Annotated in this window: 54 protein-coding genes (1 of these 54 cut by a window edge); 25 read left to right on the forward strand and 29 right to left on the reverse strand. The window is 68.0% G+C overall.

All coding sequences use genetic code 11. The annotated features are described in order from the left end of the window. A protein-coding gene (locus ACFVIV_RS17965; RefSeq protein WP_379197561.1) for a thioredoxin domain-containing protein crosses the window boundary here: on the forward strand, window positions 1–1,603 show its 3' portion. It extends 587 nt beyond the left edge of the window; the window shows 1,603 of its 2,190 coding nt (coding positions 588–2,190); its start codon lies off the left edge, out of view; its stop codon occupies window positions 1,601–1,603. A 267-nt stretch (window positions 1,604–1,870) separates the two neighbouring features. Here ACFVIV_RS17965 and ACFVIV_RS17970 read toward each other — a convergent pair whose 3' ends face one another. From ACFVIV_RS17970 to ACFVIV_RS17985, 4 genes are all read right to left on the reverse strand, one after another. Then, window positions 1,871–2,341 (reverse strand): hypothetical protein, encoded by a 471-nt coding sequence (locus ACFVIV_RS17970; protein WP_379197563.1) that lies wholly within the window; start codon window positions 2,339–2,341, stop codon window positions 1,871–1,873. Window positions 2,342–2,582: 241 nt separating this feature from the next. Next, the gene (locus ACFVIV_RS17975) at window positions 2,583–4,148 is read right to left on the reverse strand and encodes an adenylate/guanylate cyclase domain-containing protein (protein WP_379197565.1); all 1,566 of its coding nucleotides are present in this window, start codon (window positions 4,146–4,148) and stop codon (window positions 2,583–2,585) included. A gap of 229 nt (window positions 4,149–4,377) precedes the next feature. Continuing rightward, a complete protein-coding gene (gene glyA / locus ACFVIV_RS17980) occupies window positions 4,378–5,673 on the reverse strand; it encodes a serine hydroxymethyltransferase (protein WP_379197567.1) in 1,296 nt (431 codons plus the stop codon). Between the two features lie 576 nt (window positions 5,674–6,249). After that, the gene (locus ACFVIV_RS17985) at window positions 6,250–7,446 is read right to left on the reverse strand and encodes a DUF885 domain-containing protein (RefSeq protein ID WP_379197569.1); all 1,197 of its coding nucleotides are present in this window, start codon (window positions 7,444–7,446) and stop codon (window positions 6,250–6,252) included. A 202-nt stretch (window positions 7,447–7,648) separates the two neighbouring features. Between ACFVIV_RS17985 and coaA the strand changes: the two genes are divergently transcribed. Then, window positions 7,649–8,581: a type I pantothenate kinase gene (gene coaA / locus ACFVIV_RS17990; protein WP_379197571.1), complete on the forward strand. Its 933-nt coding sequence runs from the start codon at window positions 7,649–7,651 to the stop codon at window positions 8,579–8,581. Here coaA and ACFVIV_RS17995 read toward each other — a convergent pair whose 3' ends face one another. Both ACFVIV_RS17995 and ACFVIV_RS18000 read right to left on the reverse strand, forming a co-directional pair. Then, on the reverse strand, window positions 8,582–9,172 hold the full coding sequence (locus ACFVIV_RS17995; protein WP_379197573.1) for a hypothetical protein: 591 nt from the start codon (window positions 9,170–9,172) through the stop codon (window positions 8,582–8,584). It abuts the gene before it with no gap. A gap of 87 nt (window positions 9,173–9,259) precedes the next feature. Next, entirely contained in the window at window positions 9,260–10,045 is a 786-nt protein-coding gene (locus ACFVIV_RS18000; protein ID WP_379197575.1) for an isoprenyl transferase, read from the reverse strand. Between the two features lie 174 nt (window positions 10,046–10,219). Here ACFVIV_RS18000 and ACFVIV_RS18005 point away from each other — a divergent pair, with 174 nt between their 5' ends. Next, window positions 10,220–10,891 carry a hemolysin III family protein gene (locus ACFVIV_RS18005; protein WP_379197860.1) on the forward strand — a complete coding sequence of 224 codons (672 nt, stop codon included), beginning with the start codon at window positions 10,220–10,222 and terminating at the stop codon, window positions 10,889–10,891. A 47-nt stretch (window positions 10,892–10,938) separates the two neighbouring features. Here ACFVIV_RS18005 and ACFVIV_RS18010 read toward each other — a convergent pair whose 3' ends face one another. The 3 genes from ACFVIV_RS18010 to ACFVIV_RS18020 all read right to left on the reverse strand — a co-directional run bounded on the left by ACFVIV_RS18010 (window position 10,939) and on the right by ACFVIV_RS18020 (window position 13,420). Next, complete coding sequence (locus ACFVIV_RS18010) at window positions 10,939–12,132, reverse strand: RNA-guided endonuclease InsQ/TnpB family protein (protein ID WP_379197576.1); 1,194 nt, start codon at window positions 12,130–12,132, stop codon at window positions 10,939–10,941. Window positions 12,133–12,253: 121 nt separating this feature from the next. Beyond that, window positions 12,254–12,562, reverse strand: a complete 309-nt coding sequence (locus tag ACFVIV_RS18015) for a glutaredoxin family protein (RefSeq protein ID WP_379197578.1) — start codon at window positions 12,560–12,562, stop codon at window positions 12,254–12,256. Window positions 12,563–12,571: 9 nt separating this feature from the next. After that, the gene (locus ACFVIV_RS18020) at window positions 12,572–13,420 is read right to left on the reverse strand and encodes an alpha/beta fold hydrolase (RefSeq protein ID WP_379197580.1); all 849 of its coding nucleotides are present in this window, start codon (window positions 13,418–13,420) and stop codon (window positions 12,572–12,574) included. Window positions 13,421–13,529: 109 nt separating this feature from the next. Between ACFVIV_RS18020 and ACFVIV_RS18025 the strand changes: the two genes are divergently transcribed. After that, window positions 13,530–13,841 carry a hypothetical protein gene (locus tag ACFVIV_RS18025; protein ID WP_379197582.1) on the forward strand — a complete coding sequence of 104 codons (312 nt, stop codon included), beginning with the start codon at window positions 13,530–13,532 and terminating at the stop codon, window positions 13,839–13,841. A 22-nt stretch (window positions 13,842–13,863) separates the two neighbouring features. Here ACFVIV_RS18025 and ACFVIV_RS18030 read toward each other — a convergent pair whose 3' ends face one another. Next, window positions 13,864–14,136, reverse strand: a complete 273-nt coding sequence (locus ACFVIV_RS18030; protein WP_379197584.1) for a hypothetical protein — start codon at window positions 14,134–14,136, stop codon at window positions 13,864–13,866. A 21-nt stretch (window positions 14,137–14,157) separates the two neighbouring features. Between ACFVIV_RS18030 and ACFVIV_RS18035 the strand changes: the two genes are divergently transcribed. From ACFVIV_RS18035 to ACFVIV_RS18050, 4 genes are all read left to right on the forward strand, one after another. Beyond that, window positions 14,158–14,544 carry a DUF488 domain-containing protein gene (locus ACFVIV_RS18035; protein ID WP_379197586.1) on the forward strand — a complete coding sequence of 129 codons (387 nt, stop codon included), beginning with the start codon at window positions 14,158–14,160 and terminating at the stop codon, window positions 14,542–14,544. A gap of 360 nt (window positions 14,545–14,904) precedes the next feature. After that, the gene (locus ACFVIV_RS18040) at window positions 14,905–16,197 is read left to right on the forward strand and encodes a PhoH family protein (RefSeq protein ID WP_379197862.1); all 1,293 of its coding nucleotides are present in this window, start codon (window positions 14,905–14,907) and stop codon (window positions 16,195–16,197) included. Window positions 16,198–16,394: 197 nt separating this feature from the next. Beyond that, window positions 16,395–16,934: an LGFP repeat-containing protein gene (locus ACFVIV_RS18045; RefSeq protein WP_379197588.1), complete on the forward strand. Its 540-nt coding sequence runs from the start codon at window positions 16,395–16,397 to the stop codon at window positions 16,932–16,934. Window positions 16,935–17,079: 145 nt separating this feature from the next. Continuing rightward, entirely contained in the window at window positions 17,080–17,925 is an 846-nt protein-coding gene (locus ACFVIV_RS18050) for an acyl-ACP desaturase (RefSeq protein ID WP_379197864.1), read from the forward strand. Window positions 17,926–18,003: 78 nt separating this feature from the next. Here the strand turns inward: ACFVIV_RS18050 and ACFVIV_RS18055 are convergent, their stop codons facing one another. Both ACFVIV_RS18055 and ACFVIV_RS18060 read right to left on the reverse strand, forming a co-directional pair. After that, window positions 18,004–18,426, reverse strand: coding sequence for a limonene-1,2-epoxide hydrolase family protein (locus tag ACFVIV_RS18055; protein ID WP_379197589.1), 423 nt, complete (start codon window positions 18,424–18,426; stop codon window positions 18,004–18,006). A 29-nt stretch (window positions 18,427–18,455) separates the two neighbouring features. Beyond that, window positions 18,456–19,184, reverse strand: coding sequence for a TetR/AcrR family transcriptional regulator (locus ACFVIV_RS18060; protein WP_379197591.1), 729 nt, complete (start codon window positions 19,182–19,184; stop codon window positions 18,456–18,458). Between the two features lie 99 nt (window positions 19,185–19,283). On the opposite strand from ACFVIV_RS18060, the gene ACFVIV_RS18065 reads away from it, so the two are divergent. Further along, window positions 19,284–20,465: an FAD-dependent monooxygenase gene (locus ACFVIV_RS18065; RefSeq protein WP_379197593.1), complete on the forward strand. Its 1,182-nt coding sequence runs from the start codon at window positions 19,284–19,286 to the stop codon at window positions 20,463–20,465. Window positions 20,466–20,728: 263 nt separating this feature from the next. Here ACFVIV_RS18065 and ACFVIV_RS18070 read toward each other — a convergent pair whose 3' ends face one another. The 5 genes from ACFVIV_RS18070 to glpX form a co-directional block, all read right to left on the reverse strand. Further along, window positions 20,729–21,388, reverse strand: a complete 660-nt coding sequence (locus ACFVIV_RS18070) for a hypothetical protein (protein WP_379197595.1) — start codon at window positions 21,386–21,388, stop codon at window positions 20,729–20,731. 82 nt (window positions 21,389–21,470) lie between these two features. Beyond that, entirely contained in the window at window positions 21,471–22,880 is a 1,410-nt protein-coding gene (locus ACFVIV_RS18075; protein ID WP_379197597.1) for a class II fumarate hydratase, read from the reverse strand. Window positions 22,881–22,994: 114 nt separating this feature from the next. Further along, window positions 22,995–23,270 carry a zf-TFIIB domain-containing protein gene (locus tag ACFVIV_RS18080; protein WP_379197599.1) on the reverse strand — a complete coding sequence of 92 codons (276 nt, stop codon included), beginning with the start codon at window positions 23,268–23,270 and terminating at the stop codon, window positions 22,995–22,997. Between the two features lie 39 nt (window positions 23,271–23,309). Next, the gene (locus ACFVIV_RS18085) at window positions 23,310–24,413 is read right to left on the reverse strand and encodes a phosphotransferase (protein ID WP_379197601.1); all 1,104 of its coding nucleotides are present in this window, start codon (window positions 24,411–24,413) and stop codon (window positions 23,310–23,312) included. Between the two features lie 11 nt (window positions 24,414–24,424). Further along, window positions 24,425–25,465, reverse strand: a complete 1,041-nt coding sequence (gene glpX / locus ACFVIV_RS18090) for a class II fructose-bisphosphatase (RefSeq protein ID WP_379197603.1) — start codon at window positions 25,463–25,465, stop codon at window positions 24,425–24,427. A gap of 112 nt (window positions 25,466–25,577) precedes the next feature. Here glpX and ACFVIV_RS18095 point away from each other — a divergent pair, with 112 nt between their 5' ends. Beyond that, a complete protein-coding gene (locus ACFVIV_RS18095; RefSeq protein ID WP_379197605.1) occupies window positions 25,578–26,144 on the forward strand; it encodes a DUF4245 domain-containing protein in 567 nt (188 codons plus the stop codon). 170 nt (window positions 26,145–26,314) lie between these two features. Here ACFVIV_RS18095 and ACFVIV_RS18100 read toward each other — a convergent pair whose 3' ends face one another. The 3 genes from ACFVIV_RS18100 to ACFVIV_RS18110 all read right to left on the reverse strand — a co-directional run bounded on the left by ACFVIV_RS18100 (window position 26,315) and on the right by ACFVIV_RS18110 (window position 28,661). After that, entirely contained in the window at window positions 26,315–26,539 is a 225-nt protein-coding gene (locus ACFVIV_RS18100; RefSeq protein ID WP_379197607.1) for an exodeoxyribonuclease VII small subunit, read from the reverse strand. Then, entirely contained in the window at window positions 26,526–27,821 is a 1,296-nt protein-coding gene (gene xseA, locus ACFVIV_RS18105; RefSeq protein ID WP_379197609.1) for an exodeoxyribonuclease VII large subunit, read from the reverse strand. The genes ACFVIV_RS18100 and xseA overlap by 14 nt, the downstream gene beginning before the upstream one ends. 150 nt (window positions 27,822–27,971) lie before the next feature. Continuing rightward, window positions 27,972–28,661: a lipid droplet-associated protein gene (locus tag ACFVIV_RS18110; protein ID WP_379197611.1), complete on the reverse strand. Its 690-nt coding sequence runs from the start codon at window positions 28,659–28,661 to the stop codon at window positions 27,972–27,974. Between the two features lie 114 nt (window positions 28,662–28,775). Here ACFVIV_RS18110 and ACFVIV_RS18115 point away from each other — a divergent pair, with 114 nt between their 5' ends. Then, window positions 28,776–29,777 carry a 4-hydroxy-3-methylbut-2-enyl diphosphate reductase gene (locus ACFVIV_RS18115; RefSeq protein WP_379197613.1) on the forward strand — a complete coding sequence of 334 codons (1,002 nt, stop codon included), beginning with the start codon at window positions 28,776–28,778 and terminating at the stop codon, window positions 29,775–29,777. Between the two features lie 64 nt (window positions 29,778–29,841). On the opposite strand, the gene ACFVIV_RS18120 is transcribed toward ACFVIV_RS18115, so the two are convergent. After that, window positions 29,842–30,798 carry a DUF6542 domain-containing protein gene (locus tag ACFVIV_RS18120; protein WP_379197615.1) on the reverse strand — a complete coding sequence of 319 codons (957 nt, stop codon included), beginning with the start codon at window positions 30,796–30,798 and terminating at the stop codon, window positions 29,842–29,844. 71 nt (window positions 30,799–30,869) lie between these two features. Then, the gene (locus ACFVIV_RS18125) at window positions 30,870–32,024 is read right to left on the reverse strand and encodes a DNA recombination protein RmuC (protein WP_379197617.1); all 1,155 of its coding nucleotides are present in this window, start codon (window positions 32,022–32,024) and stop codon (window positions 30,870–30,872) included. A 292-nt stretch (window positions 32,025–32,316) separates the two neighbouring features. On the opposite strand from ACFVIV_RS18125, the gene ACFVIV_RS18130 reads away from it, so the two are divergent. From ACFVIV_RS18130 to ACFVIV_RS18140, 3 genes are all read left to right on the forward strand, one after another. Further along, a complete protein-coding gene (locus ACFVIV_RS18130; RefSeq protein WP_379197619.1) occupies window positions 32,317–33,519 on the forward strand; it encodes an exonuclease SbcCD subunit D in 1,203 nt (400 codons plus the stop codon). Between the two features lie 88 nt (window positions 33,520–33,607). Further along, window positions 33,608–37,078: an AAA family ATPase gene (locus ACFVIV_RS18135; protein WP_379197620.1), complete on the forward strand. Its 3,471-nt coding sequence runs from the start codon at window positions 33,608–33,610 to the stop codon at window positions 37,076–37,078. A 104-nt stretch (window positions 37,079–37,182) separates the two neighbouring features. Beyond that, window positions 37,183–37,986: an alpha/beta fold hydrolase gene (locus tag ACFVIV_RS18140; protein ID WP_379197621.1), complete on the forward strand. Its 804-nt coding sequence runs from the start codon at window positions 37,183–37,185 to the stop codon at window positions 37,984–37,986. Here the strand turns inward: ACFVIV_RS18140 and ACFVIV_RS18145 are convergent. The 3 genes from ACFVIV_RS18145 to ACFVIV_RS18155 form a co-directional block, all read right to left on the reverse strand. Next, a complete protein-coding gene (locus ACFVIV_RS18145) occupies window positions 37,983–38,729 on the reverse strand; it encodes a helix-turn-helix domain-containing protein (protein ID WP_379197622.1) in 747 nt (248 codons plus the stop codon). The two genes, ACFVIV_RS18140 and ACFVIV_RS18145, sit on opposite strands and share 4 nt — an antisense overlap. Window positions 38,730–39,002: 273 nt before the next feature. Continuing rightward, window positions 39,003–39,527 (reverse strand): DinB family protein, encoded by a 525-nt coding sequence (locus ACFVIV_RS18150; RefSeq protein WP_379197624.1) that lies wholly within the window; start codon window positions 39,525–39,527, stop codon window positions 39,003–39,005. A 72-nt stretch (window positions 39,528–39,599) separates the two neighbouring features. Continuing rightward, the gene (locus ACFVIV_RS18155) at window positions 39,600–40,526 is read right to left on the reverse strand and encodes a hypothetical protein (RefSeq protein ID WP_379197626.1); all 927 of its coding nucleotides are present in this window, start codon (window positions 40,524–40,526) and stop codon (window positions 39,600–39,602) included. Between the two features lie 255 nt (window positions 40,527–40,781). Here ACFVIV_RS18155 and ACFVIV_RS18160 point away from each other — a divergent pair, with 255 nt between their 5' ends. The 4 genes from ACFVIV_RS18160 to ACFVIV_RS18175 all read left to right on the forward strand — a co-directional run bounded on the left by ACFVIV_RS18160 (window position 40,782) and on the right by ACFVIV_RS18175 (window position 42,769). Further along, the gene (locus tag ACFVIV_RS18160) at window positions 40,782–41,093 is read left to right on the forward strand and encodes a hypothetical protein (protein ID WP_379197628.1); all 312 of its coding nucleotides are present in this window, start codon (window positions 40,782–40,784) and stop codon (window positions 41,091–41,093) included. Further along, window positions 41,068–41,541, forward strand: coding sequence for a hypothetical protein (locus tag ACFVIV_RS18165; RefSeq protein WP_379197630.1), 474 nt, complete (start codon window positions 41,068–41,070; stop codon window positions 41,539–41,541). Before ACFVIV_RS18160 ends, ACFVIV_RS18165 begins: the two co-directional genes overlap by 26 nt. 86 nt (window positions 41,542–41,627) lie before the next feature. After that, window positions 41,628–42,287 carry an SRPBCC family protein gene (locus ACFVIV_RS18170; protein ID WP_379197632.1) on the forward strand — a complete coding sequence of 220 codons (660 nt, stop codon included), beginning with the start codon at window positions 41,628–41,630 and terminating at the stop codon, window positions 42,285–42,287. Beyond that, entirely contained in the window at window positions 42,287–42,769 is a 483-nt protein-coding gene (locus ACFVIV_RS18175; protein ID WP_379197634.1) for an ArsR/SmtB family transcription factor, read from the forward strand. Before ACFVIV_RS18170 ends, ACFVIV_RS18175 begins: the two co-directional genes overlap by 1 nt. Window positions 42,770–42,773: 4 nt before the next feature. Here the strand turns inward: ACFVIV_RS18175 and ACFVIV_RS18180 are convergent, their stop codons facing one another. From ACFVIV_RS18180 to ACFVIV_RS18195, 4 genes are all read right to left on the reverse strand, one after another. After that, entirely contained in the window at window positions 42,774–43,280 is a 507-nt protein-coding gene (locus ACFVIV_RS18180; protein WP_379197866.1) for a methylated-DNA--[protein]-cysteine S-methyltransferase, read from the reverse strand. A gap of 74 nt (window positions 43,281–43,354) precedes the next feature. After that, window positions 43,355–44,917, reverse strand: coding sequence for a DNA-3-methyladenine glycosylase 2 family protein (locus ACFVIV_RS18185; protein WP_379197636.1), 1,563 nt, complete (start codon window positions 44,915–44,917; stop codon window positions 43,355–43,357). 80 nt (window positions 44,918–44,997) lie between these two features. Continuing rightward, window positions 44,998–45,237, reverse strand: coding sequence for a YbdD/YjiX family protein (locus ACFVIV_RS18190; RefSeq protein ID WP_379197638.1), 240 nt, complete (start codon window positions 45,235–45,237; stop codon window positions 44,998–45,000). Window positions 45,238–45,251: 14 nt separating this feature from the next. Next, window positions 45,252–47,636 (reverse strand): carbon starvation CstA family protein, encoded by a 2,385-nt coding sequence (locus ACFVIV_RS18195; protein ID WP_379197640.1) that lies wholly within the window; start codon window positions 47,634–47,636, stop codon window positions 45,252–45,254. A gap of 320 nt (window positions 47,637–47,956) precedes the next feature. Here ACFVIV_RS18195 and ACFVIV_RS18200 point away from each other — a divergent pair, with 320 nt between their 5' ends. The 7 genes from ACFVIV_RS18200 (at window position 47,957) to ACFVIV_RS18230 (ending at window position 56,077) form a co-directional block, all read left to right on the forward strand. After that, a complete protein-coding gene (locus tag ACFVIV_RS18200; RefSeq protein WP_379197642.1) occupies window positions 47,957–49,273 on the forward strand; it encodes an ABC transporter substrate-binding protein in 1,317 nt (438 codons plus the stop codon). A 332-nt stretch (window positions 49,274–49,605) separates the two neighbouring features. Continuing rightward, the gene (locus tag ACFVIV_RS18205) at window positions 49,606–50,517 is read left to right on the forward strand and encodes a carbohydrate ABC transporter permease (RefSeq protein ID WP_379197868.1); all 912 of its coding nucleotides are present in this window, start codon (window positions 49,606–49,608) and stop codon (window positions 50,515–50,517) included. Further along, a complete protein-coding gene (locus ACFVIV_RS18210; protein WP_379197644.1) occupies window positions 50,514–51,338 on the forward strand; it encodes a carbohydrate ABC transporter permease in 825 nt (274 codons plus the stop codon). Before ACFVIV_RS18205 ends, ACFVIV_RS18210 begins: the two co-directional genes overlap by 4 nt. Window positions 51,339–51,345: 7 nt before the next feature. Continuing rightward, complete coding sequence (locus tag ACFVIV_RS18215; protein ID WP_379197646.1) at window positions 51,346–51,891, forward strand: HAD domain-containing protein; 546 nt, start codon at window positions 51,346–51,348, stop codon at window positions 51,889–51,891. A gap of 161 nt (window positions 51,892–52,052) precedes the next feature. After that, window positions 52,053–53,585, forward strand: coding sequence for a serine/threonine-protein kinase (locus tag ACFVIV_RS18220; protein ID WP_379197648.1), 1,533 nt, complete (start codon window positions 52,053–52,055; stop codon window positions 53,583–53,585). 58 nt (window positions 53,586–53,643) lie between these two features. Then, window positions 53,644–54,723, forward strand: a complete 1,080-nt coding sequence (ychF, locus tag ACFVIV_RS18225) for a redox-regulated ATPase YchF (RefSeq protein WP_379197650.1) — start codon at window positions 53,644–53,646, stop codon at window positions 54,721–54,723. 757 nt (window positions 54,724–55,480) lie between these two features. Beyond that, a complete protein-coding gene (locus tag ACFVIV_RS18230; protein WP_379197652.1) occupies window positions 55,481–56,077 on the forward strand; it encodes a hypothetical protein in 597 nt (198 codons plus the stop codon). Window positions 56,078–56,166 lie beyond the last annotated feature (89 nt).

Genomic DNA, 56,166 nt, shown 5'->3' on the forward strand with positions numbered 1-56,166 from the left:
CGGGGGGTTCGGGGGTGCGCCCAAGTTTCCGCCTTCGGCATTGCTGGAAGGGCTGTTGCGGGGGTATGAGCGCACCGGCGACAAGGATGTGCTGCAGGCGGTTTCGTTCACGGCCGAGGCGATGGCGCGGGGTGGGATCTACGACCAGTTGCGGGGCGGGTTCGCGCGGTATTCGGTGGATGCCGCTTGGGTGGTGCCGCATTTCGAGAAGATGCTGTATGACAATGCGCAGTTGTTGCGGGTGTACGGGCATCTCGCGCGGCGGGAGCGGGACGGCGCGCAGGGGGCGCGGCACGCCTCGGCGGGGGTGATCGACGCCTCGGAACCGTTGGCGCTGCGGATAACTCGCGAGACCGCGCAGTTCCTGATCGACGATCTGGGTACCGCGCAGGGCGGGTTCGCCTCCGCGCTGGATGCCGATACGCATCTCGAGCCGGGCGGCCCCGGCGTGGAGGGCGCGACCTACGTCTGGACTCCGGCCGAACTCAACGGCGCACTCGGTGCGCTCGACGGTGCTTGGGCCGCAGAACTTTTCGGAGTCACCACGGCCGGCACCTTCGAGCACGGCACCTCGGTGCTCACCCGCTACGCCGACCCCGCACCCGCCGATGCCGAACGGTTCGAACGCATTCGCGCCGCCCTGCGCGCGGCCCGCGATCGCCGCCCCCAGCCCGAGCGGGACGACAAGGTGGTCACCGCCTGGAACGGCATGGCCATTACGGCCCTCGCCGAGGCGGGCGCCGCCCATCAGCAGCCCGCCTGGGTGGTCGCGGCCGAACGCTGCGCCCGCTTCCTGCTCGACACGCATGTGACCGACGGCCGCGTCTGCCGCGCTTCCCTCGGTGGGGTGGCCGGGTCCGCGACCGGCGTATTGGAGGACTACGCCTGGCTCGCAACGGCTTTGCTCGCCCTGCACCAAACCTCCGAGGGCGAGTGGCTGGACACCGCCCAGCGCATTCTCGACGCGGCCGTCACCCACTTCGCCGACCCGGAGAATCCGGGCAGCTGGTTCGACACCGCCGACGATGCCGAGACCTTGGTCGCCCGGCCGCGCGATCCGCTGGACGGCGCGACCCCGGCCGGTGCCTCCGTGCTGGCCGAAGCTCTGCTCACCGCCTCCGCCCTCAGCGATCCGGAACGCGCGCTGCGCTACCGCGAGCTGGCGGATCAGACCCTGGAACGCGGTGCCGTCGTCCTGGCGCGCGCCCCGCGCTCCGGAGGCCAATGGCTGTCAGTGGCCGAAGCCGCCTTGCGCGGGCCGATCCAGGTTGCGGTCGCAATAGGCGACACCGAGCCGCGTGTCGCCGGGGACGCAGGGCCTGCCGTCGGCAAGGGCACAAAGCCTGCCGCAGACGAGGGCGTAGCGGCTGCCGCCACGGACGCTGGGGAGCCGGCCGCCGAGTTGGTCCGCGCCGCCCGGATGACTGCTCCTGGCGGCTCGATCATCGTTGCGGGCGAACCGAATTCGCAGCCACTACTGGCCGGCCGACACGGCGTCGGCGGCCGATCCGCAGCCTATGTCTGCCGTGGCGCGGTCTGCGACCTCCCGGTCACGACCGCCGAGGAGGTCCGCGCCGCACTCCTGCGGCCGCAGTCCACGTGATGCCTGCGGAGGTCGGTGCGCATACGCGGCCGCAGTCCACGTGATGCGTGCGGAGTTTCGGCATGCACTCCGTGGCCGCGGGTCAGGTGTTTGCGGAGGTCGGCGCGCACTACGTAGCCGCAGTCCACGTGCACTCCATGGCCGCGAGTCAGGTAGGGCGTGCAGAGGTCGGCGCACATTATGCGGCCGCAGGCCAAGTGATGCGTGCGGAGGTCGGCGCGCCCTGCACGGCTGCGGTCAGCGTGATGCTCTGCGGCGGTTTGCTTTTCAGTCGCGCCGCGTGCCCGCCCACAGCATGGCGGGCACCGCGACCAGTACGGCGATGACGTGCACGGTGCGGAACAGTCCCAGTATCAACGACTCCCACGTCACGCTGGTCAGGAGTTCGATCGGTTCCTCGGCCGCGAACAGTTCGGACACCGGTTCGATCAACAGGGACGCCAGGCCGAACACCCCCAGGCCGATGACGAGAACCCAACGGGCCCATACGGCTCCGGCCAGCATGCGGCGTGAGACGGCGTACACCGCGAGGTAGATCGCCCCGCGCATCAGCATGCCGGTCGTCAGGTCGCCGATATCGGCCTCGGATCGCTCCAGTGCGACGGCGGCTCGCATCACTCCCTCGCACAGGCCGGCCACCAGGGCGACGACGACTGCTCTATGCGCCAGTAACAGCAGACTGTCCCGCGCGGGCCGCACCCCGGCGGTCACGGTGCGGCCTGTTCCGATCTCGGTCATGAACCGAATCTGCCGCCGCGACCCCGCCGGGCGGATCACCCTCGAGTACTGGACCCACCCCGTCCCGTGGAGTGATGTCCACCGGCCGCCGAGACGCCGCCCGGACCGGCGACATATTCCGTTGCCGCAGGGTACGGCGCGGTTCTACAGTCCCGGAGTTGTGTGTACCTTCATTTTCGTCGCGGCATCTCTCCGGGAACTCGATGAAATTCGTGCTCCTCGATGACCAGCGATAAACGTCCTAGTTCTCCCCGCCGAGGCCGGGGTCCGGGACTGCGGCCCGGCGGGGCGCGGCCCGCGGGGCGCTGCCGTTGCGGTGGGCTGGCGCCGGGGCGGGAATGTCGGTCCAGCCTGGCGTGGGTTCCTTCCGTCCCCGCAGATGGATGGTGTCGTGCAGCGTCCACTTGCTGCGTTCGGAATCGGAGGCCGCGTCGATGACGGCCTGACTGGCCAGAATGCGGCGCGGGACCTGTTTGGCCTCGGCGGTGAGCCGGGCGGCCTCATTGACGGCATCGCCGATGACGGTGAATTCCAGGCGGGTGTCGGAGCCGACATCACCCGCGAAGACCAGCCCGCGCGCCAGGCCGATGCCGATATCGAGTTCACCCGCGGCCTTGACCTCGTCGCGGATGCGGCGGGCGGCGCGCAGGGCGGGAGTGGCGTTGTCGTCCAAGGCGATCGGCGCGCCGAAGATGCACAGCGCCGCATCGCCTTCGAACTTGTTGACCAGCCCGTGGTTGTCCTCGGTGGCGGCCACCACCGTGGACAGCAGCCGATTGAGTTTGACCACGAAATCGCGCGGCGCGAGCTCGGTGGCCATGGCGACGGAGCCGGTGACATCCACGAAAAGCGCTGTCACCACCCGCATATCGCCGGTGAGGTGGGCATTGCCGGACAAGGCCCGCTCGGCCACCTCCGCGCCCACGTGGCGGCCGAAAACCGTCCGCATGCGTTCGCGCTCACGCAGATTCGTGGCCAGTTCGTTGACCGAATGCTCCAACCGGCCGATCTCACTGGTGGAGCCGATGGGCACGCTCACATCCAGATCGCCCTTGGCGATGCGGTCCAGCGCATCGCGCAGCGAGTGCATAGGGGTGGCGACCGCGCGGGCCAGCGTCGCCGTGGCCACCGCGCCCGCCGACAACCCGACCAGGGCCATATAGATACCGGTCCAGATGCGATCGTCGAAATCCGAGGACGGGTCCGCCAGCACCGTGATCACCATGAAGAACGGCACCGCGCCGGTCACCGCGAAGGTGACCAGTACCCGCACCAGCACCGTGGAACTCCAGTGACCGGTGCCGTCGAGCACCTCCGCCACCACCGGAATGGTGGGCCGGATCAGCCGGTCCACGATCAGATAGGTGAGCGCCGCCGACTCCAGCCCGCCGAGGGTGAACATGGCCGCCACCACCGCGAAATCATTCTGCGGCGTGGCATGCGCGAAGATGGCCGCCGCGATGATCACGCCCGGCAGCCAGATGGCCAGCGCCCGCACGGCAATGCCCAGCGGCAGCGTCAGCAGCCGCCGCGCCTCGGCCTCGGCGGGCGCGCGCCGCTCGTCCAGCCACCCGAAATACCGTCCGCGATCGCGCACCGCCAGCACGATGCCGATCAGCGCGCCGATGGCCGGATAGATCGCCACCCAGGCGAAGGTCATCATCCAGTCCGGGCCTAGCCGGGAGAAGAATCCGCTCAGGAACAATTCGGTCGTGATCACCGCGAGGCCGCCGAGATTGCACGCCATGACAACAGCGGACAGCCCCCACTTGGCGCGGAGCGCCCGCAGGATGAGCCTGGAGATCACCTGAGGAGGGTAGCGCGTACGTCTCGTCCTAAGGACGGGAGAAAGGGCGTGAACTTTGGGATCCTGGTTGCCGCCTTACCCGCTGTCCGGGAGAAAATGGCCCCCGGTGGCAACTCGAGTGCCCTTGCGGTAGGTGAATCGTAGGTTCTGGACACGGCCGCGACCCCGAAAACGGCTGAGCCCGCCGCGATCTCGTGATCGCGGCGGGCTCGTTGCCCACGGTTCGGCGTCAGCCGAGCAGGCGCCAGTCCTCCAGGCCCTCGTAGAGCGGGAAGTCCTGGGCCAGCTTGGAAACCCGCTGACGCAGCGAGTCCAGATCGGCCGATCCGGTCAGCGCGGCGGCGATGATGTCGGCGACCTCGGTCCACTCGGCATCGCCGAAGCCCCGGGTGGCCAGGGCGGCGGTGCCGATGCGCAGGCCGGAGGTGACCATCGGCGGGCGCGGGTCGAACGGAACGGCATTGCGGTTCACGGTGATTCCGACCTCGTGCAGGAGGTCCTCACCCTGCTGACCGTCCAGCGCGGAGTTGCGCAGGTCGACCAGCACCAGGTGCACATCGGTGCCGCCGGTGAGCACGGAGATGCCCTTGGCCTGGACGTCGGCGCCCATGAGGCGCTCGGCCAGGATCTTGGCGCCGGCGATGGTGCGCTCCTGGCGATCCTTGAACTCGGCGCCCGCGGCGATCTTGAACGCCACGGCCTTGGCGGCGATGGCGTGCATGAGCGGACCGCCCTGCTGGCCCGGGAACACCGCGCTGTTGAGCTTCTTGGCGAAGTCCTGCTTGGCCAGGATCAGGCCGGAGCGCGGACCGCCGAGGGTCTTGTGCACGGTGGAGGACACCACATCGGCGTGCGGCACCGGGGACGGGTGCAGCCCGGCGGCGACCAGACCGGCGAAGTGCGCCATATCGACCCAGAGGTAGGCGCCCACCTCGTCGGCGATCTCCCGGAAGGCCGCGAAGTCGAGGTGGCGCGGGTAGGCGGACCAGCCGGCGACGATCACCTTCGGGCGGGTCTCGCGGGCGATCTTGCGAACCTCGTCCATATCGACGCGGTGATCTTCCTTGGACACGCCGTAGGCGTGCACCTCGTACAACTTGCCGGAGAAGTTCAGGCGCATGCCGTGGGTGAGGTGGCCGCCGTGCGCGAGATCCAGGCCGAGCAGCTTGTCGCCCGGGTTCATCAGCGCCATGAGAACGGCGGCATTGGCCTGCGCACCCGAATGCGGCTGCACATTGGCGAACTCCGCGCCGAAGAGCTCCTTCACGCGGGCGCGGGCGAGATCCTCGACGACGTCGACGTTCTCGCAGCCGCCGTAGTAGCGGCGGCCCGGGTAGCCCTCGGCGTACTTGTTGGTGAGCACGCTGCCCTGCGCCTGGAGCACCGCGCGGGGAACGAAGTTCTCCGAGGCGATCATCTCGAGGGTGTCGCGCTGGCGGGCGAGCTCTCCGCCCATCGCTTCCGCTACCTCGGGATCGAGTTCGGCGAGGGACTGGCTGTTGACAGAAGTGCTCGTCTGGGTCACGCCGCCGAGTGTATTGGCCGTGGCGGCCGTGCCGCTCGGAGGGCTCTGTGTGTCGGCATCGTTCTGCTGTGCCATCGCGGCTTCCAACTGGGTCATCGCAACCTCCGTGCTCCGGTGCCGCCCTCGGGTACCCGGGTACTCCAAGGGCTCACCCTGCACCCAGGCGCGCGGTGCAGGACGTCGGTGCTTCCCGGTGGTTGCTTCCACCTCGAGTGCGCCAGTCGCGGTCCCGCCATCCTATCGGCGTGAATCACGCCACGCTCGGGTGCCCCGAAAACTCGGGGCACGGCGCACGTAGGCACTGCGCCGGGCGACCGCCCCGGCCCTTCCGGTGGACAGTGGCCCGGATACGGGCTATGAGAGGGCAACAAATCTCGGTATGGTGGCGGCGCACTGGCATTGTGACCCGCCAGTGACTTTGGCCCACCATAACTTTCGAGGTTGAGAATGCATTTCATCGCCGGCGGCATCGAGGACCTGATCAAGACGCTGCTCAAGACCATGTGCACCATGTCCAGCGGCGGCGCGAGCTGCGGCAACTGGTAATCCTCCGCACCAACCGCTGAACGCGCCCCCTCACATCCGGCGAATGGCTCCGGGAGTGAGGGGTTCGTCCAGCAGTCGACGGAATCGATCGGACCGCTGCTCGGCGTCGGGGGATGCATCCAACCATCCGCCGAGCAGCCGGTATCCCTCCACATACGTGCTGATGTAGGCCCGCCACAGGGGCGAGGACAGGAAGCGCAGCGACTGCCGCGCCCGCTCCGGCGTGACCAGGCTCCAGCGCTGCAGGAAGGCCGCCACCTCATCGGCGTCGCGCCGCCGATCGTGCAGCAGCAGCGCCGCATCCTGGCGCACACTCAGCAGGTTCGCTGAAGCGGCCGAAATACGCTCGGCGCGTTCACCATCGAAACGCAATCCCAGATCGGCGTAGATCTCCTGCGCCCAGGTCCCCCAGCCCGGTCCCACGATGGACTTCAGGGCCAGATCCGCCAGCCCCTCCGCCATCAGGCACTGCGGGGTGTTGACCACGAACAAGGTCTGCTCGTCCTGGCCGGCCGCGACCAGTCCGGCTTCCTTCCGGCAATGCTCGGTGTGATGCCCCGGATAGGACTCGTGCGCGATGAGCGCGGGCAGATGCGCCATGTGCTGCTTCAGATCCGAATTGATGGCCACCCTGGACTGGAAATTGCCCAGGTAATAGTTGAAGCCCGACCACGGCTTGTCCCCCACCACTTCGTATTCCACGCGTTCGTGATCGGGCAGCGGATAGCGCTGCCGCACCAGTTCGCGCAGCGCCCCGGAGAAGGCGTCCACGCATTCGCGCAGTCGTTCCGGCGGAATCTCGTCCGCGCGCCGGTGCGCGGTGATGCGGTCGGCCAGCGCGCCCTCGCCGGGCAGCACCTCGTCGAGCAGCCGGTGCGCCTCGCGGTAGTCCTCCTCGTCGCCGGGCGCGATTTCGACGTCGAAATAGGCGCGCACCTCGTCCACGAATCCGATGTCGTCGCCCGCGAATTTCCGTCCGGAACATTCCAGCGCCCGCAGGTGCACATCCAGGAATTCGGTGCGCTCGGCCGACAGCCCCGCCTCGGGCAGTTCCTTGCGCAGGGCGGCAGCGGTGTTCGCGAGCTCGCGCGGCTCCGGCGCGGGTGCGTTCTCGACCTCCCGGCGCAGGGCCGGATCGCCGGTGAACGCGTCGACGAAACCTTCTTCCAGACGGTCGAAGGCCAGGCCCAGCCGCAGATATTCGGTCACGAGAGGATGCGCTGCCATGCCGGTGACTGTATGTGATCGGCCGCCGCCGCGCCCCGCGGTTCCCGTCCGCGCGCGGGCCCAAACCTCGGTCGGGTGTAGTCCATCTCACGTGGGTTACTGGCGAGTAGCGATACCTGGTGTTCACCGACATGTTGGACCCGAGCACAATTCGGCTATGCGTGGAGTGTCGTGTTGTCCGCCTATACGGGGATGTGGGTAAGTGGCACGAATGAGCGAGCCGAGTCCCTATGTGGAGTTCGACCGGAAGCAGTGGCGCACCCTGCGCAAGTCGACTCCCCTGGTGCTCACCGAGGAAGAACTGATCGGCCTGCGCGGCCTGGGTGAACAGATCGACCTCGAGGAAGTGGCCGAGGTCTACCTGCCGCTCGCCCGTCTGATCCACCTGCAGGTGGCCGCCAAGCAGCGGCTCTTCGCCGCCACCGCGACCTTCCTCGGCGAGACCCATCCCGACCGCCAGGTGCCGTATGTGATCGGCGTGGCCGGCTCGGTGGCCGTCGGCAAGTCCACCACCGCCCGCGTCTTGCAGGCGCTGCTGGCCCGCTGGGACCACCATCCGCGGGTGGATCTGGTGACCACCGACGGATTCCTCTACCCCACAGCCGAACTCACCCGGCGCGGCATCATGCATCGCAAGGGCTTCCCGGAGTCCTACGACCGGCGCAAACTGCTGCGCTTCGTCACCGAGGTGAAATCCGGGGCGCCGGAGGTCTGCGCGCCGGTGTACTCGCATATCGCCTACGACATCGTGCCCGGGCAATTCCACTGCGTGCGCCAGCCCGACATCCTCATTGTCGAGGGCCTGAACGTGCTGCAGACCGGGCCGCGGCTGATGGTCTCGGACCTGTTCGACTTCTCCATCTATGTCGACGCCCGCATCGAGGACATCGAGAACTGGTACGTGCAGCGCTTCCTGGCCTTGCGCAAGACCGCCTTCGCGGATCCCAATTCGCACTTCCACCACTACGCGCGGTTCAACGATCAAGAGGCCACCAGCGCGGCCAAGGAGATCTGGCACAACACCAACCGGCCGAATCTGGTGGACAACATCCTGCCCACTCGCCCCCGCGCCACCCTGGTATTGCGCAAGGACGCCGACCACAGCATCAATCGGCTGCGGCTGCGCAAACTCTGACTACAGCTTCCAGGCCGCATCCAGGCGCGCGGCCACATCGATATCGGTCGCGGCCTTGATATTCGGTTTGCGGATCTCCTCCGCGATGTAGCGCGCGACGAAACGGCGGATCTCGTGATCCACGCTGGCCAGAATCCGCAATAGTTCACCGCGGCGCGATGCGCTCGCGACATTGATGCGCACATTGCTCGGCTGCGGTTCGGCGATATCGATGAGCACGCGCAGCGGTTCGGCGGTGCGCACGGTCAGGCGCAGATGGATGGTGCCGTCCACATGGAAGGGATAGCGGTCCACCGAGAGGTCGATGAGCAGGTCCACGTCCAGCGGGATCACCAGGTCGAAGGAAATGATCTCCAGCACTTCCCGGTTCACCCGGGGCTGCCCCAGCTGCACGCCGGCGGAGAGTTTCGCGATGCGGCCGGGCCCCAGGCCGATCGGGCCGAATTGGAATGCCTCCCCGGTGAGTTTCTCGAAGGCCCCGGCTATCCGCTGCGGTGAGGCCGCGTATTCCAGGAATCGGCGGCCGAACTCCTCATAGCTGATGGCCCCGGAATCCACCGGGCCGTCCAGCCCTTCGCGCAGCTCACTCATGCATTCCGACGGTACGGCAGCGAAGGCCCCGCGAACTACGGAAGCCATTGCACTGCAATGCGATTGTTCACACCCCGTGTTCGACCGTTACGTCCCGAAACGACGGTGCCGGGCGGCGTAATCACGCAGTGCCCGCAGGAAATCTACGCGCCGGAACTCCGGCCAATAGGCCTCGGTGAACCAGATCTCCGAATAAGCGCTCTGCCACAACAGGAATCCCGACAGCCGCTGTTCGCCGGAGGTGCGGATGACCAGATCCGGATCCGGCTGGCCGGAGGTGTAGAGGTGCTGGCCGATGGCGTCCACGGTGATCGACTGCACCAGATCCTCGCCGGTCTCCCCGGCGTCGATCTCCTGGCGCACCAGCGAGCGCACCGCATCGGTGATCTCCTGCCGGCCGCCGTAGCCGATGGCCACGTTCACGTGCACGCCGTCGCGGCCCTCGGTGCTCTTGGCCGCCTCGCTGAGCCGGCGGGCCATGCTCTCGGGCAGCTGATCGAGCGCGCCGACAATGCGGACGCTCCAATTCTGTTCGGGGGCGGACAGTTCGTCGACGACATCCGTGATCACCTCGAACAGGGTGTCCAGTTCTTCGGGATCGCGGCGCAGGTTCTCGGTGCTCAGCAAATAGACGGTCACCATCTCGATGCCCGCCTCGCCGCACCAGCCGACCAGCTCGGCGATCTTCAGCGCGCCCACCCGATGCCCATGGCTGACATCGGTGAACCCGTTCTCCCGCGCCCATCGGCGATTGCCGTCACACATGACGGCCACATGCCGCGGATGCTGCTTCCCGGCGAGCTGCTTCGCCAGCCGGGCCTCGTAGATGCGATACGGGAATCCACGCACCTGCTTCGCAAGCTCAACGACCACGACCGCCAACAGTACGCCCTCGCAAGGAATACCGGACCTACCGGGACAGTCGAGTGAAACAGCGGCGGTATGGGTTTGCGACACCCACCTGAGAGGCGCGACCGCGACAACCTACGGTACCGTAGGTTACTCAGGAGGTAACCCGTGTCCGACACTGTGCAGCCACCCGCCCCGGTGGCGGACGCCCTCGAAGCGGCTCACGAAGAATTCAAGATCATCCGGCCGCGGCTGCGCGGATGGATCCACACCTGGGCCGTGGGCATCGCCGCCGTCGCGGTCATCGCCCTGGTGAGCGTCGCGAGCACGGTCTCGGCGACCGCCGCCTGGTCCACGCTGGTCTACGGGCTCACGGTCTGCGGCGTCTTCGGGGTCAGCGCCACCTATCACCGGGTGAACTGGCGCACCGAGCGCGCCTACACCTGGATGAAGCGCGCCGACCACAGCATGATCTTCCTGTTCATCGCGGGCAGCTACACGCCGTTCGCTCTGCTCGGGGTGCGCGGGCGCGCGGGGACCATTCTGCTGGCCGTGGTCTGGGCGGGGGCGCTGGCCGGAGTCGCGCTGAAGATGCTGTGGCCCACCGCGCCTCGCTGGGTCGGGACGCCGCTGTACCTGTTGCTGGGCTGGGCCATCGTGCCGGTCGCGGGCACGCTCATCGGCAATGTCGGCTGGACCCCGGTGCTGCTCTTGCTCGCCGGGGGTATCGCCTACAGCGTGGGCGGCGTCCTGTACGCCTCGCGATGGCCGGATCCGTGGCCGGAGATCTTCGGGCATCACGAGTTCTTCCATGCCGCAACGGTGTTTGCGGCGCTGTGCCATTACGTGGCGGTCTGGTTGGTCCTCTAAAGTCCGGACTTGAATCCTCCCCTGCCTGATGGCGGGGGATTCCTGGCTCATGCTGCCGGAACACTCGGCGAGTGTCCTGGTCTTCCACAATCAACACCAGCAGGGTCGAAACCGGCCCTGTTGAGCATCACGCGCGCGGAGTTCTTATCTCGTGGAGATTGCTGTCCGCACACCTCGCACCGGTAGGTGCGTTCCGACAGCGGGAGGCGGTGCTTGGTTCTCGTGCCGCAGTTCCCGCAGTCCATCGTGGTGTATTTCGGATCCACCAGCACCAGATGACGCTGGTGCTTAGCGCTCATTTCCAGCAACGCCGCCTTCGTCGCACCGATCGCCGCATCAGCGGCTTTGCGGGCCATCGTGGTTGTGGCGAGAAACTTCGGACGGAAGTCTTCCACTGCGATACGGTCGAAATCTCGCACCACGGACTTCGCCCATTTACGCGCGGTGTCCTGTCGTTGTCGCGCCACTTTCTTGTGCAGCTTCGATGCCTGCCGTTTCGCCCTCTTGTAGCGACACGAACCCGGTTGTCCGCGTTCCGGTTTCCGCCGCGCCATCATCCGCTGGTAATGGGCCAGCTTCGCGGCGGCCCTCATCCCGTAGCGCGGATGCGGGAGGTCGTGGACGTCGCTGGTGGTTGTGGCAGTCTCGGTGACACCCCAATCGACCCCGATCGCCCGCCCGGTCGGCGGGAGCGACTGCGCGACAGCGGGCACAACGAACGAGCAATACCAATGGCCGAGGCTGTCGCGGTAGACCCGAACCGAAGACGGAGTACTTGGCAATTCACGCGACCATACCGGCGCAACCACGATCCCACCCGCGAGGTACAACCGACCATCGAACAAGCGGAATCCGCGCAGTGTGTAATTCAGGGTCGGGTCGGCAAGGTCCTTCTTCTTCAACCGGGGCATCCTGGACCGGCGGTGTTGCGGCACGTGGGCTTTGATGTCTTTCAAGGCTTTCGCGCGCGACCTGCCGAAGTCGCGGATGATCTGCTGCTGTGGAACCGACGCCCCAGCCCGCAGCCAGTCGTGTTCAGCGCGCCAGCCGGTCAACATCTTGTCCAGGGCAGCAGGACCGATCTTCTCACCAGCCCGACGTGCGGCTCGAGCTTCGGCTACACATTTGTTCCACACCCATCGGCAACGATCCCACTCCGCCAGGAGCGCACGCTCGGCGGTTCCCGACATGCGCAGGCGGTACGTGTACCGCATGCTCCCCACCACCCCACCATCGCTCACATGTTCGACGTTAGCGGCCGTTCCGGGGCGACGCGCCGATTTTGCTGATCAACTCCTTGGAAGTGTGGAGCCGCGTGATGTGCAGGAAAACAAGGAGTCGCGCAGAAGGCGAATGGCCGGGTCAGAAGGCGAGGAAGCGGCGCGGGCCCCCCGTGAGCGAGGGCGCATCGGTACGCACGGTGGCGATGAGCTTCTTCGGATGTGGGTTGACCCAGCTGCGCTCCGACGAGCCGTCGCGCAGTACGACCGTGGGCACCGTCTCGTTGCCGTCGGCGAGCGTGCGCACCACGGTGGCGGCGTCCGGGTTCTTCCAGATATCGACTTCGGTATGAATGATCCCGTGGCGGTTGAGCACTCGCCGCATGCGGGAGCAGTACGGGCAGCCCGGGCGCCGGTAGACGATGAGCTGCGGAGTGGCATCGGCGGTCATGTCCGGAGTCTACGGTCGGCGCAGCCAGGTGAGCAGGGCATCGGTGACCTCGGCGGGACGCTCCTCCATGACGTAGTGATCGGCTCCGGCGATGCGGGTGAGGGTGGCGTCGGGCAGCTGTTTCACCAGATCTTCGGCAATCGTGTACGGGCACGGGACATCTCGATCACCCCAGATGACCGCGGCCGGGCAGCGGATGGGCGACAGGTCGGCCAGCTGCGGGCGCAGGCGGACGCTGTAACCGGCGAAGAAATCGGCGAGCCGGTTCCGGCCCTCGGGGGTATCCATCCAGGCGGTGTACCGGTCGAGGAATTCGGCGTCGAAACTGCCGGTGCGCACATACCGCGCCATCATGCGGCGATGGATCGCGCCGACCGGTGAGCGCACCAGCGCGGAACGCGTAATCGGCTGCCGCGCAGCGATTGTGAGCGATCCGAAGAGTAGATAGTACGTGCGCGGGAAGGTTCGGTGCGCGCGGGAATTGAGAATTGCCAAGCGCCGCAACCGATCCGGGTATCGGACCGCGAAACCCAGTGCCAGATGGCCGCCGTAATCGTGCGCGGCCAGCTCGACGGCATCGAATCCGAAGGCGTCCAGCAGCTTCCCGATGCGTTCCACCTCGGCGTCGTAACCGCAGTCCGCGTGCGGCGCGCGTTCGGACGCTCCCCAGCCGAACCAGTCCGGGACGATGACCCGCCGCACCGCGGCGAGCGGCTCGATCTGATGCCGCCAGCAGGCGTGGCTCTGCGGATATCCGTGCAGCAGGATCAGCGGATCACCGGTTCCGCGCTCCCGGTACCGCACGCGCACGCCGTCCGCGGTGATGGTTTTCAGCTGCTCGTCCACCTGCGAGGCCATGGGCTCACGCTAGGACGCCGGGCCCGCGTGCGCATCGTCGCCCGGGTGGATTCCGATCTCCGACCACGGTAGGTCGATTCGCCTATGCTGCAAGCAGATCGGAGGCGTCATGGCGATCAAGGTAATGCTGCTCGGTTTGAAGATGGCCGTGGTCGAGGAGGTGCGCGATCAACTGGCGCTTCCCGAGGTCGAGCTGTTCACCGGATCGAGTGTCGAGGATCTGCGTGAGGTCCTCGCGCGCACCGGTCTCGATCACGTGGTGATGGGCGCCGGACTGGAGCTCGAGCAACGTCTCGGCATCGTGCGTGAGATCTTCGAATCCAGCGACCGCACCACCGTGCATCTCAAGGATTGGTCGTCGGGCCCGGAGGGTTTCCTGCCGTTCGCCCGGGCGGTGATCCGCGGGCTGCATCCCGCCTGAGCCGCACCGCCCGGCGCGGGGCTCAGGAGTGCTTGCCGAGGTAGTCCACGTACATCGGCCGCAGCACCTCGCCGATCTCGCCCTCGCCCGCGTGGAAGTAGTCGTCGAGCATGGGCAGCACGTACTTGATATCGGCCTCGCTCTCGCCCAGATCACCGGCGGCGGCCTCGGCGGCCGGAATGGACTTCAGCAGCTCCCACAGGAATTTCACATCGCCGCGGCGAACGGCCAGCTTCACGGCCCGGTCGTGCAACTCCTTGGTGGACAGCGTCTCGAGATCCTGAGTTTCGGCCATGGCTTCGACTGTAATGGACTCATGGCACAGCGACCGAGCTACCGGGTGAAGCGGGTCTACGACGAGCCGGAGGCCGCCGACGGCCGGCGGGTGCTGGTGGACCGGCTCTGGCCGCGCGGCATCAGCAAACAGCAAGCAGCCATTGACGACTGGGCCAAGGATGTGACTCCCTCCACAGAGCTGCGGAAGTGGTATCACGCCGACCCGGACACCCGCCGCGCCGAGTTCGAGCGGCGCTATCGCGCCGAGCTCGAATCGGACGCCGCGCAGCAGGGGCTGGCACAGTTGCGCCAGGACGCCGCGAACGGGCCGTTGACGCTGGTGACAGCGGTGAAAGAACCCGCGCACAGCCATGTGCCGGTGCTGGTGGGTGAATTGGGCGAAACACCCAAGGCGGACAGGCGTTAACGGGATCTTCACCAACACGCCTGTCAGTCGGGGAGCCGGAAATCCAATTCGGCGGTAGCGTCGGGGGTGCGGGCCGCGTAGGTGTGGTCCGTACGGGAGGTCCTGATCGTGGCTGAGCAACTCAGTGCGAGGGGGCCGGCACCTGGCCCTCGGGTCGCTTGACCCTACGGCCGACCGGCCCAGCGAGAACGCTCGCGCGGTGTCGCGCGAGTGGCAAAGGAGCCCACCGTGACTGATGCACGCTCCGTTACCGCTCCCAGCGGGGACGCCAGCTCCACCCGGAGCCCGCGGACCACGGCACAGGGAGTTCGCGCCTCGCAGTCGTCGGCGACTCGTCGCCCGAAAGACACCGATTCCGGACTGAAGACCTTCGTGGTGGATACTTCGGTGCTGCTGTCGGATCCTTGGGCACTGACCCGCTTCGGTGAGCACCACGTGGTGCTGCCGCTGGTGGTGATCGGTGAACTCGAGGCCAAACGCCACCATCACGAACTCGGCTGGTTCGCTCGCGAGGCCCTGCGCATGCTGGACGATATGCGTCTGGCACACGGTCGGCTCGATCAGGAGGTGCCGGTCGGCACCCAGGGCGGCACGCTCCAGGTGGAACTCAACCACACCGATCCGAACGTCCTGCCCGTCGGATTCCGCACGGACAGCAACGATTCCAGGATCCTGGCCTGCGCGCTGAACATGGCGGCCGAGGGGCGCCGAGTCGTGCTGGTGTCCAAGGACATTCCGCTGCGCGTCAAGGCGAGCGCGGTCGGCCTGGAGGCCGACGAGTACCACGCGCAGGATGTCGTCACCTCCGGGTGGACGGGCATGGTGGAGCTCGACGTGGCCGCCGAAACCGTGGACAAGCTCTACTCGGAGAGCGTGATCGATCTCGACGAAGCCCGGGATATGCCCTGCCACACCGGAATTCGCATTCTGAGCGCGCGCGGCAGCGCACTCGGCCGGGTCACTCCGGACAAGCGGGTGCAGCTGGTGCGCGGGGACCGGGAGGCCTTCGGGCTGCACGGGCGCTCCGCCGAACAGCGCATCGCCCTGGATCTGCTGCTGGACGAGAGCATCGGCATCGTCTCGCTGGGCGGACGGGCCGGCACCGGCAAGTCGGCGCTCGCGCTGACCGCCGGGCTCGAGGCCGTGCTGGAACGGCGCAGTCATCGCAAGGTGGTGGTGTTCCGGCCGCTGTACGCGGTGGGCGGGCAGGAGCTCGGCTATCTGCCCGGCAGCGAGAGCGAGAAGATGGGGCCGTGGGCCCAGGCCGTCTTCGACACCCTCGAAGGGCTGGCCAGCCCGGAGGTGATGGAGGAGGTGCAGGCGCGCGGCATGCTGGAAGTCCTGCCGCTCACCCACATTCGCGGGCGCTCCCTGCACGACTCCTTCGTGATCGTCGACGAGGCCCAGTCCCTGGAACGCAATGTGCTGCTCACGGTCCTCAGCCGCCTGGGCAGTGGGTCGCGGGTGGTCCTCACCCACGACGTCGCCCAGCGCGACAACCTACGGGTCGGCCGGCACGACGGCGTCGCCGCCGTGATCGAAAAGCTCAAGGGCCACCCCCTGTTCGCCCACGTCACCCTGACCCGCAGCGAGCGGTCCCCGATCGCGGCGTTGGTCACCGAGATGCTCGAGGAGTATGGGCCGAACGCGTAAGGCGGTAAGGCTGATCGGAGCGGGTCGGGTTCGCACCCGACCCGCTCCGCTATCGGGCAAACTTCGAGCGTGTGTTTCACCTCACAACTCTCGGGGTATATTCCAGGCAAATTCCTGCTCGGCTGACAATTCGGCGATCTCTACGCATTTCGCCGAATTGTTGCCGAGTGTCGGCCTGAGTACCCGAGAGGATGGAAATGCACCACTTCGCTCGACGCACGGCTGGCATCATCGCGGCGGTCGCGGTCGCGACCACGTTCGCCGCGGGTTGCGACAAGGACAGCGACAAGGACTCCAAGTCCGACGCGAGCATGACCACCACCACCGAAATGGCCCCGGCCTCCGAGCCGATGGGCGAGACCGGCGGCGCGAGCGAAACCAAGATCGCCACCCGCGACGGCAGCGAAATCGCCGTCACCGGAGACTTTCTCGCCAAGTACAACGAACTCGGCGGCGAATCCGGCCCCCTGGGCGCGCCCACCGGCCCGGAGCAGGACGCGCCCGGCGGCGGCAAGGTGCAGGAGTTCACCGGCGGCGCCGTCTACGCCAGCTCCGCCACCGGCACCCACGTCGTCTGGGGCGAGATCCGCAAGGCTTGGGACGAGAACGGCGGCCCGGGCGGCAAGCTCGGCTACCCGACCACCGACGAGACCGACATCCCCGGCGGCAAGCAGAGCGAATTCACCGGCGGCACCATCACCTGGGTGGACGAGAAGATCACCGTCACCGAGAAGTAGCGGAAGGTCCGGGACGCGCCCGTCGCGTCCCGGACGCCGGATCGCTGTGTGATGTGCGCGAGCTATCTCAACGGCGGCTGTGAATATCGAGGCGAACTCCCCGGGTTTGCTCGCGAACCTATACCTTGTGCAGGTGCAGAATGTGATGGCCGACCGCGAACTGCTGGAGTCGCTGGCGGCGGAGGTGGAATCGAACCTGGTACGTCACACCGCCGCCGCGGCGGAGTGGCAGCCGCACGACTACGTGCCGTGGGATGACGGCCGCAACTTCGCGTTCCTCGGCGGAACCGATTGGGAGCCCGGGCAATCCGTGATGAGCGAGGTCTCCAGGACCGCTCTCACCGTGAGCGTCCTGATTGCCGACAATCTGCCGTCCTACCACCGCGAGGTCGGCAAGTATCTGCGCATCGGCCCGTGGTGGCGCTGGGTCGGCCGGTGGACCGCCGAGGAGAACCGCCACGAGATCCTCATCCGCAACTACCTCATGGTCACCCGCGCCGTCGATCCCATCGAACTCGAGCGCATGCGGATGGCCCACATGACCTCCGGCTTCCGCCGCCCGGCCATGCACCTGCTCGACGTGCTCGCCACCTGCGCCTTCGAGGAGGCCGCCGCGGCCGTCCGGCACCGCAATACCGAAACCAAGGCCGACGACCCGATCGTCGCGCTCATCGCCGGTCGCCTGGCCGCCGACGATGAATTGCAGGCCGTGTTCTTCGCGAACCTGGTCTCCGCCGCACTAGACCTGGCTCCGGATCAGGCCGTTCGCGCCATCGCCGACCGCGTCGCCGACTTCCATGTCCCGGTGGTGCAGCTCGCCGACGGCCGCAGCAGCGACGAGGTGCTGGCCGAAGCGGGCATCTACGACAAGGCCCGGGAACCGGAGCTGGTCTTCGCACCCCTCCTCGAAGAGTGGAAGATCTTCACCCGCACCGACTTCGGCGAGGAAGGCGAGAAGGCCCGCGCCGAGCTCGCCCATCTTCGGTCCTGATCCGCGGCATGACGCAGGTGCCGGTGTGGGCGACGCGCCCGCACCGGCACCTGTCCGATTTCGGGGGCCCCGGCGTGGTCAGCCCGGCAGGAGGGCGCGGAAGACGCCGACGGCGGTGCCGCGCAAGAAGTTCTCCCAGCTGAAATGGTCGTGCCAGAGCACGATGCGGCCGCCGCGGAGTTCGAAGGTGCCGCAGACCCAGAAGGCGATTTCGATCGGGCCGACGCGCAGATAGTCGGTCCGCTCGGTGAGGACTGTGTTGTCGGCGGTGGCGGCGATGTGGTGCATATCGGCGCGGAAGCCGAAGCGGGGGTTGTTGAACTGCTTCAGGACCCAGCGGACGCGGTCCAGGCCGCGCACGTCCGGCAGCGAGGTGTTCTTCCAGACGATGCTCGGATCGGCGAGTTCGAGGGCTTCGTCGATGATCTTCATTTCCAGGGCGGCGAAGAATTCCCGGACCGTGGTGATCGCGTCCTGCTGCAACTCCGGTAAGTCGGACATGTTCCGACTGTAGGCCGAAAACGGGCTGACTACGCCGATTTTCGGGTCTCGATGAGGGCGCTCACGCCGTCGAGGATGCGGTCGATGCCGTAGTGGAGGGCATTGTTGCGGCCGTCCTGGGGAGCGGTCGCCTGTTCCGCGAAGACGGACAGGATGTGGGGGTAGCGGTCGGCGTGGGTGGCCAGGATCGCGCCGACCTCCGTGATGAGGCGGGCTTCGGCATCCTCGCCCGGGGTGGCGCCGACCTGCTGGACCAGGCCGCGGCCGTGGCCGATGAGCAGGACTACGGTGTCGAGGCGCTCGGCGGCGGTCAGGCCGCTGCCGTCCAGGGCCGCCAGGGCGGTTTCCAGCCAGCTCATTTCATTGGGACCCATGGGGCGCGCGCCGGTGGAGAGTTCCAGGGTCCACGGGTGTGCCCAGGCGCGGTCGAAGAACGTCTGCGTCCAGGAGCGTAGGTAGGCCCGCCACGGTTCCTCGTCGGTGGCGGGGTCGGCCGCGGGGTCGGGGGCGGCGCCCAGGGCGGCCTCGAGCATGAGGGCGTTGAGTTCGGATTTGCCGGGAACGTACCGGTAGAGGGCCATTTTGGCGCAGCCCAGGCGTTCGGCCAGGCGCTGCATGGACAGATTGGCCAGGCCTTCGGCATCGGCCAGGGCCACGGCCTCGGTGACGATGCGGTCCAGGGTGAGGGAGGGTTTGGGTCCGCGTTTGGGTCGCGTCGGGGCGCCCCACAGCAGTTCGAGCGTGGTCGGTGCCGGCATGGGCGTCATCCTTCCGGAAAAACACTTGCGGTGGAACTGCGTCTAACATACGCTATTAATAAGCGTCCGATAGACGCAGTTACTGAAGGAGCATCGGGAATGCGCAACACCACCGTCCTCATCTCCGGCGCCAGCGTCGCCGGGCCCGCACTGGCCTACTGGCTGCAGCGGTACGGGTTCGAGGTCACCGTCGTGGAGAAGGCCGCCATGCTGCGGGCCGGTGGGCAGGCCATCGACTTCACCGGGGCCACGCACATGACCGTGCTCGAGCGCATGGGGATGCTCGAGGACATCCGGGCGCGGCAGACCGGCAAGACCGATATGAGCCTCATCGATGCGAGCGAGCGCGAATTGGCGCTCATATCGGGTGATTTCACCGGCGGGGACATCGAGATCCTGCGTGGCGACCTGGCCGACGTCATGTACAAGCACACCGCGGACAAGTGCGAGTACATCTTCGGCGACAGCATTTCCGCGCTCACCGAAACCGCGGACGGTGTGCACGTCGAATTCGAGAACACCCGGGCGCGGACATTCGATCTCGTCTTCGGGTGCGACGGAATCCATTCCCGGGTGCGCAAACTGACTTTCGGGCCCGAGCGGGATTTCGTGCGGCACCAGGGTTATTACTACTGCATCGCGGGTGCTTCGCACTGGGAGGCGCAGGACGCTTCGCGTGAGCGCGCGCATTCCTTCGGTTACAACGAGCCGGGGCGGCTGGCGGTTTCCGGCGGTTCCAAGGCGGGGCAGATGTATCTGTTCGCCTCACCCGAAATCGAATACTCGCGTGACGATGTGGCCGAGCAACAGCGGATCGTCGCCGAGAAGCTGGCCGGAATGGGCTGGCGAGTGCCGGAAATGCTGGCGGAACTGCCGACCCTGGACGGGTTCTATCTGGACTCGATCAGCAAGGTGACCATGAAGAGCTTCGTCAAGGGACGCATCGCGCTGCTGGGCGATGCGGGATACGGCAATACCCTGGCCGGATTCGGCACCGGGCTGGCGGTCGTCGGCGCATACGTGCTGGCAGGAGAGCTGGCGGCGGCCGATGGCGACTACCAGGCGGCCTTCGCCCGCTACGAGGAGATCATGAAGCGGTATCTGCGGATGGCCGATGGCGCCAATGCCGGGCCGTTCCTGGCTCCGAAGACGAAACTCGGTATCCGGGCGCGCAACTGGTTCCTCGGCTCGCGGCTGTGGACGCTGATGCTGAAGTACACCGATAGCGCCAAGAATGACATCGATCTGCAGAACTATCCGGAAATCATTGCTGCCCGGTGAATTTCACGCAGCAGCGTGCGGGGTATGGCCGCTGATACCGCCACACCCCGCATCCGCCGTGCTAAACAATGATTCCGATTGCAGCCAGGAAGGCCTCTGCGCCAACTCCGAAGAGGGCCACCATGGCCTCGACAAATGCAGTCAACATTGTTCTTTCCTTTCGTGGAGTCCCGCACTATGCGGTTACCCAGCTAATCGGAAGCAATGCATGGCGTGTTTCGCGCACCGTGAAGAATTAGAAAAATCGGCCGCTGACCTCGGATCTATCGAGTCGTGGTCGGCGGAATCCCGCGCGGAGCCACGCCCGCCGAATTCACCAGGCGGCTGCTCTCCTTAGAAACGAAGAACGAATCACCGGACTCCACATGCCCGCAGCTGATGCCGACCTCGCGCGAGACGCACTTGTAGCCGCCGATCTGGAGCGAGGAACCGTACGGCAGGGCAGGCGCTTCGGCGCGACCGTAGAACAGCGGATCGGCGGTGCAGCCGAACTCGGCTCCGCTCTGCCCGATGCTGAAGGCGGGCATCGGCGGCTGCGAGTGCTCCGGCTTCGCGCACGCCTGCTCGCCGGCCGGAATCGCCGCGAGCTTGCCCTGGCAGCCGATATCGATGGTGCTGTCGCCATTGGAGACCGGCTTGTCGAAGATCGCGCAGTGGATATTGCCGCTCGGCGTCTGGAAGAAGTACCCCTGCTGCCCGGCGATGCTCTCGCTCTGCCGGTACTCCGTCGGATCGGCCGCCTCGCCGCCGTCCAGTGCGACGGTGGTGCTCGTCGGCGGTGCGGTGGTGGTCGTGGCGGTGGCGGCGGGCGCGGCGGTGACCGAGGTGGTTTCCGCATGGTCGCCGTGGTCACTGCCCGAGGAGCAGCCGGCGAGTAGCGCCATCAGAGTCGTCACCGCTGCGGCGGCAACCCGTGCGTTCACGTAATCCCCTTCGGAGACCGGTAATTCCGGCGTCGAACCGTTGTCGGGAGGACGTTAGCCGACGGACTGCCGCCGCGCCGCGTCACGCCTTCTTGGCGTCCACGTTCGCCATGGACAGCACGTCCAGCCGGCGATCGAGTTCGGCCTCGGAGAGTTTGTCGCCGATCAGGCCGCGGTCGATGACCGTCTGCCGGATGGTCTTGTGCTCCTTGAGGGCTTCTTTGGCGACCGCGGCGGCCTCCTCGTAGCCGATGGCGGAGTTCAGCGGGGTCACGATGGACGGGCTGGACTCGGCGAGGCGGCGCAGGCGCTCCTCGTTCGCGACCAGGCCCACCACGCACTTGTCGGCGAACAGGCGAGAGACGTTGGCCAGCAGGCGGATCGATTCCAGCACATTGCGGGCCATCATCGGGATGTAGACGTTCAGCTCGAAGTGGCCGTTGCCGCCGCCCCAGGCGATGGCCGCGTCATTGCCGATGATCTGCGCGGCGACCTGGGTAACCGCCTCGGGCAGAACGGGATTCACCTTGCCGGGCATGATCGAGGAGCCCGGCTGCAGGTCCGGCAGCTGGAGTTCGCCCAGGCCGGTGAGCGGGCCCGAGCCCATCCAGCGAATATCGTTGGCGATCTTGGTGAGGCTGATGGCGACCGTGCGCAGCGCGCCGGAGACCTCCACCAGGCCGTCGCGGGCGGCCTGCGCCTCGAAGTGATCGCGGGCCTCGGACAGGGCGTCGATGCCGGTCGACTTCACCAGTTCCGCAACGACTTTGGTGCCGAAGCCGTCGGGGGCGTTGAGGCCGGTGCCGACCGCGGTGCCGCCGATGGCCAGCTCGCCCAGCCGCGGCAGGGTGGCCAGCAGGCGTTCGATTCCGGCGCTCACCTGGCGGGTGTAGCCGCCGAACTCCTGGCCCAGGGTGACCGGGACGGCGTCCATCAGATGGGTGCGGCCGGACTTGACCACATCGCGCCACTGCTCGGACTTGTCCAGCAGCGCCAGCCGCAGGTGCTCGAGGGCGGGGACCAGGTCCTTGACCACGGCCTCGGTGGCGGCGAGATGGGTTGCGGTGGGGAAGGTGTCATTGGACGACTGCGACATGTTCACGTCGTCATTGGGATGCACGGTCACGCCATTGCGGGCGGCGATGCTCGCGATCACCTCATTGGCGTTCATATTGGAGCTGGTGCCCGAGCCGGTCTGGAAGACGTCGATCGGGAACTGGTCGTCGTGCGCACCGTCGGCGATCTCGGTGGCCGCGGCGATAATGGCGTCGGCCTTGGTCTCCTCCAGCAGGCCCAGGTCCCGGTTCACGCTCGCGCACGCGGCCTTCAGCAGGCCCAGCGCCCGGATCTGCGCGCGCTCCAGGCCGCGGCCGCTGATCGGGAAGTTCTCCACCGCTCGCTGGGTCTGCGCCCGCCACAACGCCTGCGCGGGTACGCGGACTTCGCCCATCGTGTCGTGCTCGATGCGAAACTGCTGCGTCTCCTCGGTCATGGAATCGACCATATGCCCGCACCGGGGTGAATGGGCTCGCACCCCCTGAGGGAATCCGCACATGCCGCGCCGGGAATACCGGCGGCGGCAGTGCGGTACTCCCGCGCGCTCGCGCTAGGACGAGAAGAACAGGCGGCCCACGCCGTGCTGCTTGTGGCGTCCGTGCCCGTAGCCGTACTGCGGCTGATGGTGCGGAGCCTGGTGCGGCGCGCCCCAGGCCGGTGCGCTGGGCGGTGGCGGGGGAGCCTGCTGGTATCCGGCCTCGAGCCGATTGATCGCCTCGAGCTCACCGTAATCCAAGAAAATCCCCCGGCAACCGCTGCACTGCTCGATGTGCACCCCCGCGCGGTTGTACGTATGCATAGGCGCATGACATTTCGGGCACTGCATTGAAATTCATCTCCCCGCTGTAAGGAATGTATGCGCAATTCACGATACGGCAGAGCGCATCCGGCGACACGAATCCAGCAGCGCCACATCCCATTCGTCCAGTTCACGGCCTTCGAGACCGGCCTTGGCGACCGCCAGCGCGGCCGCCTGAATGACCAAGGCCCGTGCGGGCACATCCAGCACCGCCCACGGATCCCCCTCCGGCACGGCGGGCCCGCCCGCCCAGCGATAGGCGTTCAAAAACCGCTCCCACGCAATAGGATCCAAGATCGCCGCCGCGAAGTAACCGGCAAACCGCGCCAGATCCCACACCGGATCCCCAACGCCAAGATCATCGACATCGATGAGCCGCCAAGGTTCTTCCTCGCCTCCGGGCCACCGCACCAGCTGGCCCAGATGAAAATCCCCGTGCACCAGCGTCGCCTGATCGCCGGGTCCGGCGAAGGGGCTCAGGTCCGGAAGGGTGGCGAAGGCATGCCGCACCACGGAGGCAGTGGCCGGATCGGCCGCGTCTCCGGCCGCACGTAACCGCTGTAGCGCTCGATACACTCGCGCTGGCCCGCTCGTCGCCGGGACGCCGGCCCGGTCGCCGGTTCCGCCCGTCATTCCGGCGTGCTTGTGGCCGGAATCCACACGGCGAGGCGAGATCCCGGCCAAAGGCGCGCCGGGATGACCAGGGTGATCCGCGCCGGGATGATCGGGGCGATCGCCGCCGGGGTGATCGGGGTGATCACCGCCGGGATGACCGGGGTGATCGCAGTCGGGCAGCGGGGTCCGGTGCAGCCGGGCGAGTAGTTCGGCGGCCTGCGCCCACGGGATGGCTTCGGGATCGGCCGGGTCGACCGGCTGGGCGAAAGGCCAGAGCGACAGCAGGCGTCCGGCGCGGCGGACGAGCAGGTTGCCGTCGGAAGGGATTGGGGGCACGAGGATTTCGTGCAGAAGAGGCTCGGCTGCGAGGTGCAGGCGGGTGGCGAGGGCGGCGGGATCGGTGTCGGCGGGGTGGGATTTGACCACCAGGTGGCCGACGCGGACCACGAGGCCGTCGGGGCGGCCGGAGAGCACTTCGGGGTCTCCGGCCGCGCCTGCCTGCCGGGCCAATTCGGCCAGCAGGGCTATCGACTCATCGGGCGGCTGCCCGGGCACGGGGTGGTCGCTCAGGGCAGCGGCGGCGTCGCGTCCTCGTCGCCGATGAAGTCGACCGAGGAGTACTCGCGCAGCTTGGTGAGGCGGTGGTAGGCGTCGATCATGCGGACGGTGCCGGACTTGGCGCGCATGACGATGGACTGGGTGTAGGCGCCGCCGCCGTAGTAGCGCACGCCGCGCAGCAGATCGCCGTCGGTGACGCCGGTGGCGGAGAAGAACACGTCCTCACCGGAGACCAGGTCCTCGGTGGACAGGATGCGGTCCAGATCGTGGCCGGCGTCGATGGCCTTCTGGCGCTCGGCGTCGTCCTTCGGGGCCAGCTTGCCCTGCAGCGCACCGCCGAGGCAGCGCATGGCGGCCGCGGCGATAATGCCCTCGGGGGTGCCGCCGATGCCGATCAGCATGTCCACGCCGGACTCCGGGCGGGCGCAGGCGATGGCACCGGCCACGTCACCGTCGGAGATGAGGCGGATGCGGGCGCCCGCATCGCGGACCTCCTGCATGTGCTGGGCGTGGCGGGGGCGATCCAGGATGCAGACCGTGAGGTCGGAGATCGCGGAGTTCTTGGCCTTGGCGACCCGGCGTAGGTTCTCCGCGATCGGAGCGCCGAGATCGATGACATCGGCGGCGTCCGGGCCGACGGCGATCTTCTCCATGTAGAACACGGCCGACGGATCGAACATGGCGCCGCGCTCGGCGACCGCCAGCACGGAGATGGCGCCCGGCGAACCCTTCGACATCAGGGTGGTGCCGTCGATCGGGTCGACCGCGAAGTCGAGTTCCGCGCCGGTGCCGTCGCCGACCAGCTCACCGTTGTAGAGCATGGGCGCTTCGTCCTTCTCGCCCTCGCCGATCACCACGATGCCGCGCATGGAGACCGTCGCCACCAGCTGCCGCATGGCGTCCACGGCCGCACCGTCGCCGCCCTCCTTGTCGCCGCGGCCGACCCAGCGGCCCGCGGCCATGGCACCGGCCTCGGTGACCCGGACCAATTCCAGCGCGAGGTTGCGGTCCGGAGCCTCGCGGCGGCTGGATGCGGGCGTGGGGGTCATTACGGTGCCTCCTTGGTTGTCTACTGCTACGTAAATTGTCGCATTAGGTTTTCTTTACGTCTGCGGAGCCCTGAGTGCCCGGTCACCCATAGCCCCCGTGGATACTGGGTGCGTGTCGTACCAAAAGCCGCGGATCCTGAACGACTGGAAGGACCTGCTCTGGTCCCTTCTGCCCCTCGTGCTGATCTGCCTGGTCATCGCCGGTGTGGCGAGTCAGTGCACGTTCACCGCGAATGGTCCGACGCAGGGCCAGATTCCGCATCTCGACGTGGACAAGGCGCTGGCCGACGACGCGAAACTCATGCCCTTCCCGATTCGCAAGCCGGCGCTGGCGGCGGACTGGAAGCCCAACTCCGGCAAGCGCGACACCATCACCGGTGCGGGCGGCGGTGAGGTGAGCACCGTCGGCTACATCACACCGCAGGGCAGCTATATGCAGCTCACCCAGACCAATGCCACCGAAGAGGCGCTGGCCAAGCAGGTTACGGGCACGCGCTACGCCACCGGGGCCGAGCAGATCGGCGACCGGAAATGGGTGGTCTACGCCGAACCCGGCACCGAATCGGCGTGGATCACCGACTTCGGCGACGTGCGGGTGCTGATCAAGGGGGCGGGCAATCCGAACGCCTTCAAGACGCTGGCCACGGCCGTGGGCAGCGCGCAACCGCTGCCCCGCTGACGTCAAGCCGGGAAAGCCCGGGGATTGCACCGGTCGCGCGCGGCGACCAGGCTCCCCGGACTATGGATCAGATCATCAACTCGTTCTGCGCCCTGCTCTACATGCTGAAGGCCGGCTACGTCGACAGCTCCGGCGGGCCGAAGTGCACCAACCTGTCGTGAGCCGGTAGCTCAGTCCTCGTGCGGGCGATGGGCGAGGGCGTCCTCCACGCGCTTGCGGGCCCCCGCGAGATGCTCCTCACAGCGATTGGCGAGGGCCTCGCCGCGCTCCCACAGGGCGAGTGAATCGTCGAGGTCGAGGCCGCCCTGTTCGAGCATCTTGACCACATTGACGAGTTCGTCGCGGGCGCGTTCGTAGCCGAAGGCGGCGATTTCGGCGAGGTCACCGTTGTTCATCGGATGCGGGCTCCTTTCGGGGGCCGAGGGATTGGGCGCCGAGGGCGGCGGCGGTGACCGCGCCGTCGGCCACGCGAATGCGGAGCTGGGTGCCGGGCGGGGAGTCCTCGATGGAGCGGACCACCTCGCGGTCGGCGCCCGTAACCCGTTGCACCACGGCGTAACCGCGCGAGAGCGTGGCGGCGGGGCCGAGGGCGGAGAGCTTTTCGCGCAGGTGCCGGGTGGCGGTGGACTCGCGGGTGAGCTCGTGGTCGATGGCGCGGCGGGCGGCGGTGCGCAGGCGTTCGGCCTCGTCGTGGCGCTGCTCCAGCAGGCGCAGCGGATCGGCCAGGACGGGGCGGGAACGCAGTTGCTGCAGGGCGCGGGCCTCGCGATCGACCCAGCCGCGCAGGGCCGCTGCCGCTCGCGCGCGTAGCTCCTGCAGCAGTGCGGCTTCGGCGGCGGCATCGGGGACGACGCGCTTGGCGGCATCGGTGGGGGTGGCGGCGCGCAGGTCGGCCACATAGTCCGACAACGGATTGTCCGGTTCGTGACCGATGGCGCTGACAATCGGGGTCTTGGCGGAAACGATTGCCCGGCACAGGGTTTCATCCGAGAACGGCAGCAGGTCCTCGACGCTGCCGCCGCCGCGGGCCAGCACGATCACGTCCACGTCCGGATCGGCGTCGAGCGCGGCGATGGCCTCCAGGATCTGCGGCACCGCGGTCGGGCCCTGCACGGCGGTATTGCGGATCTCGAAGCGCACGGCGGGCCAGCGCTGGGTCGCCACCGTCACGACGTCGTGTTCGGCGGCGCTGGCGCGACCGGTAACGAGACCGATCTTGTTGGGCAGGAAGGGGATCGGCCGCTTGAGACGCGGATCGAAGAGCCCCTCGGCGGCCAGCAGCGCCTTCAACCGCTCGATGCGGGCGAGGAGTTCACCGATGCCGACCGGGCGAATCTCGGTGATCCGCAAGGACACCGTGCCGCGCCCGGTGAAGAACTGGAGCTTGCCGTAGACCACGACCCGGCTGCCTTCCTGCAGCGGCACCGCCGAACTGCGCAGCAGATCCGGATCGCAGGTGACCGACAGCGACATGTCGGCGGCGGTATCGCGCAACACCAGGAAGGCAGTCCGGGTCCCGGGCCGCAGATTGATCTGCGTGATCTGCCCCTCCACCCACACCGCGCCCAGCCGGTCGATCCACTGCGCCACCTTCACCGCGATGGTGCGCACCGGCATCGGGTTCTCGGCGGTGCTGGCCTGCCGCTCGCTCTTCTCGGTGCTCACCGGCCCAATCATGTCAGGACCCACCGACGTAAATCGTCGGTGGGTCCGGATGGTGACAACTGATTTCGTGCGGTCCGGGTAACTCGTGGGGTACCCCCAAAATCGGTTCGGCACCTAACCGCCGGCACGCGTGTGGGACCGGTAACGGCACTTGGCCGGGCGCTAGAGTTCCGGAGAGGCGGCGTTAGCCTGCACGGTGGCGATGCGATTGGTGAGCATGGTGACGAAGGGGGCGCGGTCGCGGGTGTTCAGCTCGTATTCGAGCAGGGCGGCCAGATCGTCGACGGTGAGCTGGCGCAGGCGGGCGCGCAGCTGGGCCAGGGTCATATTGGTGTAGTCGTAGCGGGTGGCTACCTCGGGCGCGGCCGGTTCGGCCGGGGCGCTGCCATTGTGGCCGTTGGTGGCGGCAATGGAAGCCGTTGCGGGCGCCGGGGTCTCGGCGGGCTCGGGCTCGGCGGCGGGTGTTTCGGGAGTGACGTCGGCAACCGGCTCGGGCGCGGGGGCGGCCGGTTCGGTCACGGGCGGGGCCGGGGTTTCGGCCGGGGTGTAGAGATCGAAACTGCTCTTGCGTACCGATTCGAAGCCGGCGCTCGGAGTTTGCTCGTCCTCGTCTTCATCGAAGGTCGCCCAGGCCGGCTGTTCTTCCGGCTGATTGAGCAAACGGTCGAAAACGGCATCGCCCTTGAGTGCGAGGCTGGTCACGAACTGCTGGAAGTGCATGGTGGTCTGCAACATCTGGCTGATCGCGGTGATCGGGAAATTGATTGCGGTGGTCGGTAGCCGGCGAGTTTCCTCGAGGGCATAGACAGCAGCCCCGGCGGCGACCCGGGCCAGGAACGGAGGTCGGAACATGGTCCTAGCCTGCCCGAAACGCCGTGTGATGCAAAGGTGAGAACTCACAGAATGTGATTTCGGCGCCAACCTCCGGGCGAATGCGCGTCACCCGGCACACGTATTCTGTGGGCTATGTCCTCGGCTATCCCTTTGAACGTCGGAATCGTCCGGTCCACGTCGGATAATGCCGACGCGCCGAAACGAGTGCTGCTCGCCGAACCTCGCGGCTACTGCGCCGGTGTGGACCGGGCGGTGGAAACGGTGGAGAAGGCGCTGGAAAAGCACGGCGCTCCGCTCTATGTGCGCAAGGAAATCGTGCACAACCGGCACGTGGTGGAAACGCTACGGGAGCGCGGCGTGATCTTCGTGGACGAAACCGACGAGGTGCCGCACGGCGCCGTCGTGGTGTTCTCCGCGCACGGCGTCTCGCCGATGGTGCACCAGACCGCCGCCGAGCGGGAACTGCACACCATCGACGCCACCTGCCCGCTGGTGACCAAGGTGCACCAGGAGGCCAAGCGCTTCGCCCGCGACGATTTCGACATCCTGCTCATCGGCCACGAGGGCCATGAGGAGGTGGAGGGCACCGCCGGTGAGGCGCCCGATCACGTGCAGCTGGTCGACGGGCCCGACGCCGTGGACAACGTCACCGTGCGCGACGAGAACAAGGTGATCTGGCTGTCCCAGACCACACTGTCGGTCGACGAGACCATGGAGACCGTGCAGCGGCTGCGGCAGAAGTTCCCCAAGCTGCAGGACCCGCCGAGCGACGACATCTGCTACGCCACCTCCAACCGCCAGACCGCCGTCAAGGCCATGGCGCCCGAATGCGATCTGGTGATCGTGGTCGGCTCGCGCAACTCCTCCAACTCGGTCCGGCTGGTCGAGGTCGCCCTGAGCGCCGGCGCGGGCGCGGCCCACCTGGTCGACTACGCCCGCGAATTGGACCTGGCCTGGCTGGAGGGCGTGCGCACCATCGGTGTCACCTCCGGCGCGTCGGTGCCCGAGATCCTGGTCGAGGGCGTACTCGAACTGCTGGCCGAGCACGGCTTCGGCGAGGTGCAGCCGGTGACCACCGCCAACGAGACCCTGGTCTTCGCCCTGCCCCGCGAACTGCGCGCCGCCCGAAGCTGATTCGCGGCGATACAAGCTGAAACGAACGCCCGGTGTGGAATCCACACCGGGCGTTCTGATGTTCCTAGCGCTCTATGCGACCGGAATCGCGTTCGCGGTAGCGGACATTCGGGCGAGGGTGCGGTGGTACGTCGCTATTGGGGTTGCGACGGCGGCGGGCCTCGGGCGCCTGCGCGGCCGGGTTGGCCCCGGCGGCGCGGCGATCGGCCGGTGGTTTGCGGTCGGTGGCGGGCTGGCGGGCCGCGGCTTTGCGATCGGGGGTGGCGCGACGATCGGCGGGGTTGCGTTTGCGCTCACCGGCCTGGCGCGCGGCGGCCGGATTGGCTCCGGCGGGCTTGCGGCCCTGGCGGTCGGCGGGCTTGCCCACCCGGGGCGGACGGTCGGCGGTGCGTCCGGCGGGGCGGCGTGAAGGGGCCGCGGCCGGTTCGGCGTCAACGCTGTCGTCGTGCTCCGGGGCGGAACGGAAACGTCGTCTGGCGGGGTCCTTGGAGTCGGCCGGACGGGTGCGCTGGGCGCGCGCGGCGCGGGCGGGACGGGCGGTGCGGGCGCGCGGCTTGCGTAGCTCGCCGGACGAGCCGTCCTGTTCGCGGCGATGCAGATAGATCCGGACCGCGCCGATAATGAGCACCAGGACGGTGGCCAGGGCCATGGTGGGGAAGCGGTTCACCAGCGGGATGGCCAGATTCAGCAGGATGTTCTTCAGCTCGAGCCCGCCGGAGCTGCCGAGCATTTGCTGATAGGCCAGCGGCACCGAGACGAACAGCAGCAGCGGGGGCAGCACCATGGTGGTGAAAAGGCCCCTGTACCGGACGGCCAGTACGGCCAGAACGCAACCGAGCACATACAGCGCCGCGAACGTACCGGTCAGCTCGCTTCCGCCGCGAGCATCAATGAAGAATCCGATGAAAGTGCAGGTCACCGCAATCAGCACCGCCGCACCGGCGGGTACGCCGGGGATGGACGGCACGATCGAACGGTGCGACGGGGGCACCTCGGCTCGCTCGCTTTGGGTTACTGCCACGTCAAGCACACTAAGGCATGAAGGTATTTCGCGAGGGAGGCGACATCACGCGGGTATCGCGGGCGACCTCCTCAGCGCGGATCGGACTCGGCGAAACCGACGGCTCGCGGCCAGGAATCCACCCGGTGGATCTCGGGCACCGGGGCGTCCGCTATCTCCAGGTCGTGGAGTTTGCGGGCGGTCACCATGACGCGGGATTCCACCGAGGCCACGGTGTGGTTGAAGGCGTCCACGGCCTTGCCGAGCTGGGCGCCGAGCCGGTCCAGATGGCGGCCGGTGGTGCCCAGGCGGGTGTAGAGCTCGCGGCCCAGTTGCTGGATGGCGGCCATATCGGCGGTGAGGGCCTCCTGCCGCCAGCCCAGGGCGACGGTGCGCAGCAGCGCCATGAGGGTGGTGGGGGTCGCCAGCACCACGTTCTTGGCGAAGGCGTATTCGAGCAGCCCGGAGTCGGTGCCGAGGGCGGCATCGAGGAAGGGATCGCCGGGGACGAACAGCACCACGAATTCGGGGGAGGGGTCGAAGGATGCCCAATACTCCTTGGCGGCCAGCTGATCCACATGATTGCGCAGGTGCTTGGCATGCCGGGCCAGGTGGCCGTCGCGTTCGCGGGACTCCTCGGTGGCGGCGGCGTCCAGATAGGCGGTGCAGGGGACCTTGGCGTCGACGACGATCTGCCGCCCGCCCGCCAGCCGCACCACCAGATCGGGACGGACCACGCCGTCGGGTGCGCCGGGTGCGGCCCCGCGGCGGGTGACCTGGGTGTCGAAATCGCAGTGCCGGGTCATGCCCGCCAGTTCCACGACCCGCTCCAATTGGATCTCGCCCCAGCGGCCGCGCACCTGCGGGGCACGCAGGGCGGCCACCAATTGCCCGGTCTGCGTGGACAGCTGGTGCGACATGCGCTGCATGCCCGCAACCTGTTCGCGCAGGCCGGAATACGCATTGATGCGATTGTGCTCGACTTCCTGGATGTGCCGGTTCAGGGTTCCGACCGCTTCGCGCAGCGGTTCCATCATCGCGCCCAGGGCATGCGATTGCCGCCGCGCCGCATCCTCGCTGGCCGCGCCCAGGGACTGCCGCAGTAACCGCTCGTTGTCGCGCATGGCGGCCAGCCGCGCCTCGGCCACGGCCGCGCGTTGCCCCGCCCGCGCGGCATGCCCCAGCCAGCCGAGGGCCAGCCCCGAGATGAACACCAACAGCAGCGCAAACAGCATCGGTGCGGTCATGGGTGCAGATAGTGCCCCACCACACCGACAGTCCCGCCTCTCCGAGCCTTTAGCGGCGTGCCGACGGCCGTTGCCCGTCCCGCATTCGTGCCGGCGGTCGGGTGCCGACCCGATTTTGGGCGTACCCGGTGAGTTACCCCGACCGTCGCGAGATCAGTTGTCGCCTTGGCATACGCCAAACACCCACAGCAGGTCCGACCAGAGCAACCAGATCGCAATACACCAGCGGGTTTCGGGCGATTCGCATGGGTAGCGGTGAGTTTGTCGGAGCGATCGCCTACCGTTCAGCGACATGCGCATCCTGCACACCTCCGACTGGCATATCGGGCGCACCTTCCATGGCGTCGATCTGCTGGCCGACCAGGAGTGTTCGCTGCGGGCCATCGCCGAGTTGGTGGCCGCGGAGAAGGTGGATGCGGTCGTGCTGCCCGGGGACGTGTACGACCGGTCCATTCCGAGCGCGGATGCGATCGCGGTCTGCAACCGGGGATTCGAGGCGATTCGCGCGGCGGGGGCAACCATCGTCGCAACCTCGGGCAACCATGATTCGCCGACACGGCTGGGGGCGCTGGGGAGTTTCGCGGCGGCGGGTGGGCTGCATCTGCGCTGCGCCATCGCGGATGTGGCGAAGCCGGTGCTGCTCTCGGATGAGCACGGCGAGGTGGCGTGCTACGGCATTCCGTATCTGGAGCCGGATATCACCCGGGTGGAACTGGGCGTGCCGCAGGCGCGCTCGCATGCCGAGATCCTGGACGCGGCCATGGGGTTGATTCGCGCCGATCTCGCGGGGCGGGATGGAACGCGGTCGGTGGTGCTGGCGCACGCGTTCGTGGTGGGCGGGGAGGCCACCGGGTCGGAGCGGTCCATCTCGGTGGGCGGGGTCGAGACCGTGCCGCTGGCCGCCTTCGACGGCATGGACTATGTGGCGCTGGGGCATCTGCATTCGCCGCAGACGCTGTCGGAGTCGGTGCGGTACTCCGGGTCGCCGCTGCCGTACTCGTTCGGGGAGCGGTCGCATCGCAAGGCGGTGTGGATCGTGGAGCTGGACGGGGGCGGACTGTCCTCGGTGGAGCGGCGGGAGCTGCCGGTGGTGCGCGGGCTCAGCCAGCTCGACGGGACCCTGGACGAACTGCTCGAGGCGCCCGAGTTCGCGGCGGCCGAAGACCATTACGTGTCGGCGACTCTGACCGACGGGGCGCGGCCGGTCGATGCGCTGCGCAAGCTGCGGCAGCGGTTCCCGCATGCCGTGCACGTGGAATGGGTTCGGCCCGAAGGCAATCCGGAACTGCGGTACCGGGAGCGGGTGCACGGGCGGCGCGATACCGAGATCGCGCGGAGCTTCCTCGCCGATGTGCGGGGCGCGCCGACGGCCGGGGAGCTGACCTGGCTCGAGCGCGCGCTGGCCGCGGCCGTGCGGGAGCAGGACGGGCCGGTGCGGGTATCCGCCGGTGCCGCAGTGGAATCGGGCGAATCCGCCACCGAGCTATCCGCATGAGCGGTGTTCACCGCGACGCCTCGGCGTGTCCCGCGGGCGTGCGCGGAGCAAGAGTTGTTGGATGGTGTTCGGCGGAAGGGGGCGCGGCGTGCGGCTGCATCGACTGGAACTGACCGCCTTCGGCCCGTTCGCCGAGACCACGGTGGTGGATTTCGACGAGCTCGGGGCCGACGGCCTGTTCCTGCTGCACGGGCAGACCGGGGCGGGCAAGACCACCATTCTCGACGCCATCGCCTTCGCGCTCTACGGCAGCGTGCCCGGGGCGCGCGGGGAGAGCAAGCGCCTGCACTCCGATCACGCCGACGAGCAGACCCCGCCGCGCGTGTCCCTGGAGGCCACCATCGGCGGCCGCCGCCTGCGCCTGATCCGCACCCCCGAATTCCAGCGCCCCAGCAAGCGCGCCAAATCCGGCTGGGTCAAAGAGAACGCGTCCGCCACCCTGGAATGGCTCGACGGCCGCGGTCAGCACCTGTCCCGCATTCCCGATATCGGCGACGAGGTCATTCGCCTGCTCGGCATGAGCGCCGATCAGTTCTTCCAGGTCGTTCTCCTGCCCCAGGGTGACTTCGCCCGCTTCCTCCGCGCCGACAACGAGGACCGCGAGAAGCTCCTCGAAAAGCTCTTCGACACCGAGCGTTTCGGCACCGCCGAACAGTGGCTCCTCGACAAACGCCGCGCCTCCCACGCCGACCTCGAGTCCCGCAAGGACAGCATCGACCGCCTCATCGCCGGCGTGGCCCAGGAAGCCGGCCTCGCCGTCACCGAAACCGTCGGCCTCGCCGAGGCGGTCGACTGGTCGCAAACCCTGCTCGCCACCGCCCGCACCGAACTCACCACCGCCACAACCGAACTCGAATCCCGCCGCACCGAGGCCGCCGCCGCCCTCGCCGCCGCCGAGGACCAGCGCCGCCTGCACGACCTGCACCGCCGCCTCACGGCCGCGCGCGACCAATTGGCCGCCCACGCCGCCACCGCGGAGCGCCGCACCGCGGTACAAACCGAACTCGACCGCGCCCGCCGCGCCGAACCGGTCGCCGCCGCCCTCCAAGAGGCCCGCGCCGCCGCGGTAGCCCTCCGCCGCCGCGACGAGGCCGGCTCCCGTTCTGCCGAACAGCTGGCCACCCGCCTGCTCGAGCCCGCCAGCGCCGAATTGCCCGGAACATTCTGGGCCGCAAGCGATCTGGCCTGTGGTGAACTCGCTGGCACCGACCTCGGAGACGAGCTGGAGGCGCTCGAGCCGCCGCCGGCCGAGCCGTCGCCGGCGAGGGATGCTCGCGCGATTCCGCCCGGATCCGGAGGGTCGTCCCTCTCCGGCGACGAGGCCGCACGCGATGGGGAACTGCCGATCGGCGCGGTTGGCGACCACGGTGGATCCGCCGCCGATGGGCTGATCCTTGCCACCGGCGACCATGGCGCGCCGGCTGCGGATGCGCTGTTCGATAGCGGCGGGGCCGAAGGTCCCGCGCGGGGGGTGTTGTCCGGCCCGAACGTGAGCGGCGCACCGGGATCGTTGCATGCCGCGGATGCGCGCGGCGGTGCGCCGGCCGCCTCGGATCGGCTCGGTGCCTCGGAACATACGCGGGATGCGGAGCCGTCCGCTGGGCTGCATGCGGCCATCGAGCGGTGGACTGTGCAGCTGGGTGCGCTGGATGAGGTACGCGCGGACGCGGAGTCGGCCACGGTGCTGTCGGCGGAGCTGCGCAGGTTGCGGCAGGAACAGGCCGAATTGTCGGGGCGCGCCGAGAAATTGGCGCGGCAGCGGGACGAATTGCCCGAATCGATTGCCGGGGTGGAGGCGCGGCTGCGGGAAGCCACCGATGCGGCGGCCGGGTTGCCGGTGCTCGCGGCGGAGTGCGAGCGCTTGCGGACCGCTGCGCGGTCTGCGCTCGAACTGGTTACGCGGCGAACGGAATTGGAGCAGGCGCGGGCAGCCTTCGAGGCGGCGCGGATGACGCACCTGGATGCCCGGGAGCACACGCTCGAACTGCGGGAGCGGCGGCTGGCGGGCATGGCCGCCGAGCTCGCGGGTGCGCTGGTGGCGGGTGTGCCCTGCACGGTGTGCGGTTCTCCGGAGCATCCCTCACCGGCGGAGGCCTCCGGCGCGGCGGTGTCCAATGCCGCCGAGGAGAAGGCGGCCGCCGCCGAGCGTGCGGCCGAGACCGCCAGGGAGAAGGCCGGAACGCGGGTCACCGACCTGGAACGTGCCATCGAACTGCTCGTCGAACGCGGCGGCGACGCCGACCGTGCACAGCTGGCCGCCGATCTGCAGGCCGCGACCGAACGCCATGAGCAGTCCCGCCGATCCGCCACCGCCGTGGACGCGCTGACCGCCGAACTCGCCCGCCTGCGTGCCGACGAGACACGCCTGCACAATGAGCTTCGCGACTGCGAAAGCCGCAGCAGCGCGACGACGGAACGGATCATCGCCGCCGACCGCCGGCTGGCCGAGCTCACCGAGCGGTTGCAGACCGCGGCGGGGACCGACGGCACCGTCGAGCGCCGCCACGCCCGGCTGCGCTCGCTGATCGCGGACGCCACCGAGCTGCGCACCGCCCGCGCCGATGCCGCGACCGCACGCGACCTGGTGGCCACGGCTGCCCTTCGGGTCGAAACCCTCTCTCGCGAAGCCGGTTTGGTCGATTCCGCGCTGCCGGTCATGCGGGCCGACGGCGCCGGTCCCGACTACACCGTGCTCGCCGACTATGCCCGCATCGTCGACGCTGCCTCCCGCACGCCCCAGCAGCAGGCGGACCTGGAGGACGAACTGGTCACGGCCGACCGCACCCGCGCGCACGCCGAAGCCGTGCTCGCCGAACCCGAGGTCCGGGCCGCCGCGGAGCGCGCCCCCGGCGATCTCGCCCAGTTGGAATCGGCTGTCGCACAGGCCCGGTCGCTCCTCGATGCGGCCGTCGCCGCCCACGCCGGGGCAACCCGCCGCGTGGAGCAGCTGGAGAACCTGTGCGGCCAGCTCTGGGCGGCCGTCGACCGCATCGCCCCGTTGCTGCGCGCCCATGACGAACTGTCCCGCCTCGCCGATGTGGTGGCGGGTCGCGGTGAGAACAACCGCAAAATGTCGCTCCGCTCCTATGTCCTGGCCGCCCGCCTGGAAGAGGTGGCCCTGGCCGGCTCCGTTCGCCTGCGCCGCATGTCCGGCGGCCGCTACGAACTCGTCCACTCCGACGCGGCGGGCCGCTACGGCCGCCGCGGCGGCCTGGGCCTGGACATCCGCGACGACTACACCGGCGCGGTCCGCCCCGCCAAAACCCTCTCCGGCGGCGAAACCTTCATGGCCTCACTGGCTTTGGCCCTCGGCCTGGCCGACGTGGTCGCCGCCGAATCCGGCGGCCTCGCCCTCGACACCCTCTTCATCGACGAGGGCTTCGGCTCCCTCGACGCCGACACCCTCGACGCCGTCATGGGCGTCCTCGACGAACTCCGCTCCGGCGGCCGCGTAGTCGGCGTGGTCAGCCACGTGGACGAAATGCGCCAGCGCATCCCCAGCCGGCTCCACGTAATCCGCACCCGCACCGGTTCCCACCTCGAGACCACGGTCGCCTGAGCGTCGTCCGCCGACACCCTGACTAGAACGCGTTCCTGTTATGGTCGGGCCAGTGTTGCACGCGCGTGTTCGGCGCGCCCGGAAACCCTAGGGAGGGAACCTCCATGCCGTTCGTGACCACCAGTGACGGAGCCGAGATCCACTATCTGGACACCGGCGGCGACGGACCCGCCGTCCTGCTGGTCCACGACATTCTCCTCGACGCCACTCAGTGGCGGCCACAGCTGGAATCACTGGCTCCCGACTATCGGGTCATCGCCGTCGACACCCGCGGCCATGGCGAAACCTCCGATCCCGGTACGCCATTCGACTATTCTCGCCTGGCCCGCGACTGCTGGGCCGTGGCCGACGAGCTCGGGCTCGAGAAGATCGTTCTGGGCGGACTGTTCCACGGCGGTATCGTCGCCCTCTGGGCGGCCTGGCTCGCCCCCGCTCGGGTTCGCGGCCTCGTTCTCATCGGCACTCGCGCCGACGCCTACGGTCCCGAGGAATACGCCGGATACAAGTCGATCCTGCTGAAGCAGTGGGTCCTCGGCTCCCAGCCGCTCGACGAGATAACCCGCATGATCGCGGCGCAGATGATCGGCGGTGACAACGAGCGCCATCGCCACTACTGGCTGGAGAAGTGGGCCGCTTCGGATCGCCTGCGCCTCGAGCAGGCCATCATCGCCCTGCTCGAACGCGAGGGCATCGAGGACAAGATCCACGAAATCACCGCTCCCGCACTGCTTCTGCACGGCGCGGGCGATGTGGTCTACACCGGCTACCGCATGCGGGCGCTGGCCGGGCAATTGGGCGGACCGACCCGCGTCGAATCCATCGACGCCGACAGCGCCACCCACGCCGTCACCTGGACCCACCCGGAGATCACCGACCCCCTGATCCGAGAATTCCTCGACACTCTCTAGCCGGGGATTGCGAGGTTCAGCACCAATTCGCTGTCCTCCACCCGCATATCCACCAGGCGCAGTAGCGTTTCCGCGCCAGCACCGTCGTCCCCACCGTATGGGTCCCACACCCGCCGGTGGGGATCGGGACGGCGCTCGTACACCACATTCGAACTCCACCAGTGCCGGAATGCCGCGTACGGCCGCAGGGTTGCGAGGATCTCCTCCGCCACGCGGTGATGCCTGGGGACGGCGGCGTAGTGCCGGAATCGTCCCACCGCCATTTCCGCCTCCCACTCCCAATTGGGCGTGACCCGCTTGGCTACCGGATCGGCGAACAACCACATCAGCAGGCTCGGGGCGGTACTCAGACCGGGCCAGGTCCGCCGGAACGCGTCATTGGACGCGACGACGCGCCAATGCTTCCAGAATGCCGCCGGATGCTCGATGGCCGACAACACCGCCGTCAGGTGCGCATCGGACAGGTCCTCGCCCGCCACCGGCAGCGTGCTCTCCGCCAGCAGATACAGGTGCCGCCGTTCACTTTCGGTCAACCGCAGCAACTCTGCCAGCTTCGCCAGGATCTTCTCCGAAGGCACCTTGCTGTTCTGCTCGATCGCGGCCAGATAGCCGGGTGCGCACGGGATGCGTTCGGCCAGCTCCTGCTGGGTGCGCCAGCCGGCGCGCGGCCGCCGTGTCCGCACGAAATCGCCCAGCGTCGGAATCGAGACCTCGTCCGCGCCCATCACCTGAAGCCCACGCATCTGCGCACCGTATCAGCCTCGTGCACAGTCTGTTTCAACTCGGAGCGACCGATCGCGCGGCGACCGCACCTGACTGGAAGTAGTGCCCGGCGCCACCCCATCTCACTCGGGGTAGCGGATGATCTTGCGGCGGTTCGGGCCGCGTTGTTTGTATGTGAGAACACATCATTTCGGCAGCGGCGCAACCCTTTCCGTGCGGCGGTGGCGGTGGTGTGAGGAGGGGAACCTTCGGGGGTGGATCCAGTCGACGGTGACTGGATCCACCGCCGGGCGTCATGGCTTCCCGGCCGCGCGCAGCAGTCGCAGCTGGCCGATTTCGCTGGCGTTCTTCATCAGTTCGGCGTTCACCCAGGCGAGGGTGTGGGCGACGGTCATCTCGGGGTCGTCCGGCCAGGGGAAAGGGGCGGGGGCGTCGAGGGTGGTGTCGTCGAGCTGGTCCAGCAGTTGTGTCCAGTCCTTGTGCAGGCCGCGCAGCCAATCGATAGCGGAATCGGGACCCGGCCAGGTGGTTTCGGTGCGGTCGCGTGGGGTGCGGCCGTGCAAGTGGTCGAGGGTGACGCTCCACCACCATCCGATATGCCAGCTGATCCAGCCGATGGTGGGTACCGGGATCGGGTCCGGCTCGGTGTCGGCCCAGTCCGGAGCCCAGTCGCCGGCCGGGTTCTGGTGCATTGTCCAGTGCAAAGCCGAAGGCTCCCAGAGGAAGTCGTCGAGGTGCAGGCGCTCCAAGTGGTACTCGAACAGCGACCAGACCAGATCGAACTGCCAGCGCAGCAGTGCGCTTCGTGAGGCAACCATGGGTCGCATCCTGGTGTGCGCGCCTGGGTGGGACAAACGATTTACCGTCCGACACGCTCGAATCGGCGACGGCTAGCGGCCCTCGAGTGCGGTCCGCAGCTCGTCGTAGGTCGATGCCAGCGTGTGCAGTGTGTCGGCCGCGCCGGCATCGTCGCCGACGACCAGGGCGTACTGGAGGGAGCCGACGAGGCGGGCCTGTTCGGTGGCGATGGTTGCCGCGGCGGTGTGGCCCACCGAGTGCAGGCAGGTGGCCGCGTCGGCGAGCCGCCGGGTGCCGACTCGGACGGCGAAGTGGACGAGATGCTCGCGCAACTGCTGATCGCAACCGGATCCCACCCGCGCCGCGAGCGCCCGCGCGGCGTCTCCGTTGCCGAGGCTGCCCGGCAGCAGATCGGTGACGTCCTTGCCGCTGAGCCGGTCGATCGCGCGGGGGAGCGCGCCGACGACGGCTGCTTTCGGGTCCACCGGGGTGTGGCGAACGAAGTTGGTGCGCAGGGTGAACGGCCGGCCGTAGTCGAGCGTGTCGGCCTGCCACGCGGCGGTGAACTCGCTCACCGGAATACGCGCATACGGATACCCCTGCGGATCGTGGACCGTCACCCATTCGGCGTCCAGCGCGAGCACGATGAGAAAGTGATCGGCGCCGATCGGCCCCGTCATCCCCGGCTGATACCGCAGCTGCCCCATCTCGAGAGGCCCGACCATGACCGGCCCCTCTGCCACCGCCGATCGGAGCCGCTCGAGCGCACCGCGGGCATCCTCATCACTACTGGTCGTCGCGGTCCACCCGAGCAACTCCAGCGCCTCGCCGATCCCGATATCCGGATTCCACCCGAACGCATCGAAGAACGGCAGCTCGCCACCCGGCAATTGCATGCCGAACGGACTGCCGGTCACCGTCTCGATAACCGCCACATCGGGCGCGTCCGCGCCGAACATCATCGCCAGGCAATTGGCATAGCAGTACGGCCCGGAACCGCGGTAGGAAATGTCTCTCACCCCACCAGCCTGGCATTTTTCCCGGGAAAACGCACAAATCCATTGGGCGACAGGAATTTTGAATTCCTGAAATCGCATTGCCGCTGCGTGCGGAGGATCACGGGCGCGTGTTCGCTGTGTTCGACACGACCGATGTGAGCGCCCTCGCAATGGCTAGCGCACGGGCGCGGGGGCGATAGCGTCGAATCCGTTGCGCGTGATCCCTAGGTGAAGGTGGGTGCTGGGCGGGCTGTGGTGATGGTTGCTGTCGGAGCGATGGTGCTCGGTGTCGGGGCGGGTCCCGCCCGGGCCGATGAGGCGCATGTCGACGGTCCGCTCGGCAGTTGTGAGCAGTTGGCGCTGCCCGGACCGGTCGGGCCGCCTTTGTCGACGTATTCGGCGCCGAATCCGGGTGCGGGGCTGATGTCGCTCGCTGTGGCGGAGCCGGAAGTGCAGCAGCGGTTGCCGAAACAGGTCGATCTGCGGTCCGAGCGCACCGGTTTCAATGACCAGTGGTCCTTCGCCGCGGACGGCGGGCAATTGTATGTCGCCGCACCCGACGGTGATTCGACCTGGCACCGCGCGTGAAGGCAATCGGATCACCATCCTGGACCCGTGGCTCCCCGGCGGCGACTACACCGCCGAAACCCTGGCCGCCCCAACAGGACTCAACTATGCATACACAGACCCCTCCGGCTGGACCCTCGAAACCCGCGACTTCGACTACGCCGCCTCCCCCGCCCCTCTCCGCCTCTGCGCCGAAAACGCCTGCCTGGACCTGAATCTGGAGCTGGTCGACGGCCTACGCTCCTTCCGCACCCCCGACGGCCTCACAGCCCCGCGCACCTACACCGGCGCAATCACCATCCTCCAAGAAACCCTGGACAGCCTGGCGACCGCTCCCGCCCCTCTCGTCCGAGCGATCCGGCTGCTCACCGACACCACCCCGCTCCGCGAAATCACCGCCACCGCCTCTCTGGGCGACCTCACCATCCACCTCCCCACCGGCCCCCTCGCTCTCCGCCGCCAACCCTGATCCGACCTGGCCATTTGCCGCCGGTCGTTGCCGGTGCGGTGCAGGCGTGTTTCAATATAAGTAAAAACTTATTTAAGGAGGATGGGATGGCGATCGTTATCGAGCCTGCTGAGGTTGCCGGGCTGGTGGTTCGGGAGGTGCGGACCGGGGTTCGGGATGGGGTGGCTACGCGGATTGCGGTGGCCCGGCGGAGTTATGCGACGGATCAGGCGGATCTGTGGGATGCGTTGACGGATGCGGAGCGGATTCCGCGGTGGTTTCTGCCGGTGAGCGGGGAGTTGAAGGTGGGTGGGCGGTATCAGCTGGAGGGGAATGCGGGCGGGGTGGTGGAGGAGTGTGAGGCGCCGGAGCGGTTCGCGCTCACATGGGAGATGGGGGAACAGATTTCGTGGGTGTCGGTGACACTCAGGGCGGAGGGGGAGGGGACGCAGCTGGAGTTGGTGCACGAGGCGCATGTGGATCCGGCGTTCGCGGAGCAGTTCGGGCCGGGGGCAGTCGGGGTGGGGTGGGATCTGGCGCTGGCGGTGGGGCTCGGCGTACATATCGAGACCGGGGCGGCGGTGGATCCGGCGGAGGGGATGGCGTTTCCGCTGACGCCGGCGGGGAAGGAGTTCGTGCGGCTGGCCGCGCTGGGGTGGGCGGAGGCGGCCATTCGGGATGGGGACGAGCCGGAGGCGGCGCGGGCGGCCGCGGAGCGGACGGTGCGGTTCTACACCGTGGAGCCCGAGGACGGTTCGGCCTGCTGATGGGGTCCGGTCCGGAGAAGATCTTCGAGGCGTTGGGCGATCCCGTTCGCCGGTACGTGCTCGAACTGCTGGTCGGCGAGGAACAGCCGGCCAGTGCGATTGTCGCTGCGGTGCAGGGGCATACGCGGATTTCCCAGCCCGGCGTTTCCCAGCATTTGAAGGTGATGCGGGACGCCGGGCTGGTGAGCGTACGCGCGGAGGGGACGCGCCGGTTCTATGCGCTCGACGCCGCGAGCCTGGCGGCGGCGCAGGCGTGGCTGGCACATCTGACCGACCCGCTGCACCGCTTCGCGCAGCCGCTGGACGCACTCGCCACCGAGGTCGCCCGCGGCAAGCGCGCACGGCGTGCGGCCGAATCGGATGCGGCCGAGGCGGACCGGCGTGCGATCGAGCCCGATCCTCGTGCGGCCGAACCGGGTCGGCGGACAGCCGAGCCCGGTCCGGTGGCCGACGAACCGGGCAAGGATGTCCGGCCCGCGTGAACGCCTAGTTGCCGGTGGTGTCCTCGTGGTCAAGCAGCCAGCGCTTGATCGGGAGGCCCCAGCGGAAGCCGCCGAGGGATCCGTCGGTGCGGATGACGCGGTGGCAGGGGACGAACAGAGCCGCCGCATTGCGGGCGCAGGCATTGGCCGCGGCGCGGGTGGCGGCGGGCCGGCCGGAGACGATGGCGAAATCGGTGTAGGTGACCGGTTCGCCTGCGGGGATCTTGCGCAGCACTTCCCAGGCGTGGACCAGGAAGGGTCCGGAAACCTGGCGTACCGCAATCGAATCGATGGCCAGGATGTCACCGGCGTGGTAGTCCTCGATGGCCTTGGACACCACGCCCAGCGAATCCCGTTGGCGCAGTTCGGCAGGACGCAGGGTGGGATGGATCAGGCCGCGCAGGTTCTCGGCGTCGGCGGTCCAGCCGGAGGCCAGGACCGCGCCGTCGCGGTCGACCAGGGCGGTGAACGGGCCGGCGGGGGTGGACAGGGTGGCGTAATCGGCGGTCATGGTCGCCTTTCGTGTTGTCGCGATGCGGGAGGCGGCGCTGCCTGCGGTGATGAGTTCGGTTGGCGCGGTGGTGATCACAGCGGTGTCCTCGCTTTGCGGGCGGTGGTGACGCCATTGCCGGCCGGGCCCGGATTGGCCAGGGCGTGCTTCCACAGGTGCATGGTCAGATAGGACCGCCAGGGGGCGAAGCGGGCGGTCTCGGTCAGGTCGATGCCGATCAGGGCCGCGCCGCGGCGGACCACCAGATCGGTGTGCAGCAGGGTGTCGGGATCGGCCAGCAGGCGCATGGTCACGTAGTCGGCGGTCCACGGGCCGACCCCGTCCAGCGCCAGCAGATCACGGCGCAGGTCGGCGGCGGTGCGCCCGGCGTGCAGGACGAGATCGCCGGTGGCGATGGCGCGCGCCGCGGCGACAATGGCCTCGGTGCGGCGGATGGGCCCGCTGAGCACCTCGGCGCCGCGTTCGGCAATGGCTTCGGGAGTGGGGAACAGGTGCGGGACCGGGCCCGGAATGGCCTCGCCGAGCGCCTGCACCAGCCGGGAGGTGTGCGTATTGGCGGCCGCGATCGAGATCTGCTGACCGATCATGGTGCGCAGCAACAGTTCCGGGCCGTCCAGGCAGCCGGGCACCCGGATGCCGGAAGGCAGGATGGTGCCGGGACCCGCAGGTCCCAGCGCCGCGCCGTCGCGGGCGGGACCGGAGCCGTTGCCGGACGGGTTCAGCGCCGCACCGGCCATTCCGGCCGCCAGCGCCTCGTCGATGCCGATGGGATCGGCATCCAGGTCCAGGAAATGCCGCAGCCGCGCGACAGTCGGCGCGAGATCCCGCATATCGTGCAGCGACAGCGTGGCGCGCACATGGCCCGGCTGAATCGATAGTCGAATCGTGGTGTGGCCGTGCGGGGTTCGCAGGCTGCGGGTGAACACCCCGTCCTCCCACAGCTCCAGCCCGGGCGCGGTATGCGAGGCGAGGAACCATTCCAGCCAGGACTTGTCCAGCGGCTCGCGGTACGGAAGCCGCAGTGTGAGAAGACCATTGGTGGAAGGCAGCGTATCGCCGTTGCGGCGCCGCGATTCCTCGCGCAGCGTTGTCGGGCTGACCGCGAAGACCTCGCGCACCGTGTCATTGAACTGCCGGATGCTGGCGAAGCCGGCGGCGAACGCGATATCCGACATGGGCAGCCGGGTGGTCTGGATGAGCAGCCGCGCGGTATGGGCGCGGTGGGCGCGGGCCAGGGCCAGCGGCCCGGCCCCCAGTTCGCTGGTCAGTACGCGGGTCAGTTGTCGTTGGGAGTAGCCGAGGGTATCGGCCAGGGCGGGCACGCCGCCGCGTTCGATGACGCCGTCGGCGATCAGGCGCATGGCCCGGGCGGCCAGGTCGGCGCGGGTGTTCCAGAGGGGGGAGCCGGGCGCGGCATCGGGCAGGCAGCGCCGGCAGGCGCGGAAGCCCGATTGCTGGGCCGCCGCGGCAGTAGGCAGGAAGGTGACATTGACGCGTTTCGGCGTAATAGCCGGACACGAAGGGCGGCAATAGATTCCGGTTGTGCGCACCGCGGTGAAGAATTGCCCGTCGAACCGGGCATCCCGGGTCGCCACGGCGCGGTAGCAACTCTCGAAATCCAGATCGTTCGCACTCACATAGACCACCATCGCAGTCGGCGGCCTTCGGTGCTAGCGGAAATCCGCCATCACAACCAGCGGAAAACAGACAACCGCGCTCAACAGCACCGATTCGTCGGATTGCGGTCGGCGGCGTCGTGACGCTGCCGCCAGTATTCGCCCTCGCTCGGCAGCTCCCGCTCCGGATGATGCAGCCGCTGATGCTGCACGTAGCGCCGGTAGTCATTGCCGCCCAGGATCGAGTTGAACCACCAGACGAGGGCGCGCACGGCCCGGATGATGGCGCGCCCCGCCGACCGCAGGGGTGTGGCGGTCGGCGGGGCGGTCTGTTCGGTCATCACTGACTATTGAACTACTTCTTCGTCAGGACGACATCGGCATCCGGCTCACTGCCGCCGCCGTGCCCGCCGCCGTGTCCGGCGGCGCCGGGCGCGCGCACCTTGCCCGAGGCGATGAGCTCGTCCCATTCCTTCTGGACGTCCTTCTCCGCCTTGGTGGCGAGGAAGGAACTGGGGCCGAAGATCTTCGACGGCTCCTCCGGCGATTCGGTGGTCGCACTGCCGCCCCGGCGGAAGGCGTTCACGCACACCACCACGCCGACAATGGCCACCACCAGCACCAGCACCGCGAAGATGATCGACAGCGTGCCCTGGATGAAGGTGTTGCGGACGATCTTCTCCAGATCGCCGATGGCCTTGTCCAGCGCGGCCGGATCCTTCACACCGTTGGGCAGCTGCCCGGCGTCGCGGGCGGCCTCGTAGGCGGCCAGCTTGTCCTTGTTCTTGAAGTGCGAGGTCCAGTAGCCGATCTTCACGTCGCCGGAGAAGATCTTCTGCCAGGACGCCGTCATGGTCACCGTGAGATCCCAGAACAGCGGCAGCGCCGGAATCCAGGCCCACTTGTACAGGCCCTTCTTCACCACGATCACCAGCACCACGGTCAGCGCGACCGCGGCCAGCAGCTGGTTGGAGATGCCGAACAGCGGATACAGCGTGTAGATGCCGCCCAGCGGATCGGTGACGCCCATCAGCAGCACCGAACCCCAGGCCGCCACCACGATGCCCGAGCACAGCCAGGCGCCGGGCCGCCACGAGGCGTCCTTGAACTTGGCGAACGGGCCGCCCAGGTTGCCCAGCGAATCCGACACCATGAAGCGCGCGACACGGGTGCCCGCGTCGATGGTGGTGAGGATGAACAGCGCCTCGAACATGATCGCGAAGTGGTACCAGAACGCCTTCATGCTGGCGCCGCCGAGGAATTCGCTCAGCACCTGCGACATGCCGACCGCGAGCGTGGGCGCGCCGCCGGTGAGGGAGACGATCTTCTTCTCGCCGATCTCGGCGGCCTTCTCGTTCAGCTCGGCCGCGGTGATCGGATCACCGTGCAGGCCCAGGCTGTTCACATAGGTGACCGCGCCGTCCACGGTATTGCCGGTGAGCGCGCCGCTGGCGTTCATGGAGAAGTACAGGTGCTGGTCGATGATGCTCGCGGTGACCATGGCCATGACCGCCACGAACGACTCCATGAGCATGCCGCCGTAGCCGATCATGCGCGCCTGCGACTGCTTCTCCAGCAGCTTCGGCGTGGTGCCCGAGGACACCAGCGAGTGGAAGCCCGACAGCGCGCCGCACGCGATGGTGATGAACAGGAACGGGAACAGGCTGCCCGCGAACGCCGGGCCATTGCTGTTGGACGCGAACTGCGACACCGCGGGGGCCTGCAGCACCGGCATGGTGATGAGAATGCCCACCGCCAGCAGCACGATGGTGCCGATCTTCATGAAGGTCGACAGGTAGTCGCGCGGGGCGAGCAGCAGCCACACCGGCAGCACCGAAGCGATGAAGCCGTAGGCGATGAGCAACCACGCGATGGTGGTGCCCGACAGCGTGAACCAGTCCTGGCCCCAACCGGATTCGGCGACCCAGTTACCGGAGACGATGGCCAGCAGCAGCAGCGCGAAACCGATGATCGACACCTCGCCGACCTTGCCCGGCCGGATATAGCGCAGGTAGACGCCCATGAACAGGGCGATCGGAATCGTCATGGCAATGGAGAACACGCCCCACGGGCTGCCGCCTTCGAGCAGGCCGGTGGTGGGGTTCTTGGTGGCCGCCAGGGCGTTCACGACGACGATGCCGAGCACGGCCAGCAGGATCATCATGATGACGAGGACCGCGACGATGGCGGCGATACCGCCGACCACGCCCAGTTCGTCCCGCGCCATCTGGCCGAGCGAGCGGCCGCGGCGCTTGGACGAGGCCCACAGCACCAGGTAGTCCTGCACCGCGCCGGCGAACACCACGCCGAGGATGATCCAGATGGTGCCCGGCAGATAGCCCATCTGCGCGGCCAGCACGGGGCCGACCAGCGGGCCCGCGCCGGCAATGGCGGCGAAGTGGTGGCCGAACAGGACCCGCCGGTCCATCGGCATGTAGTCCTTGCCGTTCTCCATGGCCTCGGCCGGAGTGGCGACGTCGTCGCGCGGCTTGGTGATCTTCCATTGAATGAGCCGCGCGTAGAACTGATACGCCAGCACATAGGTGGCGACGGCCGCGACCACGATCCACACCGCGTTGACTTCCTCGCCGCGGACGAAGGCGAGGATGGACCACGCGATCGCGCCGACAATGGCGATGACGAGGAAGATGCCCTTCTTCGCGGGCGTCATGGGCGTCCGGTCCACGACGCCCACCGGAGGTAGGTTCGGGTCCGTCCGGAGATACTCGATGGTCGCCATGCGACAACTCTCCCTGCGGTACAGCGGTTCTGACTGGATTGAACGTAGCGGAACCGAATCGGGCTCGAGCCGGCTTTGGCGCAGTCGAATCCAAGGTTCCGTACCGCTGGGTATGGGTGACCCGGCGTTCTCACGACCGGGCAGCGGGGGTGGTGCGTTCCGGCCATGTGCTGGCGAGTCCGCGTGTTTTCCGCTTGTCGCTGGTAGCCATGCGTATGCTGCCATGCTGGTTCGAGACCTGCGTCACAGGGGTCCCGCATATCGAGTCGTGCAGTCCACATGCTGAAACTCAGAGGAGACCGCTATGAACCGCCCGCCGCGTGGCCGCTAGGGCGAACTTCGACCGGCGCACGGCGCTGCGCGCGGCCGCGGTGCTGCCGCTCGCCGCCGCCGCGGGCTGCACCGGAGCCGATGACGACGCGGTCACCTTCTTCTTCCAGGCGCGGCCGGAGGAGGCCAAGGCGCGGCAGCTGATCATCGACGAATTCCACCGGCGGCGACCGGATATCAGGATCCGCACAATTCTCTCCGGGCCGGATCCCCTGCAGCAAATGCTCACCTACTGCGCGGGCGGGAAATGCCCGGACGTGCTGATGGCGTGGGAATTGCTGTACGCCGGGCTCGCCGAGCGCGGGGTGTACGCGGACCTGAACGAATTCCTGGATCGGGACCCGGGGTATGCGGCCGAGCTGCGCGCCGACGGGTACCCGACGCTGCGGGACACATTTGTATGGCGAGGTGGACAGTACGTGCTGCCGGAACAGTGGTCGGGGGTGTTCCTCTACTACAACCGGGCACTGTTCGAGGAAGCCGGAATCCGGCCGCCGGCCCGCTGGTCGGAAGCCTGGACCTTCGCCGAATTCCTCACCGCCGCGCAGGCGCTCACCCGCCGCGACGGCGCGGGGCGGACCCGGCAATACGGTTTCGTGGATGCCTGGGTGCCGTACTTCTCGGCCGCCTGCTTCGGCATGAACAATGGCGCGGAATGGTTCAGCCCGCCGGTGCGGCCCGCCCGCACCAATATCGGCGACCCGCGCTTCGCGGACGGGCTCCAGTTCTACGCCGACCTCGCCGTCCGCCATCGCGTCGCGCCCAGTGTCGGTGACCGGCAATCGGTTTCGGCACAGGACCTGTTCCGCAGCGGCCGCGCCGCCATGCTCATGGGCGGGCACTGGCTGTACTCGGAATTCACCGGCCACGACGACCTGGACTTCGACGTCACCGTCCTGCCGGTCGGGCCGCACGGCGGACCCGGCGCCATCACCGACGTGGGCAGCACCGGCCTGGCCATTGCCGCCGCCAGCCCGCGCCGCGAACAGGCCTGGGAATTCGTGAAATTCGCGACCGGACCGGAAGGGCAGGCGATCATCGCCGAATCGGGCCTGTTCGTCCCGGTCCTCGAATCCGCCATGCACTCACCGGGATTCGCGAAAGCGCACCGGGGCATCCGCAACCTCGACGTCTTCACCGAAGGTCCCGCGCACTCGCGCCGGATGGCCGTCACCCCGCTGTGGGGCAAGGTCGAATCGCTGCTGGAGCGCGGCTGCAATCGCGTGCTGCGCGGTGCGGCGACGGCCGATTCGCTGGCGGGCCGGACATCGTCGGATATCGACGAACTCTTGCGGGGCGCGGTATGACGGGAGATCGCTGCGGGCCGGAGGCCACTGAGGTCGAGGGGAGCGGCCCTCGTCATTCCGGCGTGCTCTTGGCCGGAATCCAGCAAGCCGGTGTGGATCCCGGCCAAAAGCATGCCGGGATGACGGGTGGGGCTGCTGCGAACGGGGCCGCGGGTGGGGCTGCTGCGAACGGGGCTGCGGGTGGGGCTGCTGCGGAGGAGGCCGGGGGCGGGGCTGCTGCGGAGGAGGCCGGGGGCGGGGCTGCTGCGAAGGGGGCGAGGGGCGGGGGTGCTGCAACGGGGTTGACGGGCTGGGCGGCGAAGAGATTGACGTGCGGGGGTGCTGCAACGGGGTTGACGGGCGGGGGTGCTGCGAAAGGATGTACCCTCCGGCGTCGCAGGGCGCGGGCCGGGGTGGGGTTCGTGGCCCCGAATCTGCTTGCCGTGGTGGTGTTCCTGCTTTTTCCGCTGGGGTTTTCGCTGTATCTCAGCTTTCACTCGTGGGATCTGTTCAGTGCGCCGCGGTTTGTTGGAATCGAGAACTATCGGCGGTTGGTGGCCGATGATCCGCTGTTCTATATCGCGTTGCGGAATACGGCGGTGTTCACCGTGCTCACGCTGGTGCCGACGGTGGTGATCAGTCTGGCCGTGGCGGGCCTGTTGAATCGGAAGCTGGCCGGGATCGGGGTGTTTCGCACGATCGTGTTCCTGCCGTTGGTGGCGTCGACGGTGGCGATGGCGGTGGTGTTCCGGTTCATTTTCGCCAGTGACGACGGGCTGGCGAATCTGGTGCTCGGGTGGGTGGGGCTCGGGCCGGTGCCGTGGTTGACCGATCCGGATTGGGCGCTGGTGTCGCTGAGCATCGTGACGGTGTGGAAGAGCGTGCCCTTCGCCACGGTGATCCTGCTGGCGGCCATGCAGGGGGTGCCGGAGAACCTCTACGAGGCGGCCGAGATCGACGGGGCGGGGGCGTTGCGGCGGTTCTGGTCGATCACCGTGCCGATGATCCGGGGGGCGCTGTCGTTCGTCTTCGTCATCACGATCATCAACACGGTGCAGGCCTTCGATCAGGCGTTCGCGCTGACCGGCGCCAACGGCGGGCCGGAGACGGGGACGTACGTGCTGGGGATCATGCTGTTCCAGAACGCTTTCCGCTTCTACGAGGTCGGATACGCCTCCGCGCTCGCGTGGGTGATCTTCGCGATCCTGTTGCTGCTCACGCTGATTCAGCTGCGGTTTTCGCGCCGGGCCGAGGCGGAGCTGTGAATCGCCGTCTGCTGCGGGGGCTGCTGATCTACGCCGCGCTGATCATCGTCGCCTGGTGCGCGCTCGCGCCGCTGCTGTGGTCGCTGTCGGGATCGCTGAAATCCGAAGGCGCCCTGACCGATCCCGCACACATCCCGATTCCGCCGCGGTGGTCGAACTACGGCGAGGTCTTCGAGCTCATGCCCATCGGCCGCATGCTGCTCAACACCACCGTCTACGCCGCCTGCGTCACCGCCGGTCAGGTCTTCTTCTGCTCGCTGGCCGGATACGCCTTCGCCCGCCTGCGTTTTCCCGGCCGCGACGCCCTCTTCCTCGGATACCTGGCCACCCTCATGGTCCCGCTCACCGTCACCGTCATCCCGCAATTCCTGCTCATGCGCGCCCTCGGCTGGATGGACACCCCCTGGGCCATGATCGTGCCCGGCCTGTTCGGCAGCGCCTTCGGCACCTACCTCATGCGCCAGTTCTTCCGTACTCTGCCGGTCGAACTGGAGGAGGCCGCCACCCTCGACGGCTGCACCCCGTGGCAGATCTACTGGCGCGTCCTGCTCCCGCACACCCGCCCCGCCGTCATGGTGCTGGCCGTGCTCACCTGGATCACCGTCTGGAACGACTTCCTCTGGCCGCTGATCATGATCCAGCGCAACGAATACGCCACCGTCACCCTCGGATTGGTCCGGCTACAAGGCCAATACACCACCAACTGGCCCATTCTCATGGCGGCGGCCACCCTCATCCTGCTGCCCCTGCTGCTCATCTACGCCATCGCCCAGCGCGCGTTCGTCCGCGGTATCGCCATGTCCGGTCTGGGAGGCCGATAGTGGGTCCATGGGTACCGCAGGGCGAGCGGCGATTCTGCTGGACGTGGACGGAACGCTGAATCCGTACAGAGAAGGCGAGCGGCCGCGCCCGCCCGCATATCGGCGGCATCGATTGCGCGCCAAGTTCGGTCCGGGTCCCAAGACGAAGGCCTTGACGGTCTGGCTGCACCCCGACCACGGCCGTTGGCTGCGTGAACTGGCCGAGGACGGCGACGCCGACCTGGTGTGGGCAACCCTCTGGGAGGAGCAGGCCAACCGCCTGCTCTGCCCCATCTACGGCTGGCCCGAACTGGAAGTGATCACCTTCGGCCACACCGTTTTCCGTCACCAGGACGGCCACCACGGCAAACTCCCTACCATCGTCGAGTGGGCCGGCCGGCGCCCGTTCTGCTGGTTCGACGACGAATTCCAGCCCGCCGACGAGGCCTGGGCCCTCGACCGCACCGCCGCCGGCGCCCCCACCCGAATAATCCCCGTCGACCCCTCCACCGGCATCCAGCCCGAACACCTCGACTTGGCCCGAGATTTCCTCCAGCGCGTCCATCCGGACTGAATCCGGCCGTGTGCCGCCTGGGATCTCTCGCCGCCGGCGTCACCCGCTAGCCGCCGCACGATCGATCGCGACCCGCTGGAACCGGTTATGTTGTCCGGGGCGGGTCGCGATGTATCCGTGCCGGCCCAGGAAGCAATCGGTGTTGATGCGGGAGTAGGACAGTGCTGCGTAGCGGGGAGACCTTTGCCGACTATGTGATCGAACGAGAGTTGGGTCGCGGTGGGATGGGGTCGGTTTTCCTCGCGCGCCATCCGCGGCTGCCGCGGCTGACGGCGCTCAAGGTGCTGAACCGGGAGCTGTTCTCCGATCACGAGAGCCGCGCCCGGTTCGATCGGGAGGCCGAACTCATCGCGCGGCTGGATCATCCGAATATCGTGTCGATCTACGATCGCGGCGCGGTGGGCGAGCAGCTGTGGATCTCCATGCAGTACGTGGAAGGCCACGATGCCGCCGCCGTGCCGAGTACCGACATGTCGGCCGAGCGGGCGGTGCGGATCATCGGCGAGGTGGCCGAGGCGCTGGATTACGCGCACGCCAAGGGCGTCATGCACCGCGATATCAAGCCGGCCAACATCATGCTGGAGGCATCGGCCAATGGGCGGCCGGAACGGGTGCTGCTCACCGACTTCGGCATTGCCCGGCTGCGCGATGACGCCGGGCACCTGACGCGCACCGGAACCTTCACCGCCACACTGGCATACGCCTCGCCCGAACAGCTCTCCGGTGAGCAGCTCGATCCGCGCGCCGATCAGTATTCGCTGGCGTGCTCGCTGTTCCGGCTGCTCACCGGCGCCGGGCCGTTCGAATCCGAGCATCCGGGCGTGGTCATGCAGCGGCATCTCTACGACAGCCCGCCCTCGCTGAGCGCCGTGCGGCCCGATCTGCCGCCCGCCCTGGATCGGGTGCTGGCGCGGGCCATGGCCAAGCGGCCGCAGGACCGGTTCGGCACGTGTGCGGAGTTCGCGGCCGCGGCGCGGCGGGCGCTGTCCGATCCGAGCCGGCCGGAGACCGCGGCGACGGTACCGCTGAACGGGGGCAGCACACCGCTGGTGGCGCCGACCATGCAGATGACCGCCGTCGCGCACCCGGCGGCGGCGCCAACCGTCGTCGCGGCCACGCCGAAGCGGTCCAGGACCAAGCTGTTCGCCGGTCTCGGCGCCGCCGCGCTGGTCGTGGTGGTCGCCGTCGGCGCGGCGCTGTATCTGAACCGTCCGGAACCCACGCAGACGTCCGCGGGCACCCATGAATCGATCTGGGAGGCGTTCCCGCGCATGGTCCCGGTCGACACCGATCGCAAGGAGGGCTTCCGGGCGGCGTCCTGCAAGAGTTACGATCCGGCCGACCGGCCCTCCGATACCGCCGACGACGGCCTGGATTTCGGTCGCTGGACCGCGCAGTGGGAATGCGAGAGCGGCGGCGATTACAAGGACCCGACGTTCCGCTTCTACGCCTACAAGTCCGCCTCCGATGTATCGGCCGTTGTGGCGCTGCTGGATTCGAGCAAGAAGTTCGAGGCGAGCAATAACGGCCGGACCTACACCAACTATCGGGTCAAGTCGTACTGGGGCGAGGCGATCGTGACGGTCTTCCTGGACACCGACGATCGGGCGCCCTACCTCATGTATTCGCGTCCCAAGTCCTCCAGCACGCCGCAGGACATCATGGAGTGGTGGCGCAACACCAGGCTGGAGTGACAGCGTTGACCGAGCCGCGGGGTGGGCGGCGCCGCGGCCCGCGTAGAATCTCCTCTTCGTGAGTCTCACCCTCGGAATCGTCGGCCTGCCCAATGTCGGAAAGTCGACGCTGTTCAATGCGCTGACCCGCAATGACGTGCTGGCGGCGAATTACCCGTTCGCCACCATCGAGCCGAATGTCGGCGTGGTGCCGCTGCCCGATCCGAGGCTGGACAAGCTCGCCGAGATCTTCGGCTCCGAGCGCACCGTGCCCGCCGTGGTCTCCTTCGTGGATATCGCCGGCATCGTGAAAGGCGCCTCCGAGGGCGCGGGCCTGGGCAACAAGTTCCTCGCCAATATCCGTGAGGCCGACGCCATCTGCCAGGTCGTGCGCGTCTTCGCCGACGACGACGTGATCCACGTCGACGGCAAGGTGGATCCGGCCTCCGATATCGAGGTCATCGAGACCGAGCTCATCCTCGCCGACCTGCAGACCCTGGAGAAGGCGGTCGTGCGGCTGGAGAAGGAAGCCAAGGTCAAGAAGGACCGCAAGCCGGTCGCCGACGCCGCCAAGCAGGCCCAGGAGATCCTCAACTCCGGCAAGACCCTGTTCGCCGTCCGCGACAAGGTCGACACCGACCTGCTGAAGGAACTCTCCCTCCTCACCATCAAGCCCTTCCTCTACGTCTTCAACGCCGACGAATCCGTCCTCACCGACGAGGCCAAGAAGGCCGAACTGAAGGCCGCCGTCGCCCCCGCCGACGCGGTCTTCCTCGACGCCAAGGTCGAAGCCGAACTCCTCGAACTCGACGCCGAATCCGCGCTGGAACTCCTCGAATCCATCGGCCAAACCGAACCCGGCCTGCACGCCCTGGCCCGCGCCGGCTTCCACACCCTCGGCCTGCAGACCTACCTCACCGCAGGCCCCAAGGAAGCCCGAGCCTGGACCATCCACCAGGGCGACACCGCCCCCAAGGCCGCCGGCGTCATCCACACCGACTTCGAACGCGGCTTCATCAAGGCCGAAATCGTAGCCTTCAACGACCTCGTCGAAGCCGGCTCCATGGCCGCCGCCAAGTCCGCCGGCAAGGTCCGCATGGAAGGCAAGGACTACATCATGACCGACGGCGACGTCGTCGAATTCCGCTTCAACGTCTGATTCTTCGAACTCTATTGAGCCCCATCCGGATTCCGTATGGGGCTCAGTCGTTTCCCCGGCAGCTGCCCCTGCTGCTGGGCATTCGCGCAGCCTGGAACGCCTGGTGACACCGCGACGACCCCGATGATGCGGACGAGGATCAGGCCGATTCCGGCACCGGGCCGGGCATCCTCATCGAGGGCGGAGCCTTCGGACTCTGACCCGACCGGAAATGAGAGATACCCGTGCCCACCGACGCAGAAGCGAGGGAGCTCAACCGATGACGTTCGCGACGGCTCCGGACGGTACCCGCATCGCCTACCAGCTACACGCGCCTTCGAAGAATTGTCGAGCGACTACGAGCACTGGCAGTGGAAGTGTAGTGATGATTGGCAGAGTCGGGACAGCTGGCAGGTACGTCCCGATCGCAGCCGGAAGGACGGGTTACCGGAGTGGGGTCATCCCGAATCTCCCGCGACGACATGGGAAGGCATCGACCGCAGGCTCGGTGACCTGTTTTCCTCGCTCGGTGCGGACATGCCCATATTGCGTGAGTACGTCACCGATATCGTGTGGACGATCCACAGCAGGGTTGGAATCCCAGAGTCTCTGACCCGATCCCAGCCCGGCGACCCGCAGGGTCGCGGCCCGACCGGCCCGAACAAACTTGTAGCGGCATGGCGGCGCGTATCGAGCGTTGGCCGACCGACCTGGGCGCGACGGTCAATGTCAGGGTTCAACCATACAATGCCGAGCATCATCTCGCGTTGTCCTGGAGGTGCTGTTGTCGGAGTGCACAGCCGCACAGGCGTTTTCCTCGCCCCCGCCGATGTCGGCGGAACCGGCGTTGATGTCGATGGCTGTTCTACTTGCGCCGGACGAGGATTGGGCTCTGTCGTTGCTCGGTCTGGTGTCGGATTCTCTGCTTGATCCCGGACGAGTGCGGCGGGACTACCACGACTGGCTCGACGACCCATCGTGGTCGAAGGCCGAGCTGGCGCGGCAGGCTCTCCTCACCGGATTGACCGGCAGCTTGTGGGGTTTGGATCCTGTTCTGGTCGGTTTCGACTGGCGCGCCAGCGCCGAGGAGATGCACAACAGCCTGCGGCGTATTCCTTTGTCTCCGTTAGCAGCGTGGGACCCGGAGTCCACCGTGAGATACACGCGGTCCGATCCAGATGCCGCTGCCCCATATCTGCGGGAAGCCGCCCGCCGGAGCCGCGAGGCAGGAATGGCATTGTTCCGCATACACATCGGAGACTCCTTCGAGCTGGGCTTCGTTCGCGCCGATCGCGGTGAGCTGTTACTGACAGACGCTGCGAGGGCGGGATACACGGCGGCCACGGACCACGTGTTCGAACTGGTTGATGGATAGCCCCAGGGATCGTCCTCCGCATCCTGGAACCGGCAGTAGCGGACATCCAGGACGCGCAGATCGTCACGGCCCGTCGGTATTCCGCCGCG

Origin of the sequence: Nocardia sp. NPDC127526, assembly GCF_042672265.1 — a bacterium.
In the GTDB taxonomy this organism is placed as follows: Bacteria; Actinomycetota; Actinomycetes; order Mycobacteriales; family Mycobacteriaceae; genus Nocardia.

What these genes read in the sequence shown, in the direction of transcription:
- ACFVIV_RS18145 (WP_379197622.1), bottom strand. Translation starts at nt 38,729, where the DNA reads ATGCGTGGGCTTCAGGTGATGGGCGCGGACGAGGTCTCGATTCCGACG.
- ACFVIV_RS18190 (WP_379197638.1), bottom strand. Translation starts at nt 45,237, where the DNA reads ATGACCGAACAGACCGCCCCGCCGACCGCCACACCCCTGCGGTCGGCG.
- ACFVIV_RS18060 (WP_379197591.1), bottom strand. Translation starts at nt 19,184, where the DNA reads ATGCCGGCACCGACCACGCTCGAACTGCTGTGGGGCGCCCCGACGCGA.
- ACFVIV_RS18055 (WP_379197589.1), bottom strand. Translation starts at nt 18,426, where the DNA reads ATGTCCGACTTACCGGAGTTGCAGCAGGACGCGATCACCACGGTCCGG.
- ACFVIV_RS18115 (WP_379197613.1), top strand. Translation starts at nt 28,776, where the DNA reads ATGTCCTCGGCTATCCCTTTGAACGTCGGAATCGTCCGGTCCACGTCG.
- ACFVIV_RS18080 (WP_379197599.1), bottom strand. Translation starts at nt 23,270, where the DNA reads ATGCAGTGCCCGAAATGTCATGCGCCTATGCATACGTACAACCGCGCG.
- ACFVIV_RS18075 (WP_379197597.1), bottom strand. Translation starts at nt 22,880, where the DNA reads ATGACCGAGGAGACGCAGCAGTTTCGCATCGAGCACGACACGATGGGC.
- ACFVIV_RS18015 (WP_379197578.1), bottom strand. Translation starts at nt 12,562, where the DNA reads ATGACCGCCGATGCCACTCCGCAGCTCATCGTCTACCGGCGCCCGGGC.
- xseA (WP_379197609.1), bottom strand. Translation starts at nt 27,821, where the DNA reads ATGATTGGGCCGGTGAGCACCGAGAAGAGCGAGCGGCAGGCCAGCACC.
- ACFVIV_RS18160 (WP_379197628.1), top strand. Translation starts at nt 40,782, where the DNA reads ATGGTGCTCGGTGTCGGGGCGGGTCCCGCCCGGGCCGATGAGGCGCAT.
- ACFVIV_RS17995 (WP_379197573.1), bottom strand. Translation starts at nt 9,172, where the DNA reads ATGAGTGAGCTGCGCGAAGGGCTGGACGGCCCGGTGGATTCCGGGGCC.
- glpX (WP_379197603.1), bottom strand. Translation starts at nt 25,465, where the DNA reads ATGACCCCCACGCCCGCATCCAGCCGCCGCGAGGCTCCGGACCGCAAC.
- ACFVIV_RS18065 (WP_379197593.1), top strand. Translation starts at nt 19,284, where the DNA reads ATGCGCAACACCACCGTCCTCATCTCCGGCGCCAGCGTCGCCGGGCCC.
- ACFVIV_RS18020 (WP_379197580.1), bottom strand. Translation starts at nt 13,420, where the DNA reads ATGGCCTCGCAGGTGGACGAGCAGCTGAAAACCATCACCGCGGACGGC.
- ACFVIV_RS18050 (WP_379197864.1), top strand. Translation starts at nt 17,080, where the DNA reads ATGGCCGACCGCGAACTGCTGGAGTCGCTGGCGGCGGAGGTGGAATCG.
- ACFVIV_RS18035 (WP_379197586.1), top strand. Translation starts at nt 14,158, where the DNA reads ATGGCACAGCGACCGAGCTACCGGGTGAAGCGGGTCTACGACGAGCCG.
- ACFVIV_RS18140 (WP_379197621.1), top strand. Translation starts at nt 37,183, where the DNA reads ATGCCGTTCGTGACCACCAGTGACGGAGCCGAGATCCACTATCTGGAC.
- ACFVIV_RS18100 (WP_379197607.1), bottom strand. Translation starts at nt 26,539, where the DNA reads ATGAACAACGGTGACCTCGCCGAAATCGCCGCCTTCGGCTACGAACGC.
- ACFVIV_RS18215 (WP_379197646.1), top strand. Translation starts at nt 51,346, where the DNA reads ATGGGTACCGCAGGGCGAGCGGCGATTCTGCTGGACGTGGACGGAACG.
- ACFVIV_RS17985 (WP_379197569.1), bottom strand. Translation starts at nt 7,446, where the DNA reads ATGGCAGCGCATCCTCTCGTGACCGAATATCTGCGGCTGGGCCTGGCC.
- ACFVIV_RS18030 (WP_379197584.1), bottom strand. Translation starts at nt 14,136, where the DNA reads ATGGCCGAAACTCAGGATCTCGAGACGCTGTCCACCAAGGAGTTGCAC.
- ACFVIV_RS18125 (WP_379197617.1), bottom strand. Translation starts at nt 32,024, where the DNA reads ATGACCGCACCGATGCTGTTTGCGCTGCTGTTGGTGTTCATCTCGGGG.
- ACFVIV_RS18110 (WP_379197611.1), bottom strand. Translation starts at nt 28,661, where the DNA reads ATGTTCCGACCTCCGTTCCTGGCCCGGGTCGCCGCCGGGGCTGCTGTC.
- ACFVIV_RS18175 (WP_379197634.1), top strand. Translation starts at nt 42,287, where the DNA reads ATGGGGTCCGGTCCGGAGAAGATCTTCGAGGCGTTGGGCGATCCCGTT.
- ACFVIV_RS17970 (WP_379197563.1), bottom strand. Translation starts at nt 2,341, where the DNA reads ATGACCGAGATCGGAACAGGCCGCACCGTGACCGCCGGGGTGCGGCCC.
- ACFVIV_RS18045 (WP_379197588.1), top strand. Translation starts at nt 16,395, where the DNA reads ATGCACCACTTCGCTCGACGCACGGCTGGCATCATCGCGGCGGTCGCG.
- ACFVIV_RS18180 (WP_379197866.1), bottom strand. Translation starts at nt 43,280, where the DNA reads ATGACCGCCGATTACGCCACCCTGTCCACCCCCGCCGGCCCGTTCACC.
- ACFVIV_RS18150 (WP_379197624.1), bottom strand. Translation starts at nt 39,527, where the DNA reads ATGGTTGCCTCACGAAGCGCACTGCTGCGCTGGCAGTTCGATCTGGTC.
- ACFVIV_RS18025 (WP_379197582.1), top strand. Translation starts at nt 13,530, where the DNA reads ATGGCGATCAAGGTAATGCTGCTCGGTTTGAAGATGGCCGTGGTCGAG.
- ACFVIV_RS18130 (WP_379197619.1), top strand. Translation starts at nt 32,317, where the DNA reads ATGCGCATCCTGCACACCTCCGACTGGCATATCGGGCGCACCTTCCAT.
- ACFVIV_RS18195 (WP_379197640.1), bottom strand. Translation starts at nt 47,636, where the DNA reads ATGGCGACCATCGAGTATCTCCGGACGGACCCGAACCTACCTCCGGTG.
- ACFVIV_RS18170 (WP_379197632.1), top strand. Translation starts at nt 41,628, where the DNA reads ATGGCGATCGTTATCGAGCCTGCTGAGGTTGCCGGGCTGGTGGTTCGG.